Source organism: Enterobacter sp. IF2SW-B1 (assembly GCF_001743375.1).
Lineage (GTDB): Bacteria > Pseudomonadota > Gammaproteobacteria > Enterobacterales > Enterobacteriaceae > Enterobacter > Enterobacter bugandensis.
Genome location: NZ_MJAA01000002.1, coordinates 113857 through 171527, shown reverse-complemented (window position 1 = coordinate 171527; position 57671 = coordinate 113857). Strand labels below are relative to the sequence as shown.

The following is a 57671-nucleotide window of genomic DNA, read 5'->3' as shown; positions in this document are numbered from 1 at the left end:
GCTCGACGCCTGCCCTGAGCGAGAAAACCCGCTGGTGCAGAAAATAGATCTGAAGGGCGATAAACAGCAGCTGATTGCCTCGCCTGACGGCAGCAAGGACAGCTTGCAGCTGCGACAGCAGGTATGGCTGCACCATATCGAACTGAAAAAAGGTGAACAGGCAAGCTTCCAGCTGCACGGCCCGCGCGCCTATTTGCAGTCCATTCACGGTACGGTGCATGCGGTAACGCACGCGGAAGAGAAAGAAGCGCTCACCTGCGGCGACGGGGCGTTTATTCGTGACGAAGCGAATATCACCCTGGTGGCAGATACGCCGCTGCGCGCGCTGCTGATTGATTTGCCGGTGTAAGAGTTGCTCGATCGGTCCCTCTCCCCTTGGGAAGAGGGACGAATGCCAATCGCTACACCTTACTCGCCATAATCTCAATAATCTGCCGGTCCGTTGCCTGCATTGAGCGGCACGCCAGCGCGCACAGGTTCGCGATCGACTGCTCCACGTCGTGCGCTACAATCCCCTCGTTGCCCGTCACGCCCGACTCATCCAGCGCCATCATCACGGCTTTCCAGGCGCTGGTGACGCTGGTCGAGACTTTCATGGCGCAGCTGTTAGACGCCCCGTCGCAGATCATCCCGCTGACGTCACCGATCATACTGCCGATGGCCATTGCTATCGTCTGATAGCTTCCGCCCATCAGCCACGCCATCCCTGCGGCGGCCCCCATACCGGCCGTTGTCGCCGCACACAGCGCGGACAAACGCGGAAGCTGGTAATGGATGTAGATAGCCGACAGGTGCGAGAGCATCAGCGCCCGCGCCAGCCGTTCGTCATCGGCCTGAACATGTTCAGCGACCACGACAACCGGCATGGTGGCTGTAATTCCCTGATTCCCGGAGCCCGAGTTGCTCATCGCCGGCAGCGTCGCGCCGCCCATGCGGGCATCCGAGGCCGCGCTGGTGCGGATAACGATGTCTGAACCCAGATCCTGCGCCATCCATCCGCGTGCGCGCTGCTTATTGAGGGTGGTGCCAATGTGTAGCCCCCACTTCCCGCTAAGCCCTTCACGAGAGAGCGCGTCGTTCAGTTGCCCTGCATCCAGGATAAAGCGGATCGCCTCGAACGGAACCTGTTCGACAAACTCCAGGATCTGCGAGAGCGTGGTGTTTGACAGTACCGCCAGCGGATCGTTACTTACCTCGGCCTGCCGCTCGTCAAGACTGAAGCGCGTTTCGCCCTGACAAACCACCTCCACCACGCGGGTATGTCCGCCCGCAATGGTCACCATGGCCGAGGCCTCACCGGCGTAGACGCAGGCACGTGAATAGAGGATCTCATCGCACGGCTCCTGCAATTTCACCTGCACCAGACCGGCGTTAAGCATTGCTTTGGCCCGCGCCAGCGCATCGGCGGTGACATCTTTCAGCACCTCCAGCCCCGCCTGCGCATTGCCACCGATGGCACCCAGCGCCGCCGCAATGGGCAACCCGACCATGCCGGTGCCCGGCACCGTTACGCCAAGCCCGTTCTTCATCAGATTCGGCGATACCCACGCCTCAATCTTCGTGACGTCGCCAGGCAGTTGCTCTGCGGCAATCGCACAGGCAAGGGCCAGAGAAACGGGCTCGGTGCATCCCAGCGCAGGCTTAACTTCTTCCTGCACTACGCGAATAAATTGATTCCATAAAGGATGAGTTTGCTCAGACATCGTTACGACCTTATTTGCCCTCAGGAAAATGCGAGGAAAGGAGAAACACAAAGCAGCAGCCCGGTGATGACAATAATCACCAGCGATACGCCCTTATATTTATGCAGCGCCGGTACCTTGTAGACCAGCCACGCAGGGATCAGGCAGCCCACCATGCCGAAGATGGGGCTACAGATAGAGGTGAAGCTCAGTACCGGCGCGTTTAACACGATCGCGCTCCAGGCCAGCAGGATAGCGAACAGCATGATCCCGCGCTGGACGGTGCTTTCATTAATACGTTCAGCCGGCATTTTGCGGCGCAGGATATTCATCACGATGCCCTGCGTCGCTTCACGAAAGCCGAGATAGACCCCGAAGAAGGCGGTCATAACGGCAAATATATTCAGGATTACGCTGACGATTTTGACCCAGCCCGCGCCGTCGCCGCTGATAAACTGCGCCGCGATTGCCAGGGCGGAAATATTCTGCTCGTAGGCTTTTACCGCCTCGTCGTGCCCCATCGCCAGGGTGAAAGAGACGGCGTAGAAGAAGACCGTGACAAACAGTATGCCAAAGGCGATATTCATCGCCCGCAGCGCCTTATGACGCGCCACCTCAACGGATTTTTCCCGCGAACGATAGGAAATCACCATCGGACTTAATGTCTGGATAAACAGAATGGAGGTTAAGGTGAAAGGCAGCGTAATAATGGCGTTTTTAATCAGCAGCCCCATCGGAGGCAGCATACCGACGTTGGCTAAATGCCAGAGGCCGATCATCGAAAGCCCCAGCGCCGCCACCACAAATAATTTGGTTAGCACCATCAGGCTGGAGACTTTAAACAGCAGCTTTTCACCGCGCGAAGAGATGGCGACCAGAATGCAGATCAGGAATAAGCCGTAGAAGGGATTTTCCGACAGCACCCCCTCGGTGACGCCGAAGGTGTGCAAATAGGATGCGCTGTCGTTGGTGATAGCCGTGGAATAAACAAACATCCAGATGACCAGCATCACGAAATAAAGTGCACCTAATAAAATGCCCCAGTTTTTACCTAAATAACCGCTAATCACGCTCGGGTAGTCTTTGCATTCCGGGGATTCCGCCAGCGTATTAATAAATAATCGCTGGAAGAGGTACATGGCCGGATAGCCAATAATCGAGGAGAGCAAAAAGACCCACAACCCCATTAATCCAACCTGCACAGGAAGAAAAACGATACCCGCGCCGATAGCCATCCCGATACTCATGATGACCCAGCCCGTGTCGGTGCTGTCGAATTTGATCGCCTCTCGCCATTCGCTTTCGCTCATTCCCGCCCGCCTTGCCGCAGGGGAATCACTCACAATCACACTGCTGTTTGTTGCCATATTCATTGGGCACTCGCTTATTCTGTAGGGTAAACAATTGTTTTTATAAGGTTCCGATCGCCAGCGATTGCGATTCAGAGAGTGCAGGTGTGTGTTGTTGGTATGGGAAGATCATATCCGTAGCGCGGGAGAAAAAAGTCACAATCTTTATGCGGCCTTCCTGAATTTAGAGAAAAAAACGCCTCATTTTTAATGATGTTTGGTAAGAAATTCTAAAAGTGACGCATTTCACAGAATCAATATATTTAAGAAATGAATCTTTTTTAGGAATTTATAAAGATGATTGTTCTACTTTATGCCTTCAAATTTTTATACGATAGCATCACTGAAACCACTCTATTATTATGGCTATGATATGGATACCGTTGAAGAGCTCAATGGAACATACTTCTATAAAGGTGTATGTAATATCTCGGCGTCTGAGTTATTTTTTTGGATTTTCCTTGATACTACCGATGAACAGTTCGGTGGATTAAAAGATGCAGTAATGATGGCTACTATGATCCTTGGTTTACCTATACTTGAGACCAGAACAAAGCCAGAAACGGCTACTATAGGTACTTCCGTGGCTTCTAAGTATCTTCGTGATCTTCTGAATGTACAGCTACCACACCGATTACCTACGATTACCCTCGCAAGCTTTAAATACCGAAAACCAATGTATACCAAAAACTTAGGTGCATTCATTGGTCGATGGATCCCTGCATTGGGGATAACCATACTTGCTGCTGATCTTGCAACGATAAGTTACAAAACACTCTCACGATATAATACGATTGCTCACCCTAAAGATCGGATTTGGTGAATATGAATAGTGAAAATGATGTTTTGAAGTTCTTCAGGGAAAATTTACCAGAACAGGGAACATTTACGGGCAAGAGGATCCCGCTCGAGTTAGACGATGTTTTACAGGATTACACCGATCTGGATGATATCGTTTATGTCATTGAGAAGTTTGAGAAAAAGTATCTTATCAATGTGCCCACGCAAAACTATTTCCCCTGGACTCAAACCTGGTTTTTCAGAAAATGGTTTACGCAAGAACCCGTTAAACAAATATCGAAGCCATTAACCGTAAGAATGTTTGCTGAGGCGGTAAAAGCAGGCACATGGATCCACCACTGATTTTCGAAAGGAGCATGATTTATGGCTGTACCGGTTCATATTTGGTTTTTTGACGATGGCGGCTCACTTATTAAGGGTTCAAGTGATGTACAGGATCGGGAAGGGAGTGTTGAAATTAGAGGGTTAACCCATAATTTAAGTATTCCAACAGATCCTCTTTCCGGGAGATTAACCGGAACGCGCAAACATGCCCCTTTCTTGTTCGAGAAGGAGATAGATAGTTCATCTCCGTATCTTTATAAGGCTGTGGCTACAGGGCAAAACCTAAAAAAAGTTGAGATAAGATATTATCGAATTAACGATGCGGGAAGGGAAGTTGAATACTTCAGAACTGAACTGGAAGGTGTAAAGGTCGTATCAATCTCCCCTATTGTTAACGATACACGTAACTGTCCCGGTACGGGCCATCTTGAATCCATTCAGTTGAGATACGAAAAAGCAATCTGGACTTACTGCGATGGCAATATTCAATTTTCTGATGCATGGAATGAACGAACATCTGCATGATTTTTAGCAGACAAAAAAGCCCCCTTATCTGAAGGGGGCGGATTATTTGGCCTGCGTCAAATCGCCTGCGTAAACGTCCGCGAAATCACGTCCTGCTGCTGCTCGCGCGTCAGAGCGTTAAACCGTACTGCATAGCCGGATACGCGAATTGTCAGGTTCGGGTAGTTCTCCGGATGGGCAATGGCATCCAGCAGCATCTCCCGGTTCATGACGTTGACGTTCAGGTGCTGCCCGCCCTCAATAGACGCTTCGTGATGGAAGTACCCATCCAGCAACCCCACCAGGTTGGTTTTGCGCACCAGTTCATCCTTGCCCAGCGCCTGCGGCACAATGGAGAAGGTATAGGAGATCCCGTCTTTCGCGTAGGTAAACGGCAGCTTGGCGACCGACGTTAGCGAAGCCACCGCCCCTTTCCTGTCGCGACCGTGCATCGGGTTGGCGCCAGGCGCAAACGGCGTGCCGCCGCGGCGTCCGTCCGGCGTGTTGCCCGTTTTCTGGCCGTAGACCACGTTGGAGGTGATAGTCAGGATCGACTGAGTCGGCACCGCGTTGCGATACGTCGGCAGCGCCTGGATCTTCTTCATAAATCGCTCCACCAGGTCGCAGGCGATGCTGTCCACGCGATCGTCATTATTGCCGTACTGCGGATAGTCCCCTTCGATGACGAAGTCCACCGCCAGGCCGGTGTGGTCGCGCACTGGTTTCACCGTGGCGTACTTAATCGCCGACAGGGAATCCGCCGCCACCGACAGCCCGGCAATGCCGCAGGCCATGGTGCGATAGACGTCACGATCGTGCAGCGCCATCAGCGAGGCTTCGTAACTGTACTTATCATGCATGTAGTGAATGAGATTCAGCGCGCTGATGTACTGCACCGCCAGCCAGTCCATAAAGTGGTCGAGGCTCGCCATCACGGTGTCGTAATCCAGCACCTCATCCAGCAGCGGCTCGGTTTTCGGGCCGACCTGGATCTTCAGCTTCTCGTCCACCCCGCCGTTGATCGCGTACAGCAGCGTTTTAGCGAGGTTGGCGCGTGCGCCAAAAAACTGCATCTGCTTGCCGATCACCATCGGGCTGACGCAGCAGGCAATGGCGTAGTCGTCGCTGTTGAAGTCGGCGCGCATAAGATCGTCGTTCTCATACTGCAGCGACGAGGTGACGATCGACACCTGCGCGGCGTATTTCTTAAACGCGATCGGCAGCTGTTCAGACCAGAGGATCGTCAGGTTCGGCTCCGGCGCGGGCCCCATGGTGTGCAGGGTATGCAGGTAGCGGAAGCTGTTTTTGGTCACCAGCGTACGGCCATCCAGCCCCATGCCGCCGATCACTTCCGTGGCCCAGATCGGATCGCCGGAGAAGAGCGTGTCGAACTCCGGCGTGCGCAGGAAGCGCACCATGCGGATCTTCATGATGAAGTGGTCGATCAGCTCCTGGGCCTGCACCTCGTTCAGCCGCCCCGCCTGCATGTCGCGTTCAATGTAGATATCAAGGAACGAGGCCGTACGCCCCAGCGACATCGCCCCGCCGTTCTGGGATTTCACTGCGGCAAGGTAGGCAAAGTAGACCCACTGCACCGCTTCCTGCGCGTTCATCGCCGGACGTGAAATATCAAAGCCATAGTTCGCCGCCATCTGCTGGATCTGCAGCAACGCACGCTTATGCTCCGCCAGTTCCTCGCGCAGGCGGATCGTCGCCTCCAGATCTTCACCGCGCTCCAGCCTGCCCTGCAGATCGGCGAACTGGAGTTCACGCTCGCGCACCAGATAGCTGATGCCGTACAGCGCCACGCGGCGGTAGTCGCCGATAATGCGCCCGCGCCCGTAGCCGTCCGGCAGACCGGTCAGCACGCCAGATTTACGGCAGCGCATCATCTCCGGGGAGTAAACGTCAAACACGCCCTGGTTGTGGGTTTTACGCAGGTCGGTAAACAGGTATTCGAACTGCGGATCCATTTCCCGCCCGTAGGCTTCGAACGAGCTGCGGATCATGTTGATCCCGCCGTACGGATGCAGGGCGCGCTTGAGCGGCTTGTCGGTTTGCAGGCCGACGATCGTCTCAAGATCCTGGTCGATATAGCCCGGTCCGTGGGCGGTAATGGTGGTGGCAATGTTGGTGTCGAAATCCACCGGAGCGTGGGTGGCATTCTCCTGGCGAATGCCGACCATCACCTTCTGCCACAGCGCCGTCGTTGCTGGCGTCGCCTGCGCGAGGAAAGCTTCATCGCCTTCATAAGGGGTGTAGTTATGCTGAATAAAATCGCGGACGTTAACGGCGTTTTTCCATTCTTCACCGCGAAACCCGGCCCATGCGTCGCTGTAGGGCGCGACGCCCGTATCGATTGTTACTTTCATGTGATTCTCGCTTTATCAGGCGTAAGCCGCGGCCGGGGCAACCTTCCCAAGACGGAGGGCGTCCAGCGCGATCATTTTTTCTTCGTTGGTAGGGATAACCGCGCAGGTCACGCGGGACGACTCGGTGGAGATGACGCGCGCACCCGCGCTGCCCGGCAGAGCGTTTTTCGCCTCGTCGAGCGCGATGCCAAACACCTCCAGGTGTTCCGCCACCAGCGCGCGGATCAGCGTGGAGTTTTCACCGATGCCGCCAGTGAAGATCACGCCATCCAGACGGTGCAGAGACGCGGCGTGACCGGCGATATGCCGCGCTATGCGGTGGATAAAGGTCTTTATCGCCAGCTGCGCCCGGTCATTGCCGTCATGCCAGGCTTTCTCCAGCGCACGTAAATCGGAGGAGATACCGGAGATGCCAAGCAACCCGGACTCTTTGTTGACCACGCGCTCCAGATCCTCGAACGACTGACCGGTCTGCTGGGCAATCCACGCCATTGCGCCGAAGTCCACGTCGCCGCAGCGCGTGCCCATCACCAGCCCTTCCAGCGGCGTCATCCCCATCGAGGTATCGACGCTTTCACCGTTGCGCACCGCGCAGATGGACGCCCCGTTGCCGAGATGGGCAATCACCAGGCCGCTGTCCTCGGGGGACAGCCCGAGGAGCGCGTGCGCCTGCCCGGACACGTAGCGGTGAGAGGTGCCGTGGAAACCGTAGCGGCGCACGCCCAGCTCTTCAAAATAGCGGTACGGCAGACCGTACAGATACGCCTGCGGCGCCATGGTCTGGTGGAAGCTGGTGTCAAATACCGCCACCTGCTGCACGCCGGGGAACAGGCGCTCTGCGGCTTCCACGCCGCTCAGGTTGGCGTAGTTATGCAGCGGCGCCAGCGGGGAAACCAGGCGGATCTGCTCAATGACCTCTTCCGTGATGAGGGTCGACTCGCTGAAGAGATCGCCGCCGTGAGCGATGCGGTGGCCAATCAGGGCCACGCTGCTCATCAGGTCGCGTTTCTCCAGCTCGAGGGCGATGGCGGCCAGCGCCCCTTCGTAGTCCTGGTGAGCCAGTCTGACTGGCTCACCCCCGTTCACGGAAATAAAGGCTTTTTCAGTGTTGATACCATCCGCAATGCCCGTCAGCAGGGCATCGCAGCCTGCTGCGTCCAGCACCGAAAACTTAACGGAGGACGATCCGCAGTTAATAACCAGTACTACCGGAAATTCAGTCATGTGTTACTCCGCTCTTCCTGAGCTTTGGCTTAAAACAGTTTGTAAACGATATTCAGAATGGTCAGCAGGCCGACGACGGTCACGAAGATGTTCTCGGTCCGGCCTTTGTATTTCGCCAGCGCGGGCGCTTTACGAATGGCGTACATCGGCAGCAGACACAGCAGAGAGGCGATAATTGGCGCCCCCATGGCTTCGATAAGGTCGAGAATGTTCGGGTTGGCGTAGGCCACAATCCAGGTGGAGCCCATGATGAAAATCATGCTGATGGTGTTCAGCTTGCCGACGGAGACGTTCTTCTTATCGCCCTTGTAGCCGAACTTGAGGATCAGGCCGTTCAGCCCCTCCAGCGTGCCCAGGTAGTGGCCGAAGAAGGATTTAAAGATAGCGACCAGCGCGATGATGGAGGCGCCGTATTCCAGCACCGTGGCGAACGTGGATTTACTGCCCGACATCGAGGCAAAGTGGTTCGCCAGGTAAGAGAGCACCGGAATGTTCTGCGCTTTGGCATCCGCCATGTTCTGCGGAGAGAGCGTAAACAGGCAGCTAAAGGCGAAGAACATCACCACCGCCACCATCAGCAGGCTGGCGCGACCGATGATTTTGGAACATTTCTGCTCGGTGAATGCTTTCCCGAACTCCGGCTCGTACTCTTCGCGTTTGGAGACCACGAACGAGGAGACGATGGGCGAGAAGTTAAAGGAGAAGACCATGATGGAGATCCCCAGCCACACCGTGACCAGAATGCCGTCATGACCGGTAAAGGCGATATCGCTCAGGTTGACCTGGTCGATTACCGCCGAGTTCCAGTACGGGATCAGCGACAGGGAAATCAGCACCAGGCTGGCAATGAACGGGAACACCAGGTAGCTCATCACCTTCACCATCAGGTCTTTCCCGAACCAGATCACAAAGGCCATCAGCAGCAGCAGGAACAGCGCCACCACGCCGCGGTTCAGCGCAGGCATCTGGAGCTGGTTTTCCCAGAAGGTCATAAAGGTGTTAGTAATGGTGACGCCGTAAATCCACAGCAGCGGGCAAATGGCGAAGAAGTAGAGGAAGGTGATCACCACCCCACCGGTTTTCCCGAAGTGCTCTTCCACCGTTTCGGTGATGTTGCCGGAGACGTTGCTGCCGGACAAACAGAGGCGCGCCAGCGCGCGGTGGCAGTAAAACGCAATCGGGAAGGCAAGTACCAGCATCAGCAGGATGGGGATCAGTCCGCCAAAGCCTGCGCGAATGGGGAAGAACAGCACGCCTGCGCCAATGGCGGTACCAAACAGGCCGAGCGTCCATGTAGTGTCAGACTTACGCCAGGAGGACGTTTTTGTCTGGCCAACGATAATGCTTTCTGTGTTGCTCATAGGTCACCTTTATGCGTCAACGAAGCCGGTAATTTGGGAAACACGGGAGAGATCGATATTGCCGCCGGAAATAATGCAGACGGTTTTACGGCCCTGAATATAGGGGTCAAGCTTGCCGCTTAATAACGCCGCGCAGGCCAGCGCGCCCGCTCCTTCCGTCACCACTTTATTTCGCTGAATAAGGGCAACCATGCTGTTGCGAATATCGTCTTCACTCACCAGCACAATGTCATCGACCAGTTCACGAACAATTTCGAAGGTTAATTTACCCGGACGAGACACGTCGCAGCCGTCGGCTAATGTGCCGGTAACGCGATGGTTGGTTATTTCTCCGGCCTGCCAGGAAGCCGCCATGCCGTGAACGTTTTCAGACTGTACGCCGATAATATTAATTGTCGGGTTGATGGATTTAATTGCCGTTGCAATACCGGCAATTAAGCCGCCGCCGCCGATAGGAACAATCACATTATCCACGTCGTAAAGATCTTCGAGAATTTCGAGGCCGATGGTGCCCTGCCCGGCAATGACTTTCGCATCGTCATAAGGCGGAATAAATATGCGCCCCTCCATCTCGACGATTTCGCTCACCTTAGCTATGGTGTCGTTGAAGTTCTCGCCGTGCAGCACCACTTCGGCGGAGTAGTCGCGGGTAGCGGCGACCTTGGATTTTGGCGCGCCCATCGGCATCACCACTTTGCCGTCGATACCGAGCATGGCGCAGGAGAGCGACACCCCCTGAGCGTGATTACCTGCGGAGCAGGCCACCACCCCTTTGCGTTTTTCTGCATCCGTCAGCGAACTTAACTTATTAAACGCCCCGCGTATTTTAAACGAACCGGTACGCTGCATATTTTCAAATTTCAGGAATATCTCACCCTTACAGCGTTCGCTGAGATAATTTGAGCGCGGCATGCCGGTTTTATAAATTTTTCCCGCCAGGCGTTTTCTGGCGTCCTGAATATCTTCAATGGTCACCGGGAGATCGTAGGTAATGTGCATAATATCCTCGTTATAATAATTCATTCTTTTCAGGCAAAGTCAGGGGATCAGAGCGTTAAAAAGCGTCGCTCCGGGTGTTTTAAAACTTAATTATTTCTATCGTCGTTTATCGATATCCATCGACGAATATTGTTTTGCCAGTTCAACTAATACTGACGCCGATTTTTTAATACTGTAATTTTTCGACCACACGGCGGCATAGCGCGCCACGGGTAATTCATCTTCCACGGGCAGCACAATAAACTGGTCTGAGCCGAACGGCGCAATCATGTCGCGGGGGATCACCGTCAGGTAATCAGCATTCAGGACAAGGTTATAGATAGTGACGACGGAATCGGTCTGGACGATGTTTTCAATGCTGATGCGGTTGTCTTGCAGGGTGGTCAGGAGTTCGTTGTAGTAGCCCATATCGGTTTGCGGCATCACCCACTGCTCATGCGTAAGTGATGCCAGTCTGGTCGGGCCGGTGCACGTTCGTGATTTACTCGCCACCAGCACAAACTCGGATTCAAACAGTGGCTCAACGTGAAGGTCCTGAAGCAACATTCCGTCGCTCAGCGTGCCGATGGCAAAATCCAGCCGACCGTCGCGAATGGCGGGCAGGAATGAAGAGAGCTGCGCTTCATACATGGAGACGCGCGCTTTCGGGAACACTTCCCTGAATTTTTTGATCATCTCAGGCAGGAAGGTGAAGCCAATCAGCGACGGATAGCCAAAGGAGACGTCCATGACGGTACTGAAACTGAGGCTGTTGATTTCGCTCACCATGTTTTTCATTTCGCGGGTGATCGACTCAGCGTATGACAGCAGCACCTGACCAGCGGCAGTAAGTTTTACGCCGGTGTTTTTACGCACCATCACTTCCACCCCGAAGTAGGATTCGATGTCGCTGATGATTTTGCTGACGGCGGGTTGCGTCAGGCCTAGTTGTCTTGCGGCAGAACCTATGGAGCCACTTTTAATGACTTCCTGAAATACCACGAGGTGCTGAGTTTTCGGTAGAATAATAGTATTCATAATATTCTGCGCTTATTTCCCTATGACGCAGCGGATTCTACCCAATAATGTTTCAGGGGGTATGTGCTGTTACTCACAATTTGCTTCCCCGCGCATTTTACGGGCACAACAAGAACCTAAAAAATACTTTATAATCAATGCCATATAAAATTAAAAGCACACCATTACGCTGATATCGATCAATAAAATCAGCAGTAATAAATTTATTTTATGGCGATAACCTTGATAAATTTCTCTGCGTTAAATAAATCAATAAAGACGAACTTTCAGACAATTAAAGACCAATAAATAACCGTTATTCCTTTTAAACATTCTTTCAAATTATCAAATTTTGCAGAGGATTTTTGGACAGCTTTTTATAAACAGTGGAATACGTCACACATTCATAGCCTGAATGTTTTTAATTTCAATATGTTTATATCAAATAAGAAAATATTTGCGATCGTTCAGTTAACATTCGCAACAAATTAACAATACTGTAAATTCACCATTTTTTAGGGTGAAATTTTGTGATAGTGATCGTTTGCGGTAGGCATAGCGATGCCTGAAAGGGTCATGCAGTGAAATGTGCTTAATGTCGCAAATATGAGAATTGATGTCGTTTGTGCGAGTTGCCGGGTAGCGATGCGCATACCTGGGCTACGAAACCCTAAAAGCAAAAACCCCGCCGAAGCGGGGTTCTGGAAGAAGTTGAAGCTGACCGATAAGCCGGGTTCTGTCGTGGACAGTCATTCATCTAGGCCAGCAATCGCTCACTGGCTCAAGCAGCCTACCCGGGTTCAGTACGGGCCGTACCATGTGAACCCCTATTTGGCCTTGCTCCGGGTGGAGTTTACCGTGCCACGGACTGTTACCAGCCGCGCGGTGCGCTCTTACCGCACCCTTTCACCCTTACCTGATCCCGCTTGCGCGGGCCATCGGCGGTTTGCTCTCTGTTGCACTGGTCGTGGGTTTCCCCCCCAGGCGTTACCTGGCACCCTGCCCTATGGAGCCCGGACTTTCCTCCCCTCCGCCCGTCTCCCCCGAAAGGGACGACGACGAAGCGGCGACTGTCTGGTCAGCTTCGGCGCGCAGTATAGAGGGTTTGCGCGCCGCTGTCACCCTCAGGTGCGGGCAAGATGCTATTAACGCGCCACTTCCACCTTCGCCAGTTTTTCGTAGTAGCACGCAATCGCGCTGTGATCGGCCGTGTCCAGGCCATCCGCACGCAGCGCCTGCATCATCTCCATAACCGCAGCGGTCAGCGGCAGCTGTGCACCCACGCCGTGAGACGTATCCAGCGCGTTCGCCAGATCTTTGATGTGCAGATCAATGCGGAAACCGGGTTTGAAATTACGATCCATCACCATCGGCGCTTTGGCATCCAGCACCGTACTGCCCGCCAGACCGCCACGGATTGCCTGATAGACCAGGTCCGGATTGACGCCCGCCTTCGTTGCCAGCGTCAGCGCTTCAGACATGGCGGCAATGTTCAGCGCCACAATCACCTGGTTCGCGAGCTTGGTAACGTTGCCCGCGCCAATGTCTCCGGTATGCACTACGGAGCCTGCCATCGCTTTCATCAGGTCATAGTATTTGTCGAACACGGCCTTATCGCCGCCCACCATCACCGACAGGGTACCGTCGATGGCTTTCGGCTCGCCGCCGCTGACGGGCGCATCCAGCATCTCTACGCCCTTCGCTTTTAACGCCTCGCTGATTTCACGGCTCGCGAGCGGGGCAATAGAGCTCATATCAATCAGCACCAGGCCCGGCTTCGCACCCTCGATGATGCCGTTCTCCCCAAGCGCGACCTCTTTGACGTGAGGGGAATTTGGCAGCATGGTGATGATGACATCGCACTGCTCAGCAATGGCTTTAGGGGTAGTAGCTGTTTCCGCGCCCGCCGCCATCACCTCAGCCACAGACTGTGGATTGTGATCGGATACCACCAGTGAGTAACCCGCTTTAATCAGGTTCTTACTCATTGGTTTACCCATGATCCCAAGACCAATAAAACCCACTTTCAGCGTCATAATCTGTTTCCTCAATGATGGTTATTTTTTAAAAGCGTCCGCTAATTTCTGCGTCGCTGAGCGGAACACGCCGAGGTCGCTGCCGACGGCAACGAACGTGGCTCCCCACTCCAGGTAGCGGCGGGCATCGGCTTCAACCGGCGCCAGAATGCCGCACGGTTTGCCGTGCGCTTTGGCGCGGGCAAAGATGTGCTGGATTGCGCGCTGTACGTCCGGGTGGCTGGCGTTGCCCAGATGCCCAAACGCCGCAGCCAGATCGCTTGGACCGACGAAGATACCGTCCACGCCGTCTGTGGCTGCAATCGCATCGACGTTATCAACGCCCTGCTGGCTTTCAATCTGAACCAGAATAGTGATGTTGCTATTGGACTGGACGAAATAGTCCGGCACGGTGCCAAACATGTTGGCGCGGTGCGATACCGAGACGCCGCGGATCCCTTCCGGCGGATAGCGCGTTGAGGCCACGGCCAGCGCCGCCTGTTCTTCCGTTTCCACAAACGGGATCAGGAAATTGTAGAAACCGATATCCAGCAGACGCTTGATAATCACCGGCTCGTTCGTTGGCACGCGTACCACCGGAGTGCTGGGGCTACCTTTCAGCGCCATCAGCTGCGGAATAAAGGTGCTGATATCGTTCGGCGCGTGTTCGCCGTCCAGCACCAGCCAGTCGAATCCGGCCAGGCCTAACACTTCGGTGCTGATAGGGTTTGCCAGCGCGGACCAACAGCCAATCTGAATCTGGTGCGCCGCGAGGGCAGCTTTAAACTTATTCGGGAAGATATCGTTATTCATCACTTAACCCTTTTTTAATTCCGCAGTTTTAGCCAGTAATATTTATTCCAGAACAGATTCTTTATATTTATTTCTCTGACTGAATGGTGGCGTTATAAAATCGTCATTCAGTATAATCGGCTCTACACGTCAGCACATTGTTTTGATGCTCAAGTATTGCGCTACATCTCAACGCTATTTTGAGCATATGCACAAAGCAGTGGGCGCTAATGCACAGAATCAAGGATTAGTCCGCCTGAAACGATCGCGATCACATTTTCACTTTTCTTCTCCTGACATGCTTTATTTCTACGTTAAGAAAACGATTATCCAACGAGTTATTTTTCATAGCTGAAACTTTGCCGGAGAAGAGTGAATAATGACCGATATTGTAATTAGAGAGGCACCCCCGACGGCGTTTTATATTAAGGTTCACGATACGGATAACGTGGCGATTATTGTCAACGACAATGGCTTAAAAGCAGGCACCCGCTTCCCGGACGGGCTGGAGCTGATTGAGCATATTCCGCAGGGGCACAAGGTCGCGTTGGTCGATATTCCTGCCCACGGTGAAATCGTACGCTACGGCGAAGTCATCGGCTATGCGGTAAGCGCTATCCCGCAGGGTAGCTGGATTGAGGAGTCGCTGGTGGCGCTGCCAGAAGCACCGCCGCTAAATACGCTTCCGCTAGCGACCCGCGTTCCTGAAGCTTTGCCGCCGCTGGAGGGCTATACCTTTGAAGGCTACCGCAATGCGGACGGTAGCGTCGGCACCAAAAACCTGCTCGGCATTACCACCAGCGTGCACTGCGTGGCGGGCGTGGTGGATTACGTGGTGAAAATCATTGAACGCGATCTGCTGCCAAAGTACCCGAACGTCGACGGCGTGGTGGGTCTTAACCACCTGTACGGCTGCGGCGTAGCGATCAACGCGCCTGCGGCGGTCGTGCCGATCCGTACTATCCACAATATCGCCCTGAATCCGAACTTTGGCGGCGAGGTGATGGTAATCGGTCTCGGCTGTGAAAAATTGCAGCCAGAGCGCCTGCTTCAGGGCACCGAAGATGTCAAAGCCATCCCGGCTGACGGGGCCAGTATCGTGCGCCTGCAGGACGAGCGCCACGTTGGTTTTCGTTCAATGGTCGACGATATTTTGCAGGTAGCAGAGCATCATCTGGACAAACTCAACCGCCGCCAGCGCGAAACGTGTCCGGCGTCGGAACTGGTGGTGGGAACACAATGCGGCGGCAGCGATGCGTTTTCCGGCGTGACGGCCAACCCGGCAGTGGGCTATGCGTCCGATCTGCTGGTTCGCTGCGGCGCCACGGTGATGTTCTCCGAGGTAACCGAAGTGCGTGACGCCATCCATCTGCTGACGCCGCGCGCAGTCAACGAAGAGGTGGGCAAACGCCTGCTGGAGGAGATGGCCTGGTACGATAACTATCTCGATATGGGCAAAACCGACCGCAGCGCCAACCCTTCGCCGGGCAACAAGAAAGGCGGCCTGGCAAACGTGGTGGAAAAAGCCCTCGGTTCGATTGCCAAATCCGGCCAGAGCGCGATTGTGGAAGTGCTCTCTCCAGGCCAGCGGCCAACCAGGCGCGGCCTTATTTATGCGGCAACACCTGCCAGCGATTTTGTGTGCGGCACCCAGCAGGTGGCCTCCGGTATTACAGTGCAGGTCTTTACCACCGGGCGCGGCACGCCGTACGGGCTGATGGCGGTCCCGGTGATCAAGATGGCGACGCGCACCGAGCTGGCAAACCGCTGGTATGACTTAATGGATATCAACGCGGGCACCATCGCCACCGGGGAAGAGAGTATTGAGGACGTGGGCTGGAAACTGTTTCATTTTATTCTGGACGTAGCGAGCGGGAGGAAGAAAACTTTCTCGGACCAGTGGGGATTGCATAACCAGCTGGCGGTGTTTAACCCGGCACCGGTGACGTGATGGCCCCTCAGCCTTCCCTCTCCCCATAGGGGAGAGGGTAAAAAACCTTAAACCAACACCACCTCAATCCCGCTTTTCCGTAATCCTTCCAGACTCTCCGCCGGAATGCCTTCATCAACGATAATCATATCAATCCTTTGCGTATCAATGATTTTATGCAGGCTTGAGCGGTTAAACTTGCTGGAGTCGGTCACGACAATAATACGCTCTGCCACCTCGCACATTTTGCGGTTCAGGCGTGCTTCATCCTCGTTGTGCGTGCTCACACCGCGATCGAGATCGATAGCGTCGACGCCCAGGAACAGCAGATCAAAGTGATAATTCTGTAAGGACTGTTCCGCCTGGTCGCCGTAGAAGGACTGCGACTGACGCCGCAAGTGCCCGCCGGTCATCAGCAGCTCTACCCCTTCTGCTTCCAGCAACGCATTCGCCACGTTCATCCCGTTAGTCATCGCAATGACATCCGTGTGCTGGCGCAGCATACGAGCGATCTCAAAAGTCGTGGTGCCGGAATCCAGAATAATGCGGTGCCCCGGCTTCACCAGCGCGGCGGCGGCCTGAGCGATGCTGCGCTTCACCGCCGTATTGAGCGAGCTTTTATCCTCAACGGAAGGCTCGATGCCAGGCGCATTCCCTTCGCAGATCAGCGCCCCGCCGTAGGCACGAACGGCGATGCCCTGCTTTTCCAGAAACGCCAGATCGTTACGGATCGTCACCGTCGATACGCCGTACAGATGTGAAAGATCGTTAACCTGCACGCTTCCCTGCGCCCGCAACCGCTGAATGATCTGCTCCCGCCTTTCACTGGTGCCGGTGATGCGCTTCTCTGCGGATGAATCGCTGCTGCTCATACGAGATCCTTAATCAATAAACTTTCATTTCATTTCGTTTTGTCTATTAACGCCTTTCTTTTTAGCGAATGCAAGCGCTGTCTGGAGGACATACGCAAGCCTGTGAACAGCTGAAACCTTTCATTGTGTTTCTTTTGTGAAACAGATCGGAAAACCATTATCTTTCGTTTTATTTTTACACCGCCATAATGCAGGATTAAATGAAACAAAACGAAAGATAAAAATCATTACCATCCGAAATGGAGAGGAAAGTGAAACATCTGACAGAAATGGTGGAACAACATAAACGGGGGAATGCAAACGGGATTTATGCCGTCTGTTCCGCACATCCACTGGTACTTGAAGCTGCCATTCGTTACGCCCATTCACGCCAAACGCCACTGCTGATTGAAGCCACCTCAAACCAGGTGGATCAGTTTGGCGGCTATACCGGCATGACGCCCGCTGATTTTCACGGGTTTGTCTGCCAGTTGGCGGACTCGCTTGGTTTCCCGACGTCACAGTTGATCCTCGGCGGCGATCATTTAGGGCCCAACCGCTGGCAAAACCTGCCGGCTTTGCAGGCGATGGCGAACGCCGAGGATCTGATCAGGCACTACGTGGCAGCCGGATTTAAAAAAATTCACCTCGATTGCAGCATGTCCTGCGAAGACGATCCGGTTCCTTTAACCGATGCGATCGTTGCCGGGCGCGCCGCGCGTCTGGCAAAAATTGCCGAAACAACCTGTCTTGAGCAATTTGGTGTAGCCGATCTGGTCTACGTTATCGGCACGGAAGTTCCGGTTCCCGGCGGCGCGCACGAAACGCTGACCGAGCTTGAGGTCACGACGCCAGAGGCGGCGCGCGCCACGCTTGAGGCACACCGCCACGCATTCGAGAAGGAAGGGTTAAGCGACATCTGGCCGCGCATTATTGGCCTGGTGGTTCAGCCCGGCGTTGAGTTCGACCATGCGCACGTTTGTGACTATCAGCCACATAAAGCCGTCGCGCTGAGCAAGATGGTTGAAGCCTATGACACGCTGGTATTTGAAGCACACTCCACCGATTACCAGACGCAACAGGCGCTGCGCCAGCTGGTGAACGATCACTTCGCTATTTTAAAAGTCGGCCCTGCCCTGACCTTTGCCCTGCGTGAAGCGCTGTTCTCACTGGCCGCCATTGAAGAAGAACTGCTCCCGGCGAAAGCCAGCTCGGGCCTGCGTCACGTTCTGGAAAACGTGATGCTCGATCGCCCGGAATACTGGCAAAGCCACTATCACGGTGACGGCAACGCCCGACGCCTGGCCCGCGGCTACAGCTACTCCGACCGCGTACGCTATTACTGGCCGGACAGCCAGATTGACGATGCCTTTGAACGACTGGTGCGCAATCTGGCAGACGAACCCATTCCGCTGCCGCTTATCAGCCAGTATTTGCCGTTGCAGTACAGCAAAGTTCGCGAGGGCGCTCTCAAGTCAACGCCGCGGGAACTCATCATTGACCACATTCAGGACATACTCCAGCAGTACCATGCCGCCTGCGAAGGCGTAACGACTCCACACGCATAATTAAAAAGAGGAAAACGCTATGCCAAACATTGTCTTATGCCGCATTGATGAACGCCTGATCCACGGACAGGTGGGCGTGCAGTGGGTGGGGTTTGCGGGGGCAAACCTGGTGCTGGTGGCAAATGACGAGGTTGCAGACGATCCGGTTCAACAAAACCTGATGGAAATGGTGCTCGCGGAAGGGATCGCCGTGCGTTTCTGGTCGCTGCAAAAAGTGATCGACAATATTCACCGCGCCGCTGACCGCCAGAAAATCCTGCTGGTCTGCAAATCACCCGCCGATTTTCTGAAGCTGGTTGAAGGCGGCGTGCCCATCACCCGTATCAATGTCGGAAACATGCACTACGCCAGTGGCAAACAGCAAATTGCCAAAACGGTCTCTGTCGACGCGAACGATATCGCTGCGTTCAACGGCCTGAAAGCGGCCGGGGTGGAATGCTTTGTTCAGGGCGTCCCAACAGAGACCGCTTTGGATCTCTTTAAACTGCTTTGAGGGATTCACAATGGAAATCAGTCTGTTGCAGGCGTTCGCGCTGGGGCTTCTTGCCTTTATCGCGGGCCTGGATATGTTTAACGGCTTAACACACATGCACCGCCCGGTGGTGCTTGGTCCTCTGGTCGGCCTGATACTGGGCGATCTGCATACCGGGATCCTGACCGGCGGTACCTTAGAGCTGGTCTGGATGGGTCTGGCGCCGCTGGCGGGCGCGCAGCCGCCAAACGTGATTATCGGCACCATCGTCGGCACCACGTTTGCCATCACCACGGGCGTGAAGCCGGATGTCGCCGTTGGGGTCGCGGTGCCGTTTGCCGTGGCGGTGCAGATGGGTATCACCTTCCTCTTCTCGGTCATGTCCGGCGTAATGTCCCGCTGCGATCGCATGGCGGCCAACGCGGACACCGACGGCATAGAGCGAGTCAACTATCTGGCGCTGCTGGCGCTCGGCATTTTTTATTTCCTGTGCGCGTTTCTGCCCATCTACTTTGGCGCTGAACACGCGAAAACCGCCATTGCTATCCTGCCGGAGCGTCTGATTGACGGTCTCGGCGTCGCGGGCGGCATCATGCCAGCGATCGGCTTCGCCGTGCTGCTGAAGATCATGATGAAAAACGTCTACATCCCTTACTTCATTATCGGTTTTGTCGCCGCGGCCTGGCTGAAGCTTCCGGTACTGGCGATTGCCGCAGCGGCGCTGGCGATGGCGCTGATCGACCTGCTGCGTAAATCGCCTGAACCGACGGCGCCCGCGGCCCAGAAAGAGGAATTTGAAGATGGCATCTAATCAAACCACCCTGCCGGGCGCGTCTGTCAGTGAAGAGACGCTGCTGAGCGGCGTGAATGAGAACGTCTATGAAGACCAGACCATTGGCGCGGAGCTGACCAAAAAAGACATTAACCGCGTGGCCTGGCGCTCCATGCTGCTGCAGGCCTCGTTCAACTATGAGCGTATGCAGGCCTCCGGCTGGCTGTACGGGCTGCTGCCCGCGCTGAAAAAGATCCACACCAATAAGCGGGACCTGGCGCGGGCGATGAAAGGTCATATGGGCTTCTTTAACACCCATCCGTTTCTGGTGACCTTCGTTATCGGCATTATTCTGGCAATGGAGCGCTCAAAGCAGGATGTAAACAGCATTCAGAGCACCAAAATTGCGGTCGGAGCCCCGCTCGGAGGCATTGGTGACGCCATGTTCTGGCTGACCCTGTTACCCATCTGCGGCGGTATTGGTGCCAGCCTGGCGCTGCAAGGTTCCATTCTTGGCGCGGTAGTTTTTATCGTGCTGTTCAACGTGGTGCATCTCGGCCTGCGCTTTGGCCTGGCGCACTACGCATACCGAATGGGCGTTGCCGCCATTCCGCTGATCAAAGCCAACACCAAAAAGGTGGGCCACGCGGCCTCTATTGTCGGGATGACGGTGATCGGCGCGCTGGTGGCGACCTACGTCCGACTCAATACGACGCTTGAAATCAAGGCGGGTGATGCGGTCGTTAAACTGCAAACCGACGTGATCGACAAGTTGATGCCCGCGTTCCTGCCGCTGGTCTACACCCTGACCATGTTCTGGCTGGTGCGCCGCGGCTGGAGCCCGCTGCGGCTGATCGGTATCACCGTGGTGCTGGGCGTTGTCGGTAAATTCTGTCACTTCCTGTAAAAGCAAAGAGGTTGCGATGTTAGGCATAATTTTGACGGGTCACGGCGGCTTTGCCAGCGGGCTTGAACAAGCGATGAGGCAGATCCTGGGCGAGCAGCCGCAGTTTATCGCCATCGATTTTCCGGAAAACTCCACCACTGCAAGGCTGACCGCTCAGCTTGAGCAGGCGGTGAGTGAGCTGGATCCAGAGCAGGATATTATTTTCCTCACCGACCTTCTCGGCGGCACGCCGTTTCGCGTGACCTCGACGCTCGCGATGCAAAGACCGGGTAGCGAAGTGATTACCGGCACCAACCTGCAGCTTTTGCTGGAAATGGTGCTGGAACGTGACGGATTAAGTAGCGAAGCGTTTCGTCTGCAGGCGCTGGAGTGCGGCCACCGCGGCCTGACCAGCCTGGTGGATGAGCTTGGTCGCTGTCGCGAGAAAGCCCCCGTAGAGGAAGGAATATGATCCAGTTACTTTCACAGCGTTCACCTTCGTAGTTTACATTGCGTGTCCCGGCGGCCTTACGGCATCAAATCGTAAGGCCTTTCTTTTCCTTTCCTTGGTTTTACCCTTTCCTTTCACGATCACACTTTTCGTTTTATTCCCTTTCCATTATTGAACTTTCGATTTCTTTCCTATAGATTTTGTTTAACTGCTAATGTGAATAAGTGAAACGAAACGAAAGATAGCGACACGTTTGCCAGCGTCTGATGTGGAATTCACACGACTAAGGACTGAGTTATGCAACAAACCACCGCCGCCACAACCGGCACCTGGACCGAAAAAGAGATCCGCCAGCAGCCTGCCTGCTGGATCCGCTCACTCAACAACATCGATAATCTGCGCACCTCGATTGACGGTTTCCTGACGCCGCTGCTGCGTAAGCGAGACCTGCGGATCGTCCTCACCGGCGCGGGCACCTCCGCGTTTATTGGCGAGATAATTGCCCCCTGGCTTGCGAGCCACACCGGTAAAAACGTCTCCGCCATACCGACAACCGATCTGGTCACCAACCCGATGGATTACTTCAGCCCGGCACACCCTCTGCTGCTGGTCTCTTTTGCCCGCTCCGGCAACAGTCCAGAGAGCGTCGCCGCCGTTGAGCTGGCGAACCGGTTCGTGCCCGAGTGCTACCACCTGTCGATCACCTGCAACGAGGCGGGAAGCCTGTACCAGAACGCCGTCGAGAGCGATAACGCCTTTGCCCTGCTGATGCCAGCCGAAACGCACGATCGCGGGTTCGCGATGACCAGCAGCATTACCACCATGATGGCGAGCTGTCTGGCCGTATTCGCACCAGAAACGATCGGCAGCCAAAGCTTCCGGGACGTAGCCGATCGCTGCCAGGCGATCCTCACCTCGCTCGGGGATTTCAGCGAGGGCGTCTTTGGCAACGAACCGTGGAAACGCGTTGTGTATCTGGGAAGCGGCGGTCTGCAGGGCGCGGCGCGCGAGTCTGCGCTGAAGGTGCTGGAGCTGACCGCGGGCAAGCTGGCGGCATTCTACGATTCACCAACGGGCTTTCGTCACGGGCCTAAGTCACTGGTGGATAACGAAACGCTGGTGGTGGTGTTTATCTCCAGCCATCCGTATACGCGTCAGTACGATCTGGATCTGCTGGCCGAGCTGCGCCGCGATCGTCAGGCCATGCGCGTGGTCGCCATCGCCGCCGAAAACGATCCAGCCATTGAAGCGGGGCCGCATATCCTGCTGCCGCCTTCCCGTCCGTTCAACGATATGGAGCAGGCGTTCTGCTTCCTGATCTACGCCCAGGTCTTTGCGCTAACCCAGTCTCTGCATGTTGGCAACACGCCGGACACACCATCCGCCAGCGGAACGGTCAACCGTGTGGTACAGGGCGTGGTTATTCATCCGTGGCAGGTTTAAGAGGATCGTATTATGAGTATTATTTCGACCAAATATCTTCTGCAGGACGCGCAGACAAAGGGCTATGCCGTTCCGGCCTTTAACATCCATAACGCCGAGACGATCCAGGCGATCCTCGAAGTGTGCAGCGAAATGCGATCGCCGGTGATCCTCGCCGGGACGCCGGGTACTTTTAAACACATTGCGCTGGAGGAGATCTACGCTCTGTGCAGCGCGTACTCCCTCAGCTACGACATGCCGCTGGCGCTGCATCTCGATCATCACGAATCGCTGGATGACATTCGTCGCAAGGTACATGCCGGCGTACGCAGCGCAATGATCGACGGTAGCCACTATCCCTTTGAAGAAAACGTGAAGCTGGTGAAATCGGTGGTCGATTTTTGCCACCTCAACGACTGTAGCGTTGAGGCGGAACTGGGCCGTCTGGGGGGTGTTGAAGATAACATGAGCGTCGACGCCGAAAGCGCATTCCTGACCGACCCGCAGGAGGCGAAACGCTTCGTTGAGCTGACCGGCGTGGACAGCCTCGCCGTCGCCATCGGCACCGCGCACGGCCTCTATACCAAACGCCCCAAAATTGACTTCCAGCGCCTGGCTGAGATCCGCGAGGTGGTAGCGGTTCCGCTGGTGCTGCACGGAGCGAGCGATGTTCCGGATGATGATGTGCGCCGCACTATTGAACTGGGCGTGTGCAAAGTTAATGTCGCAACCGAGTTGAAAATCGCCTTCTCTGATGCGGTCAAAGCCTGGTTTGCCGAGAACCCGCAGGGCAACGATCCGCGCTTCTACATGCGCGTCGGGATGGACGCCATGAAAGAGGTGGTCCGAAGCAAGATCGCCGTTTGCGGTTCGGCTAACCGTCTGCGTCTTCCGGCAGAAGCATAACAAAGAGGATCTTACTTTAATGAAAAAAGTGCTCACCCTCTCAATGCTTGCCCTGTGCGTTTCCCATGGCGCGATGGCAGCGAACTACACGCTCACTAACGACAAGATTGCCCTGTCCTTTGATGACGCCAATTCAACGGTGGTGGTAACTGACAAAAAGGCCAACCACCTCATCACCCCGCAGGAACTGTTCTTTCTGACGCTGCCGGACGAAACCAAAATCCACACCGCTGATTTCAAAATCAAGCACGTCGAAAAGCAGGACAGCGCCATTGTCATCGACTTTTCGCGTCCGGATTTTAACGTGACGGTAAAGCTCAACCTGGTGAAAGATAAATACGCCAGCATCGATTACACCCTCGCGGCGGTAAGTCAGCCGCGTGACGTGGCAAAAATCACCTTCTTCCCGACGAAAAAACAGACGCAGGCACCTTACGTTGACGGGGCGATCAACAGCTCGCCGATTGTCGCGGACTCGTTCTTTATTCTCCCGGACAAGCCCATCGTTAACACCTACGCCTATGAAGCGACGACCAACCTCAACGTAGAGTTAAAAACGCCGATTCAGCCCGCAACGCCGGTCAGCTATACCACGTATTTCGGCACTTTCCCGGAAACCAGCCAGCTGCGCCGCAGCGTAAACCAGTTTATTAATACCGTGCGTCCGCGTCCGTATAAGCCCTACCTGCACTACAACAGCTGGATGGATATTGGCTTCTTTACCCCCTATTCCGAACAGGACGTGCTGGGGCGGATGGATGAATGGAATAAGGAATTTATCGCCGGACGCGGCGTGGCGCTGGACGCCTTCCTGCTGGACGATGGCTGGGACGACCTGACCGGGCGCTGGCTGTTTGGCCCGGCATTCGGCAACGGTTTTGGCAAGGTACGGGAAAAAGCCGACAGCCTGCACAGCTCGGTCGGACTGTGGCTCTCACCGTGGGGAGGGTATAACAAACCGCGCGACGTTCGCGTCTCGCATGCAAAAGAGTATGGGTTCGAAACCGTCGACGGGAAGCTGGCCCTGTCAGGGCCTAACTACTTTAAAAACTTCAATGAGCAGATCGTTAAGCTTATCAAAAACGAGCATATTACCTCGTTCAAGCTGGACGGGATGGGTAATGCCAACGCGCATATCCCGGGTAGCCCGTTCGCCTCGGATTTTGACGCCTCCATCGCTCTGCTGCATAACATGCGCAGTGCCAACCCGAATCTGTTTATCAACCTGACGACCGGCACCAACGCCAGTCCGTCCTGGCTGTTCTATGCGGATTCCATCTGGCGTCAGGGTGATGACATCAACCTGTACGGTCCCGGCACGCCGGTGCAGCAGTGGATGACCTACCGCGATGCCGAAACGTACCGCTCCATTGTGCGCAAAGGCCCGCTGTTTCCGCTGAACTCGCTGATGTATCACGGCATTGTCAGCGCTGAGAATGCCTATTACGGGCTGGAGAAGGTGCAAACGGACAGTGATTTTGCCGATCAGGTCTGGAGCTACTTCGCCACCGGCACCCAGTTGCAGGAACTGTATATCACCCCTTCAATGTTGAACAAGGCGAAGTGGGATACGCTGGCGCAGGCCGCAAAATGGTCGCGTGACAATGCCAGCGTGCTGGTGGATACGCACTGGATTGGCGGAGACCCGACGGCGCTGCAGGTTTACGGCTGGGCTTCGTGGAGTAAAGAGAAAGCCATACTCGGCTTGCGTAACCCCTCGGACAAGCCGCAAAGCTACTATCTTGATTTAGCGAAAGAATTCGAAATACCCACGGGAGACGCGGCGAAGTTTAGTCTCAAAGCGGTGTACGGCAGTAATTCAACCGTACCTGAGGAGTACAAAAACGCGGTGGTGATTACGCTGCAGCCGCTGGAAACGCTGGTATTTGAGGCGATGCCTGGGAAATAGAAGAGTAAATAAATCTGTAGGCCGGGTAAGGCGCAGCCGCCACCCGGCAAAACAGTATCAGAAATTACTCCCCCTGCTGCTCCAGCGCATACTTATACAGCGCATTTTTCTTCACGCCGTGAATCTCTGCTGCTAATGCCGCCGCTTTCTTCAGCGGCAGTTCGGCCTGCAGCAAGGCCAGCGTGCGCAGCGCATCAGCAGGCAGGGCATCCTCTTCCGCCCTATGCCCTTCGACAATCAGCACCATTTCGCCTTTGCGGCGGTTTTCGTCTTCCTTCACCCACGCCAGCAGTTCACCGACTGGCGCGCCGTGAATGGTTTCCCAGGTTTTGGTCAGCTCACGCGCCAGCACCACGTAGCGGGATTCGCCCCAGACGGTGACCATATCTTCCAGGCTTTCCAGCAGGCGGTGAGTGGATTCGTAGAAGATAAGGGTACGCGGCTCGGCTTCCAGTTCCTTTAATACATCGCGACGGCCTTTGGATTTGGCAGGGAGGAAGCCTTCATAGCAGAAACGGTCAGACGGCAGACCTGCAGCGCTTAACGCAGCAATCGCGGCGCACGGCCCCGGCAGCGGCACAACGCGAATCCCGGCTTCGCGACAGGTGCGCACCAGATGGTAGCCAGGATCGTTAATCAGAGGCGTCCCGGCGTCAGAGACCAGCGCGATGTTCTGCCCCTCTTTGAGCTTCGCCACCAGCGTTTCGGCTTTTTGTTGCTCATTGTGATCGTGCAGGGCAAACAAACGGGCGTTAATCGCGAAATGTTGCAGCAGTAAACCGGTGTGGCGGGTGTCTTCAGCGGCAATTAAATCAACAGCTTGCAATACGTTCAGCGCACGTTGGGTAATATCAGACAAATTCCCGATAGGAGTAGGTACAATATAAAGCTGGCCTTGAGAATTATCTGCCGTTTCGTGTTGTTTCATTGTTTCGTCCGTATTGCCGATTTAATATTGAGCATTGCGTAAAAAATCACTGGATACAGTATGGTACCGTTAACGTTTCTTCGAAAAAAAGCCACGCGCAGCGTGCCGCTGCTGCTCGCAGCCCTGATTTTTGCAGGCTGTGGCACCCAGGCACCTGACCAGAGCACCGCCCATCTTCAGGGCTCCGCTCAGGCTGATTCTGGCTTTTATCTGCAACAAATGTCGCAGAGTACAAATGATACCAGGATCAACTGGCAATTACTCGCCATTCGTGCACTGCTGAAAGAGGGCAAAACCCAGCAGGCTGCCGAGCTGTTCGGCCAACTGCCGAAAGAGCTTAACGATACTCAGCAACTTGAGCAGAGCCTGCTCTCTGCCGAGCTGAAGGTCGCGCAGAAAGATTATGATGGCGCGAAAAAGATTCTGGGGAGCATCGACCTGAGCGCGCTGGATAAAAACCAGCAGGCGCGCTTCTGGCAGGCAGGCATTACCGCTGAGCAGGGGCGCCCTTCCCTGACGCTCCTGCGTGCCTTGATTGCCCAGGAGCCGCTGCTCGCCGGTGCCGACAAGCAGAAAAACATTGATGCCACCTGGCAGGCGCTTGCCTCGATGACCCAGGATCAGGCAAAGGCGCTGGTCATTAACGCGGACGAAAACGTGCTTCAGGGCTGGCTTGATCTGCAGCAGATGTGGTTTAACAACCGCAGCGATCCAAAAATGCTGAAAGCCGGTATTACCGACTGGCAGACCCGTTACCCGCAGAACCCGGGCGCAAAAATGCTGCCAACCCAGCTGGTGAATGTGCAGAACTTTAAGCCTGCGTCGACAAGCAAAATTGCGCTGCTCCTGCCGCTGAATGGCCAGGCAGCAGTGTTTGGCCGTACGATTCAACAGGGCTTTGAAGCGGCGAAAAACGGCACCACGCCGGTAACGGGCAGTGCGGTTCCGGTGCAGGCAGCGCAGGCGGCCAACGTGAACGACGTTGTCAGCCCCTCTGCCGCCGAGACCAGTGACCTGACCACCGCACAAACCCCGCCGCAGGGTACAATGCAAAACCCGGTTACCGCACCGACAACCCCACCAGCGACTGCCGCACCGGCAGCACAGGCTCCGGCTGAGGCACAAGCGACGCCTGCACCAGAGGCAACGGCAGAACAGCCTCAACAGCAGCCGGCACAACCAGCATCACAACCTGCCGCTCAGCCGCAGGCCGTGGCGACCGCCAGCGCGAATCCTGGCGCTGAGCTGAAAATCTACGACACCAGTTCGAAGCCGCTTGACCAGGTGCTGGCGCAGGTTCAGCAGGACGGGGCAAGCATCGTTGTCGGCCCGCTGCTGAAAAACAACGTGGAAGAGCTGATGAAGAGCAATACCACGCTGAACGTACTGGCGCTCAACCAGCCGGAACAGGTTCAGAACCGGGCCAATATTTGCTACTTCGCACTCTCTCCGGAAGATGAAGCCCGCGATGCGGCGCGTCATATCCACGAGCAGGGTAAACAGGCCCCGCTGCTGCTGATCCCGCGCAGTACGCTGGGCGATCGCGTGGCTAATGCTTTTGCCGACGAGTGGCAGAAGCTGGGCGGCGGCATCGTGCTGCAGCAGAAATTCGGTTCCGTCTCTGAACTGCGTGCGGGCGTTAACGGTGGGGCGGGTATCGCGCTTAACGGCAGTCCGGTTTCCGCCAGCCTGCCGCAGCAGCAGAGCGTGACCATTGGCGGCCTGACCATCCCTGCCCCGCCAACCGACGCGCAGATAAGCGGTGGTGGTAAAGTGGATGCGGCCTATATCGTTGCCACGCCGCAGGAGATCGCCTTTATCAAGCCGATGATCGCGATGCGTAACGGCAGCCAGAGCGGCGCAACGCTCTACGCCAGCTCCCGCAGCGCACAGGGCACTGCAGGCCCGGATTTCCGTCTGGAAATGGACGGCCTGCAGTACAGCGAAATCCCGATGCTGGCGGGCAGCAACCCGGCGCTGATGCAGCAGGCGCTAAGCTCCGTACGTAACGACTATTCGCTGGCGCGTCTGTATGCGATGGGTGTTGATGCGTGGGCGCTGGCAAACCACTTTACCCAGATGCGTCAGGTGCCGGGCTTTGAACTTAACGGCAACACCGGCGATCTGACCGCCACTCAGGACTGTGTGATTAACAGGAAGTTATCATGGCTCAAATACCAGCAGGGGCAAATCGTCCCGGCCAGTTAAGCCGTAAAGAGACCGGCGATGCGTGGGAGTTAAAAGCGCGTCGCTGGCTCGAAGGCAAAGGACTGCGCTTTATCGCCGCCAACGTCCGCGGGCGCGGCGGCGAAATTGATCTGATCATGAAAGACGGTCAGGTGATTGTGTTTGTAGAAGTCCGCTTTCGACAGTCTTCCCGTTTTGGCGGTGCTGCCGCCAGCGTGACGCTCGCCAAACAACATAAATTATTACAGACTGCCCACTTGTGGCTTGCCCGCCATAATGGGAGCTTTGATACTGTGGATTGCCGTTTCGATGTGATAGCCTTCACCGGAAATGAGATCGAATGGCTTAAAAACGCTTTTGGCGAAGACGCATAATTAAGATTTAAAAGGGATAACGTGCTCGAAAGAATTAAAGTGTGCTTCACAGAAAGCATCCAGACTCAGATTGCCGCGGCGGAAGCCCTTCCGGACGCGATCTCTCGCGCTGCAATGACGCTGGTGCAATCCCTGCTTAACGGCAACAAAATCCTCTGTTGTGGCAACGGAACCTCAGCCGCCAACGCACAGCATTTTGCTGCCAGCATGATTAACCGTTTTGAAACCGAACGCCCGAGTTTACCTGCCATTGCACTTAATACCGATAATGTGGTCTTAACAGCGATTGCTAACGATCGTCTGCATGACGAAATTTACGCAAAGCAGGTGCGCGCCTTGGGGCATGCCGGCGATGTGCTGCTGGCGATCTCCACGCGCGGCAACAGCCGGGACATCGTCAAAGCCGTTGAAGCCGCCGTTACCCGCGACATGACCATCGTCGCCTTAACCGGCTATGACGGCGGTGAGCTGGCGGGTCTGCTCGGGCCGCAGGATGTGGAAATCCGCATTCCGTCTCACCGTAGCGCACGTATCCAGGAGATGCATATGCTCACGGTGAACTGCTTATGCGATTTGATCGATAACACGCTTTTCCCTCACCAGGATGATTAAGGAGTTTTTATGAAGGCTTTATCGACCCTCGCAGTCCTTATGTCTGCATTACTGCTTCAGGGATGTATTGCTGCGGCCGTTGTGGGTACTGCCGCAGTAGGCACCAAAGCGGCGACCGATCCGCGCTCTGTGGGAACGCAGGTGGATGACGGTACGCTGGAGCTGCGGGTCAACAGTGCGCTGTCGAAAGACGAACAAATCAAGAAAGAAGCGCGTATCAACGTGACGGCTTATCAGGGCAAAGTCCTGCTGACGGGTCAGGCACCGAATACCGAACTCTCCAGCCGCGCGAAGCAGATCGCAATGGGCGTTGAGGGCACCACGGAAGTCTTCAATGAAATCCGCCAGGGTCAGCCAATCAGCCTGGGCACCGCGTCGTCTGACACCTGGATCACCACCAAAGTCCGCTCCCAGCTGCTGGGTTCAGACCAGGTGAAATCCTCAAACGTGAAGGTAACGACCGAAAACGGTGAAGTGTTCCTGCTGGGTCTGGTGACCGATCGTGAAGGGAAAGCGGCGGCGGATATCGCCAGCCGGGTGAGCGGCGTGAAGCACGTCACCACCGCGTTTACCTACATTAAGTAATCCACGTCTGACTAAAGGCCCGGTAGGCGCGAGCGCCACCGGGCTTTTTTTACATCAACGCAATACTCCCCACCATCACTCCGCTCAACGCCACCAGCCCCGCCGTCAGCCACAGCGCTTTCGCCGGGAAAGACTTACGCAGCATGATGAGCGACGGCAGGCTGATTGCCGGCAAGGTGATAAGCAGCGCCAGCGCCGGTGCGGTACCCATACCGGCCAGCATCATGGTCTGGACAATCGGAATTTCTGCCGCCGTGGGGATCACAAACAGGCAGCCTGCAACGGCCATCGCAATCACCCACATCAGCGTGTTGTCGATCGCGCCATCCGCATGCGGGAAGAGCCAGACGCGCGCCGCGCCCAGAACCAGTACCGCCAGGATATAGACCGGAATGGTGCTCCAGAAAAGCTGCCACAACGCCTTACCCCAGCGAGTGAAGAAACCGCCCTGCGGTTCGCTGACGTCCAGTTCAACGGCTGCGGGTTCGACGGCAGTATCCTTCACCAGTTTTTGTACCAGCGTCGCCACCACCAGCACCGTCAGCAGCCCGGCAACCAGACGGATAGCGGCAAAATGCCAGCCGAGCACAAAGCCCATAAACACCAGCGTCGCCGGGTTGAGCAGCGGGTTCCCCATCCAGAATGCCAGCGCACCGCCCATGGATACGCGCTGGCGGCGCATACCCGCCGCTACCGGTGCGGCACAGCAGGAGCACATCATGCCCGGCAGAGAGAAAATCGTCCCCAGCAGCGTGCCCTGAAAGCGCGGCTGCCCGAGTGTTTTCACCAGCCAGTTTCGTGGAATAAGTACCTGAATCAGCGATCCCAGGATTACCCCTAAGACGGCAGCTTTCCACACCGCGAGGAAGTAGACCATGGCGTAATCCCATGCCGCCTTCAGCGGGCTGGCATCAGCCTGAGCGAGTATAGATTTACCGATGCTGTGCGTTTCGGCGGCGGTGAAGGCTTTGCCGTAGTACGGCTGCCATTTCACATACCAGAGGCCAATGATGACCACGAGAAAGAAGAGTGCGGGCTTCCACCATTGGACAGGTGTTGCCGCCTGAGATGAAGACTGACCAGTCATACCATTCCCCGGAGAGTGTTATTTAATAAGCCGGAGAAGTTTACGCCTCGCCCTGCGCGATTTCACGCAGTTTTGCCGAAGGGATGATATTGACGCCCTCCTGCGACGGTGCCAGCGCCTCTTTCAGCATCGCCTGCGCGACGTCCCGCGCCTCGATGGACTTCCAGTTACCCGGCAGGATACGAAACAGCGGGGCGAAGAAGGATTCGTTAAAACGCCGTTCGTCGCGGTGGCCCATCAGCATGGAAGGCCGCACGATTGTCAGGCGCTCCCACTTCTGCGCAATCAGCGCCTCTTCCATTTTGCCCTTCACCTGATTGTAAAAAAACGGTGAGCCGGTGCTGGCGCCGTGCGAGCTCACCACCAGGAAATGTTTTGCCCCCAGCTTTTTCGCCGTCAGGGCGGTATCCACCACCAGCGTGTAGTCCGCATGGACGAACGCTTCTTTACTGCCCGCCTCACGCCGCGTCGTGCCCAGGCAGCAAAAGGCGATATCTATAGGATCCTGCACCTGCGCCAGCGCGTCGGTGAGCTGGGGATCGTGCGGGTTATAGACGCCGGTGATATCCAACAGCGGGCGGCGCGTCGGGGCGGCAATATAGTTGATATGCCGGTCCTGGATCAGCAACCGCAGCAGATGTCCACCCACCAGCCCGGTTGCGCCGGTAATCAGTACCTGACTCATCTTATCCCCTTTACAGAATTGTCCGTTTGCGATCTGGACCTGCTCTACCACACTTAAAAGTCTGTTACCGGTAAGTATTTACCACAAACGGGAAAAAAACAGTCTGAAGCGAAAACAACGGAGGAAGCATGGGTAAAAAAATCGCAGTCTTGATTACCGACGAGTTTGAAGATTCAGAATTTACGTCGCCAGCTGAGGCATTCCGCAAGGCAGGACACGAGGTCATCACCATTGAGAAAGAAGCGGGTAAAACCGTGAAGGGCCACAAGGGCGAAGCCAGCGTGACCATCGATGAGTCCATCGATAACGTCAGCCCGTCAGATTTCGACGCCCTGCTGTTACCAGGCGGCCATTCACCGGATTCCCTGCGCGGGGACGAGCGTTTCGTCACCTTTACCCGTGACTTCGTCGGCACCGGCAAGCCGGTCTTTGCCATCTGCCACGGCCCGCAGCTGCTGATCAGCGCTGAAGTGGTCCGCGGGCGTAAGCTTACGGCGGTGAAACCGATCGTTATCGATCTGAAAAACGCAGGGGCCGAGTTTTACGATCAGGAGGTGGTCAACGATAACGACCAGCTGATCACCAGCCGGACCCCGGACGATCTCCCGGCGTTTAACCGCGAAGCGCTACGCCTGCTCGGCGCGTAGCCAGTGAAGCTTCTTGCCAAAGCCCAGGGTGTTGTCGGTAAATTTCAGCTCATCGAGGCGGATTTCCCACACCGGGGCTTTTAGCGCAGCAGCAACCGGGAAGCGGCGCGTGTAGCGTTTACGCTGTGCGTCGCTTTCTTCACCTTCCAGACGACGAATTTCGCCTTTGAACTGCACGCCGCGGATCAGCGCGACGGTTTTGGGCTGGCCGTTGACCGTGCCCGCCACTTTTGCCTGCTGGCCGGTCATCTGGGCATGCCGCGTTTTGTCCTCACTCATGACGTAAAAAGCGACGCGTTCAGGATCGTAGTAGTAAAAGGCGTTGGCGCACCACATTTCGCCCTCGCTATATACGCACCAGGTCACGACGTGCTGCTTTGCCAGCCAGCGGTTAATGGCGGCCAGTGTTTCCATTTTCGTTCTCTCTCATGCTATGGTGCGTTCACCTTAACATACTGAATCTGTTTACCGTGTGCTGGTTTCTCTATCTTGTCCGAACCGCTGATAACGCACTCTACACCGGGATCACCACCGATGTGGCGCGGCGTTTTTTACAACATCAAACGGGGAAAGGGGCAAAAGCGCTGCGGGGGAAAGGCGAACTGCAGCTGGCTTTTTCTGCCGCCGTGGGGGACAGATCGCTGGCACTCAGGCTGGAGTACCGTATTAAGCAGCTAACGAAGCGCCAGAAGGAGCGCCTCGTGACCGGAGACGGCTCCTTTGAGGCGCTACGCGAGAGCCTGATTAAAAGCGATTAAAATGGTCGTGGTAGTCCACCAGACCATTTACGCCGTTCAGGGCATCATCCGCCAGGCGATGCACCTGGAAGGCGGATTCGGTACCTGGCCAGCGGCAGCGAAGATCGTAATGCGCGGCCTGCTCGAAGCCTAAACGGCCATAGAACGCCGGATCGCCCAGCGTGACCACGGCGGCATAACCAAACTCATTCAGCGAGTCCAGCCCTTCATAGACCAGCTGGCGCGCCAGGCCCTGCCCGCGGTAGTTTTCATCTACCGCCAGCGGTGCCATGCCCACCCACTGAAGATCTTCACCCTGAACGATCACCGGGCTGAAGGCAACATAGCCGACAACCTGACCTTCGTCATCGGTGGCAACCAGCCCCAGCGTGATCAGGCCGTCTTCACGGAGATCGTGGACCAGTTGGGCTTCCGCATCGCTCTCAAAAGAGCGGCGTAATAACGCATCGATACCCGGTGCATCAATCCCTATTTCGACTCGAATCAGCATGGCTCACCTACTGAAGTGTGTTTACTGTCCGGCGGGGATTTCAGCCCCGCCTCAACGAAATCTGCCATTTGCATCAACATCACGCGCAGCGCTTTCGGCATCTGCTCCAGCTCAATGGCATCCATTAAATTCTTAACGTACAGGCCAAGCTCCGTGTCGCCCTCAATCACCAGACGGCGCTGGAAGAAGAGTGTGTCCGGGTCCTGCTTACGCGCGGCAATCATCAGCAGGTCGCTGGCGTTGGCGCTAAAGCTCACGTCCGCCTCGGCAGACTCACGAACGATCAGCTGGTCGTTCTCTACGGAGGTAAACCAGCGCAGCCCGATGTCACGCACCTCAATGCTTAACCAGCGCCCTTCCAGAAACTCCAGCTCGCCATCCTGCAGCGCCTGACGGAACTGCCAGCTCAGGACCTGCTCCAGCACCTGGCGTTTAAGCGCGAACGGCGCCAGCCTGACCGGCACGCTCAGCATTGATGGACCGAATTGTACGAGACGTGAACGCAGTTTATCCAGCACGAGCTTTACTCCCTGATAGCTATAGTCCCGCTATTTTGCCACATCCGTTCCAGAACATAGCGGCGTAAATCAACAAACCATCGTCGGACGTACCCCATTATTGGTGCCATCAATACGCCATTAGCTGCCTTAAATCAAAAATTGTCGCGTATGGGTTAATTAAAATCCCAGCTCGTTAACAATTTTGCTATCGACTACATCAGGATAATTTATGGAGCTGCTCTGCCCTGCCGGAAACCTTCCGGCGCTTAAGGCGGCCATCGAGAATGGGGCCGATGCGGTCTATATCGGGCTGAAAGATGACACCAACGCCCGCCATTTTGCTGGCCTTAACTTTACGGAGAAAAAGCTTCAGGAAGCCGTTAACTTCGTTCATCAGCACCGCCGCAAGCTGCATATTGCCATCAACACGTTTGCCCATCCTGACGGTTACGCCCGCTGGCAGCGCGCGGTGGACATGGCAGCACAGCTGGGCGCCGATGCGTTAATCCTGGCCGACCTCGCCATGCTTGAGTATGCGGCAGAACGCTATCCGCATATTGAGCGCCACGTCTCTGTTCAGGCATCTGCCACCAACGAAGAGGCGGTGCGTTTTTACCATCAACACTTTGACGTCGCCCGCGTGGTGCTGCCGCGCGTGCTCTCTATTCATCAGGTTAAGCAACTCGCGCGCGTCACGCCAGTGCCGCTGGAGGTTTTTGCCTTTGGTAGTCTGTGCATCATGGCCGAAGGCCGTTGCTATCTTTCTTCTTACTTAACCGGTGAATCGCCGAATACCGTCGGGGCCTGCTCCCCTGCCCGCTTCGTCCGCTGGCAGCAGACCCCACAGGGGCTGGAGTCGCGTCTGAATGAAGTTCTGATCGACCGCTATCAGGACGGTGAAAACGCGGGTTATCCGACACTGTGCAAAGGCCGCTACCTGGTCGACGGCGAGCGCTACCACGCGCTGGAAGAGCCCACCAGCCTTAACACGCTGGAGCTGCTGCCGGAGCTGCTGGCCGCCAATATTGCCTCGGTGAAAATTGAAGGTCGCCAGCGCAGTCCGGCCTATGTGAGCCAGGTGGCGAAAGTGTGGCGTCAGGCCATCGACCGCTGCATGGCGGACCCGCAGAACTACGCCCCACAGGCGGCGTGGATGGAGACGCTCGGATCGATGTCCGAAGGCACGCAAACCACGCTGGGTGCGTATCACCGTAAATGGCAGTGAGATAACCATGAAATATTCATTAGGGCCGGTGCTCTACTACTGGCCAAAAGAGACGCTGGAAGATTTTTACCAACAGGCCGCCACCAGCAGCGCCGATGTGATTTACCTCGGTGAAGCAGTATGCAGCAAACGCCGCGCAACCAAAGTGGGCGACTGGCTGGAGATGGCGAAAAGCCTGGCCGGGAGCGGCAAGCAGGTGGTGCTGTCAACGCTCGCGCTGGTGCAGGCTTCGTCCGAACTGGGCGAGCTGAAGCGCTACGTCGAAAACGGTGAGTTTCTGCTGGAGGCGAGCGACCTGGGCGTGGTGAACATGTGCGCCGAACGCAGGCTGCCGTTTGTCGCAGGCCATGCGCTGAACTGCTATAACGCCGTCACCCTGCGCCTGCTGCTCAAACAGGGAATGACCCGCTGGTGCATGCCGGTGGAGCTCTCCCGTGACTGGCTGGCAAACCTGCTGAATCAGTGCGACGAGCTGGGCATTCGCCATCAGTTCGAAGTGGAAGTGCTGAGCTACGGTCATCTGCCGCTGGCCTACTCTGCCCGCTGCTTCACCGCGCGATCGGAAGACCGCCCGAAAGATGAATGTGAAACCTGCTGCATCAAGTACCCGAACGGGCGCAGCATGCTGTCGCAGGAGAACCAGCAGGTGTTTGTCCTGAACGGCATTCAGACCATGAGCGGTTACGTCTATAACCTCGGCAACGAGCTGGCGTCGATGGACGGGCTGGTGGACATGGTGCGCCTGTCGCCGCTGGATACCAGCGTTTTCGCGATGCTGGACGCCTTCCGCGCTAACGAAAACGGCGCGTCGCCGCTGCCGCTGGCGGCAAACAGCGACTGCAACGGTTACTGGAAACGTCTGGCCGGGCTGGAACTTCAGGCCTAAAAAAGGCTCACTTTGTTAACAACGGTTATCATTTTTTAATGCAGTATTAAAGATTGACCGTCGACAAAGTGAGCTGTTATGACTGACAAAACCATTCCGTTTTCGGTGCTGGATCTGGCGCCGATCCCACAAGGCTCCTCGGCAAGAGAAGCCTTCACGCACTCTCTCGATCTGGCTCAGCTGGCCGAAAAGCGTGGCTATCACCGCTACTGGCTGGCAGAACATCACAACATGGTCGGCATTGCCAGCGCCGCTACATCGGTGCTGATTGGCTACCTGGCAGCGAATACCACCACTTTGCACCTTGGCTCCGGTGGCGTGATGCTGCCGAACCACGCCCCGCTGGTGATAGCCGAGCAGTTCGGGACGCTTAATACCCTCTATCCGGGCCGTATTGACCTGGGGCTTGGCCGCGCGCCGGGCAGCGACCAGCCGACCATGCGCGCCCTGCGCCGCCATATGAGCGGCGATATCGATAACTTCCCGCGCGACGTGGCGGAACTGGTGGACTGGTTCGACGCGCGCGATCCGAACCCGCACGTGCGCCCGGTGCCGGGCTATGGCGAGAAGATCCCGGTGTGGCTGTTAGGCTCGAGCCTGTATAGCGCGCAGCTCGCCGCACAGCTGGGGCTGCCGTTCGCGTTCGCCTCCCACTTCGCGCCGGATATGCTGCATCAGGCGCTGCACCTCTACCGTACGAACTTCAAACCGTCCGAGCGTCTGGAGAAGCCGTACGCGATGGTGTGTATCAACATCATTGCCGCTGACAGCAATCGCGACGCGGAATTCCTGTTTACCTCTATGCAGCAGGCGTTTGTGAAGCTGCGCCGCGGCGAGACGGGCCAGTTGCCGCCTCCGGTGGAAAATATGCATCAGCTGTGGTCGGCCTCCGAGCAGTATGGCGTGCAGCAGGCGTTGAGCATGTCGCTGGTGGGTGATAAGGCAAAAGTGCGTCACGGGCTGGAAGCAGTGCTGCGTGAAACGCAGGCGGATGAAATTATGGTCAACGGCCAGATTTTCGATCACCAGGCGCGTTTGCATTCGTTTGACCTGGCGATGCAGGTGAAAGAAGAATTGGTGGGGTAGTTTTTTGCCGGATGGCAGCTTCGCCTTATCCGGCCTACGCGGTCCCTGTAGGCCCGGTGAGCGTAGCGCCACCGGGCAATGTGTTTACTGGTACACAGGCAACAGGTTAAAGCTCGACAGCACGTGGACCAGTGCGTTACCCACCCCAAATACCAGGATCAGCGCAATCATCGGTTTACCGCCCCAGACGCGGAATTTCGGGCTACCGAAGCGTTTACGTGATTTACGTGCCAGCAGAGCCGGCACAATCGCCGCCCAGATGGTGGCCGCCAGCCCTGCATAGCCGATGGCATAGAGGAACCCGTTCGGCCACAGCAGACCGCCGACAATCGGCGGCAGGAAGGTCAGCAGCGCCGTCTTGAAACGCCCCATCGCAGAATCGTCAAAGCCAAACAGATCCGCCAGGTAGTCAAACAGGCCCAGCGTCACACCGAGGAATGAACTCGCCACCGCAAAGTTGGAGAAGACCACCAGCAGCAGATCCAGGCTGCGGCTGTTCAGTACGCCGCTCAGCGCCTGCACCAGCACGTCAATGTTACCGCCCTTTTGCGCAATGCCGATAAACTCCGGGCGCGGGATGTTGCCCATTGTCCCCAGCAGCCAAATCACATACAGCCCAAGCGCCAGCAGCGTGCCGTAGACCAGGCACTTCACGATGGTGCGCGGATCCTTGCCGTAGTACTTCATCAGGCTCGGCACGTTGCCGTGGTAGCCGAACGACGCCAGACAGAACGGCAGAGTCATTAGCAGATACGGCGTGTAGGAGGGATTAACTTCCGCAACGTTAAACAGCGTGGCGGGCGTAACGTGCCCCAGCAGGCTGCCGAAGGTCAGGAAGAAAGTGATGACCTTCGCGCCCAGCACAATCGCCGTCATGCGGCTCACCGCTTTGGTGCTCATCCAGACGATAAACGCCACGCCCAGCGCAAAGCAAAGCCCGGCCAGACGCGCCGGAATGTTCAGCGACATCTCCGAAAAGGTGTGATGCAGAATCGAGCCGCTTGCTGAGATGTACGCGTAGGTCAGGATGTAGAGCACAAATGCGATGGAAAGGCCGTTCACCAGGTTCCAGCCTTTGCCCAGCAGATCTTTGGTGATGGTGTCGAAGCTGGAGCCAATGCGGTAGTTCAGGTTTGCTTCAAGGATCATCAGGCCGGAATGCAGCATGCAGAACCAGGTGAACACCAGCGCGGCCAGCGACCAGAAGAACCACGCACCGGACATGACCACGGGCAGGGAAAACATCCCGGCACCTATAATGGTTCCGCCGATGATCACCACGCCGCCAAGCAGCGAAGGTGACGTTTGGGTGGTGGTTAGTGTCGCCATACAGCCTTTTCTCCAGTTAATCATGCGGTTCTGCATTTTAGTGTGATGCACTGTACCAGTACAGGAGTACAAAGGGAATAAAAAAAGCCCCGATAGCGTGTATCGGGGCTGTATATTTTACTTTACGTCAGAAGCGAAAGGCTTACGCGTCACCGAAACGACGACGGCTGGTGCCTTCTTCACGACGTGGGCCACGGCTTTCGCGGCGCTCGCCGGAGAAACGACGACCTTCACCACCGCGACCTTCACTGCGACCGCCTTCACGACGCTCGCCGCCGAAACCGCGACCACCGCCACGACGTTCGCCACCGCGGTCAGGACGTGGCTGTGCATCGCCCAGCAGCTGCATGTTCATCGGCTTGTTCAGGATGCGGGTGCGAGTAAAGTGCTGCAGTACTTCGCCCGGCATGCCTTTTGGCAGTTCGATGGTAGAGTGGGATGCAAACAGCTTGATGTTACCAATGTAACGGCTGCTGATGTCGCCTTCGTTAGCAATCGCGCCAACGATGTGACGAACTTCAACACCATCATCACGGCCCACTTCAATGCGATACAGTTCCATATCGCCTGCGTCACGACGTTCACGACGTGGACGGTCTTCACCACCACGCTCTGGACGGTCGCCGCGTGGACCACGGTCGTTACGGTCGCCACGACGTTCGAAACGATCGTCACGGTCACGGAACTCACGCTTAGGACGCATCGGTGCATCTGGTGGCACGATCAGGCTACGTTCGCCCTGAGCCATTTTCAGCAGTGCTGCAGCCAGAGTTTCCATGTCCAGCTCTTCGCCTTCAGCGACAGGCTGGATCTGCGACAGCAGTGCGCGGTACTGATCCAGATCGCTGCTTTCCAGTTGCTGCTGTACTTTCGCGGCGAATTTTTCCAGACGGCGTTTGCCCAGCAGATCTGCGTTTGGCAGGTCGGCTTCTGGAATGGTCAGCTTCATGGTGCGTTCAATGTTGCGCAGCAGACGACGCTCGCGGTTCTCAACGAACAGCAGCGCACGGCCAGCACGACCCGCACGACCGGTACGACCGATACGGTGAACGTAAGACTCGGAGTCCATCGGGATGTCGTAGTTGACAACCAGGCTGATACGCTCAACGTCCAGACCACGTGCTGCCACGTCGGTTGCAATCAGGATATCCAGACGACCGTCTTTCAGACGCTCCAGCGTCTGCTCACGCAGGGCCTGGTTCATGTCGCCGTTCAGCGCGGCGCTGTTGTAGCCGTTACGCTCCAGCGCTTCAGCCACTTCCAGGGTCGCATTTTTGGTACGCACGAAGATAATCGCCGCATCAAAATCTTCCGCTTCCAGGAAACGGACCAGCGCTTCGTTTTTGCGCATGCCGTACACGGACCAGTAGCTCTGGCTGATGTCCGGGCGAGTGGTCACGCTGGACTGAATACGCACTTCCTGCGGCTCTTTCATGAAGCGGCGGGTAATGCGACGGATCGCTTCTGGCATGGTTGCAGAGAACAGAGCGGTCTGGTGACCTTCCGGGATCTGCGCCATGATGGTTTCTACGTCTTCGATGAAGCCCATACGCAGCATTTCATCTGCTTCATCCAGTACCAGGCCGCTCAGTTTAGAGAGGTCCAGAGTACCGCGCTTCAGGTGATCCAGCAGACGGCCCGGCGTACCGACGACAATCTGTGGGCCCTGGCGCAGGGCGCGTAACTGCACGTCATAACGCTGGCCGCCGTACAGGGCTACCACGTTTACGCCGCGCATATGTTTAGAGAATTCCGTCATTGCTTCAGCAACCTGAACAGCCAGTTCACGAGTTGGAGCCAGGACGAGGATCTGCGGTGCACGCAGGTCCGGATCGATGTTGTTCAGCAGCGGCAGCGAGAACGCTGCAGTTTTACCGCTACCAGTCTGGGCCATGCCCAGCACGTCACGACCAGAAAGCAGATGCGGGATACATTCTGCCTGGATCGGAGATGGTTTTTCGTAACCCAGATCGTTAAGGGCTTCAAGGATAGGAGCCTTCAGGCCCAGATCTGCAAAAGTGGTTTCGAATTCAGCCATGTAGTACGAGTGCCTCAATGTCAATGGCGGCCAGTCTACTTAGCTCATCGTGAAAATGATTAGCAATTTTCATTGAAAAGTGTGAACCGGCTCAAAGTAGGTGTATTGACGAACAACAACGCCCTCACCAGTGAAGGTGATGGCAATCAAAAGATTACGGGCTGATGTTTATGTCGTCAGCTATTGCTGGTCCGATTCTGCCAGGTCGTCTTGCTCCTGGCCCAAGAGCGATAATTCCAACAATGCATAACGGTGCTCAACGAAGTTATGTACGTTGTTAGCAACCGCTAATTTGAACAGTGCCGTAGCGCTGTCCATATCCCCCAGACTTAGGTAGTACTTACCTAAATAGAAGTTGGTTTCACTGAGATGCTCAGCGAGCGAGGTGTTATCCGTTGCGTCCGCCTTGAGGCGTTCCATCAGCGTTGCTTCGCTAATGTTGCCCAGGTAGAACTCGACAATGTTCCATCCCCACTGTTCCTTATCCGATTTCTCGAAGCGCTGTTGTAGTGCTTCTTTTGCCTGCTTCTCATCGAGCTTCCGCTCAACGATGTAAAGCCACAGGCTACGGAAAGGATCATTAGGATCGTCTTGATAAAACGCCAGCAGATCATCTTGCGCTAACTTATCACGACCGCCGTAATACAATGCGATACCGCGATTCAAGTGCGCGTAGTTGTAAGTTGGATCAAGCTCAAGTACAGAATCAAACGCTTCATAGGCAGCATCAAAATTGCCTGCCTGCGTTAAATAAATGCCTAAGTAATTGAATACTTCAGGCATATCAGGTCGGATAGCCAGCGCTTGTGAAAAATCATTTCGCGCTAATGCCCTCAGACCGAGACTATCATACAACACTCCGCGCTCATATAAAAGCTGTGCGCGTTCGTCATCGGTTAAAGCCCGACTGGCAAGTATTTGTTCCATGCGTGCCAGAATCACTTCCTGCTGCAAAGTCGGTTGCAATGGCACTGCGAGGACTTCGCTCTTACGCCAGGCAGAGTTGCTGCATCCTGCCAGCGTTAAAGCTGTCGCAACGAAACACCAGCGCAAAAAAGGCTTCATTTCCCACTCCCGAAGACAACTATTGGATGAACGTCCTGTCCCCCGGCGGCTTAACAAGGCGTCCTGCCTGATAACAGGCCCTCCGCAAAGCGGAGGGCAAATGGCAACTTACTCGCCTTGCTGTTCAGCAGCCGGAGCTTCCGGTGCCGCAGCAGGTTGAGACTGCTCGGTTGCTTCTTTAATGCTCAGACGGATACGGCCCTGACGGTCAACTTCCAGAACCTTAACCGGCACTTCCTGACCCATCTGCAGGTAATCGGTCACTTTCTCAACGCGCTTGTCAGCGATCTGAGAGATGTGAACCAGACCTTCTTTACCGCCACCGATGGCAACGAACGCACCAAAGTCAACGATACGGGTCACTTTACCCGCGTAGACGCGGCCCACTTCGATTTCAGCAGTGATTTCTTCGATGCGACGGATCGCGAATTTCGCTTTCTCGCCGTCGGTTGCTGCGATCTTCACAGTACCGTCATCTTCGATTTCGATGGTGGTGCCGGTCTCTTCGGTCAGCGCGCGGATAACAGAACCGCCCTTACCGATAACATCTTTGATCTTGTCTGGATTGATCTTGATGGTGTGAATACGCGGAGCGAATTCAGAGATATCACCGCGTGGCGCGTTGATAGCCTGTTCCATCACGCCCAGGATGTGCAGACGCGCACCTTTAGCCTGGTTCAGAGCAACCTGCATGATCTCCTTGTTGATACCTTCAATTTTGATATCCATCTGCAGGGCAGAGATACCGTCGCGGGAACCCGCTACTTTGAAGTCCATATCGCCCAGGTGGTCTTCGTCACCCAGAATGTCAGACAGAACAACGAAGTTGTCGCCTTCTTTCACCAGACCCATTGCGATACCCGCAACGGCGGCTTTGATCGGCACGCCCGCATCCATCAGCGCCAGAGAGGCACCACATACGGAAGCCATGGAAGAAGAACCGTTGGATTCGGTGATTTCAGAAACCACGCGAACGGTGTACGGGAATTTGTCAGCTTCCGGCATCACTGCCAGCACGCCGCGCTTCGCCAGACGACCGTGACCAATTTCACGACGCTTCGGTGAGCCAACCATACCGGTTTCGCCCACAGAGTACGGAGGGAAGTTGTAGTGGAACAGGAAGTTGTCAGTACGCTCGCCCATCAGTTCGTCGATGATCTGCGCGTCACGTGCGGTACCCAGGGTTGCGGTAACCAGCGCCTGCGTTTCACCACGGGTGAACAGCGCAGAACCGTGAGTACGCGGCAGTACGCCAGTGCGTACGTCCAGACCACGAATCATGTCTTTTTCACGGCCATCGATACGCGGCTCGCCTGCCAGTACGCGGCTACGAACAACGTTTTTCTCGATAGCGTGCAGAATTTCGCCAATTTCGTTAGCGTCCAGCGTTTCGTCTTCGGCAACCAGGGTCGCGGTTACTTCAGATTTGATCGCGTCAACCTGAGCGTAACGCTCCTGTTTGTCGGTGATGCGGTAAGCGTCGCTCAGACGAGATTCTGCCAGTGCCGCAACGCGTGCGTTCAGCGCATCGTTTGCTGCTTCTGGCTGCCAGTCCCAACGTGGCTTACCGGCTTCTTTCACCAGGTCGTTGATGTTCTGGATAACAATCTGCTGCTGCTCATGACCGAACACCACAGCGCCCAGCATCTGGTCTTCGCTCAGCAGTTCAGCTTCGGATTCAACCATCAGCACAGCCGCTTCAGTACCGGCAACAACCAGGTCCAGCTTACTTTCTTTCAGCTCTTCCTGAGTTGGGTTCAGCACGTACTGGTCATTGATGTAACCGACGCGCGCGGCACCGATTGGGCCATTGAATGGAATACCAGACAGTGACAGGGCAGCGGAGGCACCGATCATCGCAACGATGTCCGGGTTAACCTGTGGGTTAACGGAAACAACGGTCGCAATAACCTGCACTTCGTTAACGAAGCCTTCCGGGAACAGCGGACGAACCGGGCGGTCAATCAGACGCGCGATCAGGGTTTCGCCTTCGCTTGGACGGCCTTCACGACGGAAGAAGCCACCCGGGATTTTACCGGCAGCGTAGGTACGCTCCTGGTAGTTAACGGTCAGCGGGAAGAAGTCCTGACCTGGTTTAGCTTTTTTCTGGCCCACAACGGTCACGAATACCGCGGTGTCATCCATGCTTACCATAACGGCAGCAGTCGCCTGGCGTGCCATCATGCCGGTTTCCAGCGTGACGGTATGTTGACCATACTGGAATTTACGAACGATCGGATTCAGCAAAATTCTATCCTTTCTTAAATGTATGACAGCACACCGCCGGCGTGCTGTCGATTTAACCCGACCTTCTTCGCATCCTCGCGACTAATGACAACCGACACCCCCATGGGTGAAGCCTCTCATTAGCCGCGCGAACCTCTGCAATGAAGATCATTTATAGCAACAATACAATAGTTTCCATTGAATTGCTGCCGTCTGGTTGAAAAAAGGGGCCATCAGGCCCCCTTTTCTGAAACTCGCAAGACTTAGCGACGCAGACCCAGACGCTCGATCAGCGCGGTGTAGCGTGCAACATCTTTACGCTTCAGGTAGTCGAGCAGTTTACGACGCTGAGAAACCATGCGCAGCAGACCACGACGGCTGTGGTGATCTTTTTTGTGCTCTGCAAAGTGACCCTGCAGGTGGTTAATCTGTGCAGTCAGCAGTGCAACCTGAACTTCGGTAGAACCGCTGTCGTTAGTACCACGACCAAACTCAGAAACGATTTTAGCTTTAGCTTCAACGCTTAGAGACATTTTCAAACTCCAAAGTATAAAAAATGTAAGGGTGCCGATCTCTAATTCAGCGACCCCATGTACGCCCCGCAGATTGTTAAACAATTTACCGGGCGTTAAGCGGCGATATTCTACTCGTCTCCCCTGCTTATCGCAAGGTGAGGCGTAATCACCGTCACGCGTCGACCGGATATTCGACGACCAGACGACGCGGCGCAACGCGCCCTTCACCGTCCATTTCGCCCATACCGATGAATTTCCCTTCGTCACCTTCCGTCACGCGTACCAGTCCATCCAGCGGCGCATCCGCCGTACGAACCGGGTTTCCGTTCTTAAAGTAAACGGACGATGTTAAAGGAAGATTAACGATCGGGAAGTCCGCTGCCGGACTGTCCATTGGCATCAGCAGTGGATCCAGCAAATCTGCTGGTTCCACTCCCTGCGCTTGTGCCTGCTCAGCCAGCGCGCGCAGCTGCTCAAGCGTCACCATGCGTTCCACCGGATATTTACTGACCGCCAGACGACGCAGATAAATCACATGCGCACCGCAGCCCAGCTTTTCACCCAGGTCGTCGATGATGGTGCGAATATAGGTCCCTTTCGAACAGTGGACTTCCAGCTCCAGCTCGTCACCTTCGTGGCGAATGAACAGCAGCTCATACACGGTTATCGGACGCGCTTCGCGCGGGACGTCAATTCCCTGGCGCGCATATTCGTAGAGCTTCTTGCCCTGATATTTCAGCGCCGAATACATCGACGGCACCTGCATCGTGTCTCCGCGGAAGCTCTCCAGGGCCGCATCAAGCTGTTCGGCGCTGAAGGTCACCGGGCGCTCTTCCACCACCTGACCATCCGCGTCGGAAGTATCCGTACGCTGGCCCAGTTTAGCGATAACGCGGTAGCGTTTATCGGAATCGAGCAGGTACTGGGAAAACTTTGTTGCTTCACCCAGGCAAATCGGCAGCATGCCGGTCGCCAGCGGATCCAGCGCGCCGGTGTGGCCCGCACGGTTAGCGTTATAAATACGCTTCACTTTTTGCAGCACGTCGTTACTGGATGCACCTTGCGGTTTATCCAACAGCAGCACGCCATGCACGTCGCGACCGCGACGACGAGGACGACTCATCAGTCCTCCTTGCTGTCGTCCGTCGGGTTAACACGACGTTCGTCGTCATGTTTCACCACGCTGGTCACCAGGTTGGACATGCGCATACCTTCGACCAGCGAGTTGTCGTAGAAGAAGGTCAGCTCGGGAACAATACGCAGGCGCATCGCTTTGCCGAGCAGAGAGCGGATGAAACCAGAGGCTTCCTGCAGTGCTTTAATGCCGTTTTTAACCGCCGCTTCGTCCTGATCGTTCAGGAAGGTCACGAACACTTTGGCATAGGCCAGGTCACGAGACATTTCCACGCCAGAGACGGTGGTCATCATACCGATACGCGGGTCTTTGATTTCGCGTTGCAGGATAAGCGCAATCTCTTTCTGCATCTCCTGCGCCACGCGCTGTGGGCGACCAAATTCTTTCGCCATAATAAATTCTCCAGACAAAAAAGGGGCTAAAAGCCCCTTTTAAAATTATTGCCGGGTGGCACGAGGCGATCCCGGCCTACATATGGACTTATCCCTAAGGATTAGTCGATGCTGCGTTGGATCTCGATGATTTCGAACACTTCGATCATATCGCCAACGCGAACGTCGTTGTAGTTCTTAACGCCGATACCACATTCCATGCCGTTACGGACTTCGTTAACGTCATCTTTGAAGCGGCGCAGGGATTCCAGCTCGCCTTCGTAGATAACCACGTTGTCACGCAGTACGCGGATTGGGTTGTGACGCTTGATGGTACCTTCGGTAACCATACAGCCCGCGATCGCACCGAATTTCGGTGATTTGAACACGTCACGCACTTCAGCCAGACCGATGATCTGCTGTTTCAGCTCAGGAGACAGCATACCGCTCATCGCGGCTTTCACTTCGTCGATCAGGTTATAGATGACGGAGTAGTAGCGCAGATCCAGGCTTTCCGCTTCGATCACGCGGCGAGCAGATGCATCAGCACGCACGTTGAAGCCAACCAGGATAGCGTTGGATGCCGCAGCCAGGGTTGCGTCGGTTTCGGTGATACCACCTACGCCAGAACCGATGATCTTCACTTTCACTTCGTCGGTAGACAGTTTCAGCAAGGAGTCGGAGATCGCTTCCACAGAACCCTGAACGTCTGCTTTCAGAACGACGTTCACTTCGTGAACTTCGCCTTCAGCCATGTTCGCAAACATGTTCTCAAGTTTAGATTTCTGCTGACGCGCCAGCTTAACTTCACGGAATTTGCCCTGACGATACAGTGCCACTTCACGCGCTTTCTTCTCGTCACGCACAACGGTCACTTCATCACCGGCAGCCGGAACACCGGACAGCCCCAGGATTTCCACTGGAATGGACGGACCTGCTTCCAGCACTTCCTGACCCAGTTCGTTACGCATCGCACGAACACGACCGTATTCGAAGCCACACAGAACGATGTCGCCCTTGTTCAGCGTACCTTCGCGAACCAGAACCGTTGCAACCGGACCACGACCTTTATCCAGGAAGGATTCGATTACCGCACCGCTCGCCATACCTTTACGAACGGCTTTCAGCTCCAGAACTTCGGCCTGAAGCAGGATAGCGTTCAGCAGGTCGTCGATACCAGTACCCGCTTTTGCAGATACAGGGATGAACTGCGCTTCGCCGCCCCACTCTTCCGGCATAACACCGTACTGAGACAGTTCGTTCTTCACGCGGTCCAGATCGGCTTCTGGCTTATCGATTTTGTTGACCGCAACAACCAGAGGCACCTGCGCCGCTTTCGCGTGCTGGATAGCTTCAATGGTCTGTGGCATAACGCCATCATCTGCTGCAACAACCAGTACAACGATATCCGTAGCCTGAGCACCACGAGCACGCATTGAGGTGAACGCTGCGTGGCCTGGGGTATCCAGGAAGGTGATCATGCCGTTTTCGGTTTCTACGTGGTAAGCACCGATGTGCTGGGTAATGCCACCCGCTTCGCCGGAGGCAACTTTCGTAGAACGAATGTAGTCGAGCAGAGAGGTTTTACCGTGGTCAACGTGACCCATGATGGTCACAACCGGTGCACGCGGTTCAGCCGCAGCGCCAGTGTCACGGTCGCTCATTACTGCTTCTTCCAGCTCGTTTTCACGACGCAGGATAACTTTGTGGCCCATCTCTTCGGCAACCAGCTGTGCGGTTTCCTGGTCGATAACCTGGTTGATGGTCGCCATTGCGCCCAGCTTCATCATCGCTTTGATGACCTGAGAGCCTTTAACCGCCATCTTGTTTGCCAGATCGCCAACGGTGATGGTTTCGCCAATCACGACGTCACGGTTAACCGCCTGAGCTGGCTTCTGGAAGCCCTGCTGCAGAGAAGAACCTTTACGCTTGCCGCCTTTACCACCGCGAACCGCTGCACGAGCTTCTTCGCGGTCAGCTTTAGATTCAGCGTGTTTGTTACCTTTCTTAGCCGGACGCGCGGCTTTTGCATTACGACCACGGCCACGGCCGCCTTCTACTTCACGGTCGTTATCATCTTCAGCCTGACGCGCATGCTGAGAAGTGGTCACGTGATAGTCGCTGGTGTCTTCAGTCGGTTCAGCGGTATTCACGCCATTCTTCTCGTTTTCTTCTGCCATACGGCGCGCTTCTTCAGCGACGCGGCGAGCTTCTTCTTCCAGCTTACGGCGGGCTTCTTCTTCCGCTTTACGCTTCAGCTCGGCAGCTTCATTTTCACGGCGGGCTTTTTCAGCCTGGGCGGTTTTGGTCATTTCGTCTGTCTGTTGATTGCTCACTTTGTCTTTTTCCGCAGCGTCACGCTTCACTTTATCACTGGCGTCGCGTTTCGCTTTTTCTGCGGCCTCACGTTCAGCTTTTAATTCTGCTTCACGTTTGGCGGCTGCTTCCGCCTCACGCTGAGCTTGTTCTTCCGCTTCACGCTGTGCCTGCTCTTCCGCGGCAAGGCGTTCTGCCTCTTGCGGATCACGTTTTACAAAGGTGCGCGTCTTGCGGACTTCAATTTGTACCGATTTGCTTTTGCCACCGGTACCAGGAATGTTTAACGTGCTGCGCGTTTTGCGCTGCAGCGTTAACTTGTCAGGCGTAGAACCGTGTTCGCGGTTCAGGTGCGTTAACAAGGTTTGTTTTTCTTGCGCGGTCACCGAGTCATCAGCGGACTTCGGGATCCCTGCATCAGCAAATTGCTGTACCAGGCGGTCCACGGAGGTCTGAATCTCAGCAGCCAGCGATTTTACAGTTACATCAGTCATGCTGTTCCTTCCTGCTACAGTTTATTACGCTTCGTCGCCGAACCAGCAAATATTACGTGCGGCCATGATGAGTTCGCCGGCTTTCTCGTCGGTTAAACCTTCGATATCGGCCAGGTCATCAACGCCTTGCTCAGCGAGATCTTCCAGCGTACAAACACCACGGGCAGCCAGCTTGAACGCAATCGCACGATCAAGACCTTCCAGATTCAGCAGGTCATCAGCCGGCTTCTTATCGCCAAGGCTTTCTTCCTGAGCCAGTGCCAGGGTGGTCAGTGCGTTTTTAGCGCGTTCACGCAGGGCTTCAACGGTTGGCTCATCCAGACCGTCAATTTCCAGCAGCTCTTTCATTGGCACATAGGCCAGTTCTTCCAGCGTAGAGAAACCTTCTTCTACCAGAACAGTGGCGAAGTCTTCGTCAATGTCGAGGTATTTGGTGAAGGTATCGATCGCCGCATGGGCTTCAGCCTGATGCTTAGCCTGCAGGTCATCAACGGTCATGACGTTGAGTTCCCAGCCGCTCAGCTGTGACGCCAGGCGTACGTTCTGACCGTTACGGCCAATCGCCTGCGCCAGGTTGCCCGCTTCAACAGCGATATCCATGGTGTGTTTGTCTTCGTCAACAACGATAGACGCGACATCAGCCGGAGCCATTGCGTTGATCACGAACTGCGCCGGGTTGTCGTCCCACAGAACGATATCAATACGCTCGCCGCCCAGTTCGGTAGAAACCGCCTGAACGCGCGCGCCGCGCATACCGACGCAAGCACCGACCGGATCGATACGCTTGTCGTTGGTTTTCACCGCAATTTTCGCACGAGAGCCTGGATCGCGAGCTGCTGCTTTGATCTCAATAACTTCTTCGCCGATTTCCGGCACTTCGATGCGGAACAGTTCAACCAGCATTTCTGGTTTAGAACGGGTCACGAACAGCTGTGCACCACGCGCTTCAGGGCGCACGGCGTACAGAACACCACGAATACGGTCGCCCGGGCGGAAGTTTTCACGCGGCAGCATGTCTTCACGCAGGATCACGGCTTCAGCGTTGCCCGGCATCCCTTCGGATTTAATTTCCAGAGAGATGTTGTCACGGTTCACTTTCTTCACCACGCCGGTGATGATTTCGCCTTCCTGATCGCGGAACTGATCGACAACCAGCGCGCGCTCGGCTTCGCGCACTTTCTGCACGATAACCTGCTTAGCGGTCTGGGTGGTGATACGGTCGAAGGTCACAGATTCAATCTGATCTTCAACGTAGTCACCCACGTTCAGACTTTCGTCTTCAAAACGTGCCGCTTCCAGGGTGATCTCTTTGGTCGGCTGGGTCACTTCTTCAACGATTACCCAACGACGGAATGTATCGAAGTCACCGCTTTTACGATCGATTTCTACGCGAACATCGATCTCTTGTTCGTATTTTTTCTTGGTTGCTGTAGCCAGTGCACTTTCCAGCGCTTCGAAAATTTTCTCACGCGGCAGTGATTTCTCGTTGGAGACGGCTTCAACAACAGCCAAAATTTCTTTGTTCATCGCGGGCTTTTCACCTCAATCCAGACTGTTAAAAGTGGGGAACCAGGTTCGCCTTCTGGATATTACTCAGCGCGAACACTTCATCTTTGCCTTCGACTGTTACCGTGATCATTTCACCATCAACGGCTTTGATAATTCCCTGCCATTTACGGCGGTTCTGTACGGCCATACGCAGAACGAGAGCCACTTCTTCACCGGTAAAGCGCACATAGTGCTCGGCCGTGAACATCGGGCGATCCAGGCCAGGTGAGGAAACTTCCAGGTTGTACGCAACGGTAATCGGGTCTTCAACATCAAGAACCGCACTCACCTGGTGGCTGACATCAGCACAATCATCAACATTGATGCCATCTTCACTATCAATATAGATGCGCAGCGTCGATGTACGGCCGCGAACGAATTCGATGCCGACCAGTTCGTAGCCCAGTGCTTCGACCGGTGCAGTAATCATCTCTGTTAATTTTTGCTCTAATGTGGACAAGCCCACCCCCAAGACATAAAAAAAGGGCGTAAAGCCCAGTTATTCTGTAGTCAGATAACAAAAAACCCCGATAAATCGGGGCTTTAGATAACTGAACCCTATAGCCACAACTGTGGCCTGGAGCACTCTCCGAAAGAATTTTTTCAAATCCAGCTACGAAGGCTCTAAGTCTTCACAGTATATTTGAAAAAGAACTTTATGGGAAAGTGGTTGCGGGGGCCGGATTTGAACCGACGACCTTCGGGTTATGAGCCCGACGAGCTACCAGGCTGCTCCACCCCGCGCCTGAAACGTGGCAAATTCTACGCGTTTTGGACAGAATTTGCAAATAATGCTGGGATTTGGTACCGAAGACGGGACGTAAAATCGGCGTTTAGTATATTGATAGTTGACCCCACCTGTCAACCCAGCTTCCGCCAGAGAGAACAGACCAAATTTTTTACAAAAAACGCATGAGTCTCTTCCGGTATTCGATAAAAGATGATTAAATGAATACTCACTTATTTTGCATAAAAATGCACAAGAGAACGAAAGCGGTCTCTAATCAGTCAATCAAGCAGGGTTTTATTCTATGACGACGATTCTCAAGCATCTTCCGGTAGGACAACGTATTGGCATCGCTTTCTCAGGCGGCCTGGATACCAGCGCTGCACTGCTGTGGATGCGCCAGAAGGGAGCGGTTCCGTATGCATATACTGCGAACCTGGGTCAGCCGGATGAGGACGATTACGATGCTATTCCTCGTCGCGCTAAAGAGTATGGCGCAGAAAACGCGCGACTGATTGACTGCCGTAAGCAACTGGTTGCTGAAGGTATCGCCGCTATTCAGTGCGGTGCGTTCCATAACACCACGGGCGGCCTGACCTATTTCAACACCACTCCGCTGGGCCGTGCGGTGACCGGCACCATGCTGGTTGCCGCCATGAAAGAAGACGGCGTTAACATCTGGGGTGACGGTAGCACCTATAAAGGAAACGATATCGAACGTTTCTATCGTTATGGCCTGCTGACCAACGCGGAGCTGCAGATCTACAAGCCGTGGCTGGACACCGACTTCATCGACGAGCTGGGTGGTCGTCATGAGATGTCTGAGTTTATGATTGCCTGCGGCTTTGACTACAAAATGTCCGTTGAGAAAGCCTACTCTACCGACTCCAACATGCTGGGCGCGACGCACGAAGCGAAGGACCTGGAGTTCCTGAACTCCAGCGTGAAGATCGTTAACCCGATCATGGGCGTGAAGTTCTGGGACGAGAGCGTGAAGATCCCGGCAGAAGAAGTGACCGTGCGTTTCGAACGTGGTCATCCGGTTGCCCTGAACGGTAAGACCTTCTCTGACGACGTTGAACTGATGCTGGAAGCAAACCGCATCGGCGGTCGTCACGGTCTGGGCATGAGCGATCAGATTGAAAACCGTATCATCGAAGCAAAAAGCCGCGGCATCTATGAAGCTCCGGGGATGGCGCTGCTGCACATCGCTTACGAGCGTCTGCTGACCGGTATTCACAATGAAGACACCATCGAGCAGTATCATTCTCATGGTCGTCAACTGGGCAAACTGCTGTATCAGGGTCGCTGGTTCGATCCGCAGGCGCTGATGCTGCGTGATGCGCTGCAGCGTTGGGTAGCGAGCGCGATCACCGGTGAAGTGACGCTGGAACTGCGTCGTGGTAACGACTACTCCATTCTTAACACCGTGTCGGATAACCTGACCTATAAAGCCGAGCGTCTGACCATGGAAAAAGGTGAGTCTGTGTTTTCTCCGGACGACCGTATTGGTCAGTTGACCATGCGTAACCTGGACATCACCGATACCCGTGAGAAGCTCTTCAACTACGTTGAGAATGGTCTGCTCTCCGCGAATTCCGGTAACGGCCTGCCGCAGGTTGAAAACCTGGAGAATAGCGATAAGAAGTAATCGCTGATGTAACATGCAAAAGGCGCCCAATGGGCGCCTTTTTGTTTGGCTTTTGTAGGGCGGGTAAGCGCAGCGCCACCGGGCCTACGAAAGGCAAAAGCTACAGACGAAAAAAAAGACGCCTTTCGACGTCTTTCTTCTGGAATATTGGTACCGAGGATGGGACTCGAACCCACAAGCCCGTTAGGGCACTACCACCTCAAGGTAGCGTGTCTACCAATTCCACCACCTCGGTACGGAATACTTACTGCGGGATATCGCTGGTTGGCTTAGCCGGTGCAGCTGGCTGAGTCTGCTCAGTTTTTGCTGGCGCGCTCAGGTTTTCCCACTCGCTTCCTTTGCTGGTCTTGTTGCTGTTGATATTGCCCAGCACCAGACTGATGATGAAGAACAGCGTAGCCAGAATCGCCGTCGTGCGGGTCATGAAGTTCGCAGAACCACTTGAACCGAACAGCGTACCGGAAGCGCCTGCTCCGAAGGAGGCTCCCATATCAGCGCCTTTACCTTGCTGCAGCATAATCAGCGCTACGAGAGCGATGGCTACAATAAGGAAAATAACTAAAAGAGCTTCGTACATAATCAACCTGTTCCTTGCGGATTTGCCGCATACCAATGCTTCGACCAATTAGCAGGATTTTTGTTTCCCACTGAAGCGGGTGTGAATACTAACCAAAGCGAATGGCCTTCGCAAGGGCATTTTCGACGCATTGTATCAACTGCGGAAAAAAACAGCAAAAAGCCATTAATTGCTTAAAACAAAGGCGGCAAACGCCGCCTTTTTAAACATTTAGCATGCAAGATTATGCAGCTTTTACGGCATCCGCAATACGGTGCGCAAATTCGGTGACCTGCGCTTCGTCTTCGCCTTCCACCATCACGCGGATCAGTGGTTCGGTACCGGACTTACGCAGAAGCACGCGTCCACGGCTGCCCAGCGCCGCTTCAACGTCAGCCATTACCGCTTTCACGTTGTCATTTTCCAGCGGATCGCCTTTACCCGCAGTGAAACGCACGTTCACCAGGATCTGCGGGAACATTTTCATCCCGCTGCACAGATCGTGCAGGCTCATATGGTTGCGCGCCATCGCGGCAACCACCTGAAGCGCAGCTACGATACCGTCGCCAGTCGTGGTTTTGTCGAGCAGGATCACGTGGCCGGAGTTCTCAGCACCAATGCGCCAGCCCTTCTCCTGCAGCTTTTCAAGCACGTAGCGGTCGCCCACTTTCGCGCGGACGAACGGAATACCGAGCTGTTTCAGCGCCAGCTCCAGACCCATGTTGCTCATCAGCGTCCCAACCGCGCCGCCGCGCAGCTGACCCTGGCGCAGGCCTTCACGGGCAATGATGTAGAGGATCTGATCGCCGTCGACTTTATTACCTTCGTGGTCAACCATGATCACGCGGTCACCGTCGCCGTCCAGAGCAATACCCAGATCGGCTTTTTCCGCCAGCACGCGCGCCTGCAGGGCGCGCACGTCCGTCGCCCCGACTTCTTCATTAATATTCAGACCATCCGGCTCGCAGCCGATGGCGATCACTTTCGCACCCAGCTCGCGGAAGACATTCGGCGCAATGTGATAGGTCGCACCGTTCGCACAGTCCACCACAATTTTAAGATGCGCCAGGCTCAGCTCGTTCGGGAAGGTGCCTTTGCAGAATTCGATATAACGACCCGCCGCATCGACGATACGGTTCGCTTTACCCAGCTCGGCGGAATCAACACAGGTGATCTCTTTTTCCATTTCGGCTTCAATGGCCTCTTCCACCTCGTCCGGCAGCTTGGTGCCGTCAATGGAGAAGAACTTGATGCCGTTGTCGTAGAACGGGTTATGAGACGCCGAAATCACAATTCCCGCTTCCGCGCGGAAGGTGCGCGTAAGGTAGGCAACAGCAGGCGTTGGCATTGGGCCAGTAAAAGAGGCTGAAAGCCCTGCCGCTGCCAGACCCGCTTCCAACGCAGATTCCAGCATATAGCCCGAAATACGGGTGTCTTTACCGATGATAATTTTACGTGAGCCATGACGCGCCAGGACCTTGCCGGCAGCCCAGCCGAGCTTCAGAACAAAATCAGGGGTAATTGGAGCATCGCCTACGCGCCCACGGATACCATCGGTACCAAAATATTTACGGTTACTCATAGCGTTTGTTTTCCTTCGCTGCCAGTGTGGCTTCCACCACACGCATGGCTTCTACTGTTTCTTTGACGTCATGGACACGGATAATGTGCGCGCCTTGCATCGCCGCAATTACCGCGCAGGCCAGGCTGCCACTCAGGCGCTCGCTCGGTCCTACATTCAGCAATTGGCCAATCATCGACTTTCTCGACATACCCACCAGCAGCGGCAGACCAAAGTGATGAAATTCCGATAAGCGCGCAAGCAACGCATAATTGTGTGAGAGATTTTTACCGAAACCGAACCCCGGGTCGAGCAGCAATTTCTCTTTTGGGATGCCTGCACGCTCACAGCGTTCAATATGCTCAATAAAGAAGCGATTCACGTCGGCAAAGACATCATCATACTTCGGCGCTTCCTGCATGGTTTTCGGTTGCCCCTGCATGTGCATCAGGCATACCGGCAGTCCGGTTTCAGCAGCGGCCTCGATCGCACCTGGTTCGGTCAGCGAGCGGATATCATTGATAATGTGAGCGCCCACTCTCGCCACTTCACGGATCACTTCTGGTTTGGACGTGTCGACGGAGATCCACACCTCGAAACGTTGCGCGATTGCCTCAACCACCGGCACCACGCGCGCCAGCTCTTCTTCCACCGAAACATCTGCCGCGCCGGGACGCGTCGATTCACCGCCCACATCAATGATGGTGGCACCCGCGTTGATCATTAGATTTGCGTGCTTAACCGCGTCGATAAGCGTGTTATGCGTGCCGCCGTCAGAGAAGGAGTCAGGGGTAACATTCAGGATCCCCATCACGTGCGGATGTGAAAGATCGAGATGCGAGTCCTGGGCGAAGAGTTTCATGGTTAAATCCCTGGTTTTAGTATGGTTTAACGGAAAAGAAAAACCCCGGAGCAAGCTCCAGGGTTTGGGGTACAGACAAACGCTTCAACAGCAGTGACTTACTTGTCGCCCAACTGCTCTGACATGGTGTTGCCCGGGTTTGGCGTACGCGGTTCATCGACCGGACGCGGCGCGCGCGGGGTACCATTGTTGTCAGAATTGTTGGAAGCGCCTGGGTCTTCCCAGCCAGCTGGCGGACGCACTTCGCGGCGAGCCATCAGGTCGTCAATCTGCGGTGCATCGATGGTCTCATATTTCATGAGTGCATCTTTCATCGAATGCAGAATGTCCATATTGTCGTTCAGGATCTGACGCGCGCGACCGTAGTTACGTTCAATCAGCGCTTTCACTTCCTGGTCGATGATACGTGCCGTCTCATCGGACATATGTTTTGCTTTCGCCACGGAGCGGCCCAGGAATACTTCACCCTCTTCCTCTGCATACAGCAGCGGACCGAGTTTGTCGGAGAAGCCCCATTGAGTCACCATGTTACGCGCCAGGTTTGTCGCCACTTTAATGTCGTTCGACGCACCGGTAGAAACGTGTTCTGGACCGTAGATGATCTCTTCTGCCAGACGACCGCCGTACAGGGTCGAAATCTGGCTTTCCAGCTTCTGACGGCTGGCGCTGATCGCGTCGCCCTCAGGCAGGAAGAAGGTCACACCCAGCGCACGGCCACGCGGAATAATCGTTACCTTGTGTACCGGATCGTGTTCCGGCACCAGGCGACCGATAATTGCGTGACCCGCTTCGTGGTAAGCCGTGGACTCTTTCTGCGCTTCCGTCATCACCATGGAGCGACGTTCCGCACCCATCATGATTTTGTCTTTCGCTTTCTCGAACTCAACCATGGAGACCACGCGCTTGTTACCGCGAGCGGCAAACAGTGCAGCTTCGTTGACCAGGTTAGCCAGGTCCGCACCGGAGAAGCCCGGCGTACCGCGCGCAATGATGGCCGCGTCGATATCTGGCGCCAGCGGTACGCGACGCATGTGCACTTTCAGAATCTGTTCACGACCACGAACATCCGGCAGACCGACAACAACCTGACGGTCGAAACGGCCTGGACGCAGCAGCGCAGGGTCAAGTACGTCCGGACGGTTAGTCGCCGCGATAACAATGATACCTTCGTTACCTTCGAAGCCGTCCATCTCAACCAGCATCTGGTTCAGGGTCTGCTCACGCTCATCGTGACCACCGCCCAGGCCCGCGCCACGCTGGCGGCCTACGGCGTCGATTTCATCGATAAAGATGATGCACGGTGCTGCCTTCTTGGCCTGCTCGAACATGTCACGCACACGAGATGCACCGACACCCACGAACATTTCAACGAAGTCAGAACCTGAAATAGTAAAGAACGGCACCTTCGCTTCACCCGCGATGGCTTTCGCCAGCAGGGTTTTACCGGTACCCGGAGGGCCTACCATCAGGACACCTTTCGGGATCTTACCGCCCAGTTTCTGGAAACGGCTCGGCTCGCGCAGGTATTCAACCAGTTCACCCACTTCTTCTTTTGCTTCGTCACAACCGGCGACGTCAGCAAACGTGGTCTTGATCTGGTCTTCCGTCAGCATACGCGCCTTGCTCTTACCGAACGACATG

General features: G+C 55.4%; 54 protein-coding genes, 2 tRNA genes and 1 other RNA gene (2 of these 57 only partly in view). 23 read left to right on the top strand and 34 right to left on the bottom strand.

Features of this window, described 5'->3' with window-relative positions; translation table 11 throughout:
- Positions 1–349 carry the 3' end of a pirin family protein gene (locus A6013_RS05155; RefSeq protein WP_028014512.1) on the top strand. 353 nt of this gene lie to the left of the window's left edge, so 349 of the gene's 702 nt are visible here — the last part of the coding sequence; its start codon lies off the left edge, out of view; its stop codon occupies positions 347–349.
- Positions 350–401: 52 nt separating this feature from the next.
- Here A6013_RS05155 and A6013_RS05150 read toward each other — a convergent pair whose 3' ends face one another.
- Positions 402–1703: a serine dehydratase subunit alpha family protein gene (locus A6013_RS05150; RefSeq protein WP_069732662.1), complete on the bottom strand. Its 1302-nt coding sequence runs from the start codon at positions 1701–1703 to the stop codon at positions 402–404.
- A 20-nt stretch (positions 1704–1723) separates the two neighbouring features.
- The gene (locus A6013_RS05145) at positions 1724–3055 is read right to left on the bottom strand and encodes an amino acid permease (RefSeq protein WP_069732661.1); all 1332 of its coding nucleotides are present in this window, start codon (positions 3053–3055) and stop codon (positions 1724–1726) included.
- A 349-nt stretch (positions 3056–3404) separates the two neighbouring features.
- Here A6013_RS05145 and A6013_RS05140 point away from each other — a divergent pair, with 349 nt between their 5' ends.
- Genes A6013_RS05140 through A6013_RS25035 form a run of 3 tightly spaced genes read left to right on the top strand, consistent with a single transcriptional unit; the run spans position 3405 to position 4681 of the window.
- The gene (locus A6013_RS05140; protein ID WP_045260104.1) at positions 3405–3854 is read left to right on the top strand and encodes an STM2901 family protein; all 450 of its coding nucleotides are present in this window, start codon (positions 3405–3407) and stop codon (positions 3852–3854) included.
- A 2-nt stretch (positions 3855–3856) separates the two neighbouring features.
- Positions 3857–4174, top strand: coding sequence for a DUF1493 family protein (locus A6013_RS05135; protein WP_045260103.1), 318 nt, complete (start codon positions 3857–3859; stop codon positions 4172–4174).
- Between the two features lie 21 nt (positions 4175–4195).
- Positions 4196–4681, top strand: a complete 486-nt coding sequence (locus A6013_RS25035) for a type VI secretion system tube protein TssD (RefSeq protein ID WP_048338835.1) — start codon at positions 4196–4198, stop codon at positions 4679–4681.
- A 56-nt stretch (positions 4682–4737) separates the two neighbouring features.
- Here A6013_RS25035 and pflB read toward each other — a convergent pair whose 3' ends face one another.
- The 8 genes from pflB to garL form a co-directional block, all read right to left on the bottom strand.
- Positions 4738–7032 carry a formate C-acetyltransferase gene (gene pflB, locus A6013_RS05130; RefSeq protein WP_069732660.1) on the bottom strand — a complete coding sequence of 765 codons (2295 nt, stop codon included), beginning with the start codon at positions 7030–7032 and terminating at the stop codon, positions 4738–4740.
- A 15-nt stretch (positions 7033–7047) separates the two neighbouring features.
- Positions 7048–8256: a propionate kinase gene (gene tdcD / locus A6013_RS05125; RefSeq protein WP_069732659.1), complete on the bottom strand. Its 1209-nt coding sequence runs from the start codon at positions 8254–8256 to the stop codon at positions 7048–7050.
- A 29-nt stretch (positions 8257–8285) separates the two neighbouring features.
- Complete coding sequence (tdcC, locus tag A6013_RS05120) at positions 8286–9617, bottom strand: threonine/serine transporter TdcC (protein ID WP_047367071.1); 1332 nt, start codon at positions 9615–9617, stop codon at positions 8286–8288.
- Positions 9618–9626: 9 nt separating this feature from the next.
- Positions 9627–10616, bottom strand: a complete 990-nt coding sequence (gene tdcB / locus A6013_RS05115) for a bifunctional threonine ammonia-lyase/L-serine ammonia-lyase TdcB (RefSeq protein ID WP_069732811.1) — start codon at positions 10614–10616, stop codon at positions 9627–9629.
- A 96-nt stretch (positions 10617–10712) separates the two neighbouring features.
- The gene (gene tdcA, locus A6013_RS05110) at positions 10713–11633 is read right to left on the bottom strand and encodes a transcriptional regulator TdcA (RefSeq protein WP_069732658.1); all 921 of its coding nucleotides are present in this window, start codon (positions 11631–11633) and stop codon (positions 10713–10715) included.
- Positions 11634–12321: 688 nt separating this feature from the next.
- Positions 12322–12698: RNase P RNA component class A (gene rnpB, locus A6013_RS05105), an RNA gene on the bottom strand.
- Positions 12699–12757: 59 nt separating this feature from the next.
- On the bottom strand, positions 12758–13648 hold the full coding sequence (gene garR / locus A6013_RS05100) for a 2-hydroxy-3-oxopropionate reductase (RefSeq protein ID WP_069732657.1): 891 nt from the start codon (positions 13646–13648) through the stop codon (positions 12758–12760).
- A 21-nt stretch (positions 13649–13669) separates the two neighbouring features.
- Positions 13670–14440, bottom strand: coding sequence for a 2-dehydro-3-deoxyglucarate aldolase (gene garL / locus A6013_RS05095; protein WP_069732656.1), 771 nt, complete (start codon positions 14438–14440; stop codon positions 13670–13672).
- Positions 14441–14798: 358 nt separating this feature from the next.
- Here garL and garD point away from each other — a divergent pair, with 358 nt between their 5' ends.
- The gene (gene garD / locus A6013_RS05090; protein ID WP_045260095.1) at positions 14799–16370 is read left to right on the top strand and encodes a galactarate dehydratase; all 1572 of its coding nucleotides are present in this window, start codon (positions 14799–14801) and stop codon (positions 16368–16370) included.
- Positions 16371–16417: 47 nt separating this feature from the next.
- Here the strand turns inward: garD and A6013_RS05085 are convergent, their stop codons facing one another.
- Positions 16418–17221, bottom strand: a complete 804-nt coding sequence (locus A6013_RS05085; RefSeq protein ID WP_048999518.1) for a DeoR family transcriptional regulator — start codon at positions 17219–17221, stop codon at positions 16418–16420.
- 239 nt (positions 17222–17460) lie between these two features.
- Here A6013_RS05085 and kbaZ point away from each other — a divergent pair, with 239 nt between their 5' ends.
- The 8 genes from kbaZ to A6013_RS05045 all read left to right on the top strand — a co-directional run bounded on the left by kbaZ (position 17461) and on the right by A6013_RS05045 (position 25586).
- Entirely contained in the window at positions 17461–18768 is a 1308-nt protein-coding gene (gene kbaZ, locus A6013_RS05080; protein WP_069732655.1) for a tagatose-bisphosphate aldolase subunit KbaZ, read from the top strand.
- A 19-nt stretch (positions 18769–18787) separates the two neighbouring features.
- A complete protein-coding gene (agaV, locus tag A6013_RS05075; RefSeq protein ID WP_028014524.1) occupies positions 18788–19261 on the top strand; it encodes a PTS N-acetylgalactosamine transporter subunit IIB in 474 nt (157 codons plus the stop codon).
- A gap of 10 nt (positions 19262–19271) precedes the next feature.
- Positions 19272–20051 carry a PTS N-acetylgalactosamine transporter subunit IIC gene (gene agaW / locus A6013_RS05070; protein WP_028014525.1) on the top strand — a complete coding sequence of 260 codons (780 nt, stop codon included), beginning with the start codon at positions 19272–19274 and terminating at the stop codon, positions 20049–20051.
- Entirely contained in the window at positions 20041–20919 is an 879-nt protein-coding gene (gene agaE, locus A6013_RS05065) for a PTS N-acetylgalactosamine transporter subunit IID (protein WP_047367066.1), read from the top strand. Before agaW ends, agaE begins: the two co-directional genes overlap by 11 nt.
- A gap of 16 nt (positions 20920–20935) precedes the next feature.
- Positions 20936–21370, top strand: coding sequence for a PTS galactosamine/N-acetylgalactosamine transporter subunit IIA (gene agaF, locus A6013_RS05060; RefSeq protein WP_069732654.1), 435 nt, complete (start codon positions 20936–20938; stop codon positions 21368–21370).
- 276 nt (positions 21371–21646) lie between these two features.
- On the top strand, positions 21647–22792 hold the full coding sequence (locus A6013_RS05055) for an SIS domain-containing protein (protein ID WP_069732653.1): 1146 nt from the start codon (positions 21647–21649) through the stop codon (positions 22790–22792).
- Between the two features lie 12 nt (positions 22793–22804).
- Entirely contained in the window at positions 22805–23677 is an 873-nt protein-coding gene (kbaY, locus tag A6013_RS05050) for a tagatose-bisphosphate aldolase subunit KbaY (RefSeq protein WP_069732652.1), read from the top strand.
- A 19-nt stretch (positions 23678–23696) separates the two neighbouring features.
- On the top strand, positions 23697–25586 hold the full coding sequence (locus A6013_RS05045) for an enterotoxin (protein WP_069732651.1): 1890 nt from the start codon (positions 23697–23699) through the stop codon (positions 25584–25586).
- Between the two features lie 64 nt (positions 25587–25650).
- Here A6013_RS05045 and rsmI read toward each other — a convergent pair whose 3' ends face one another.
- Entirely contained in the window at positions 25651–26514 is an 864-nt protein-coding gene (gene rsmI, locus A6013_RS05040) for a 16S rRNA (cytidine(1402)-2'-O)-methyltransferase (protein WP_047364705.1), read from the bottom strand.
- A gap of 60 nt (positions 26515–26574) precedes the next feature.
- On the opposite strand from rsmI, the gene A6013_RS05035 reads away from it, so the two are divergent.
- Genes A6013_RS05035 through dolP form a run of 4 tightly spaced genes read left to right on the top strand, consistent with a single transcriptional unit; the run spans position 26575 to position 30272 of the window.
- The gene (locus tag A6013_RS05035) at positions 26575–28722 is read left to right on the top strand and encodes a penicillin-binding protein activator (RefSeq protein WP_069732650.1); all 2148 of its coding nucleotides are present in this window, start codon (positions 26575–26577) and stop codon (positions 28720–28722) included.
- A complete protein-coding gene (locus tag A6013_RS26710) occupies positions 28680–29075 on the top strand; it encodes a YraN family protein (RefSeq protein WP_028014533.1) in 396 nt (131 codons plus the stop codon). The genes A6013_RS05035 and A6013_RS26710 overlap by 43 nt, the downstream gene beginning before the upstream one ends.
- A gap of 21 nt (positions 29076–29096) precedes the next feature.
- Positions 29097–29687: a DnaA initiator-associating protein DiaA gene (diaA, locus tag A6013_RS26705; RefSeq protein WP_003861754.1), complete on the top strand. Its 591-nt coding sequence runs from the start codon at positions 29097–29099 to the stop codon at positions 29685–29687.
- 9 nt (positions 29688–29696) lie between these two features.
- Positions 29697–30272, top strand: a complete 576-nt coding sequence (dolP, locus tag A6013_RS05020) for a division/outer membrane stress-associated lipid-binding lipoprotein (RefSeq protein ID WP_028014534.1) — start codon at positions 29697–29699, stop codon at positions 30270–30272.
- 49 nt (positions 30273–30321) lie between these two features.
- On the opposite strand, the gene A6013_RS05015 is transcribed toward dolP, so the two are convergent.
- Entirely contained in the window at positions 30322–31359 is a 1038-nt protein-coding gene (locus tag A6013_RS05015) for a permease (protein WP_028014535.1), read from the bottom strand.
- 40 nt (positions 31360–31399) lie between these two features.
- Positions 31400–32044 (bottom strand): NAD(P)H-binding protein, encoded by a 645-nt coding sequence (locus A6013_RS05010; protein WP_032644919.1) that lies wholly within the window; start codon positions 32042–32044, stop codon positions 31400–31402.
- 128 nt (positions 32045–32172) lie between these two features.
- Here A6013_RS05010 and A6013_RS05005 point away from each other — a divergent pair, with 128 nt between their 5' ends.
- Positions 32173–32691 carry a type 1 glutamine amidotransferase domain-containing protein gene (locus A6013_RS05005; RefSeq protein ID WP_028014537.1) on the top strand — a complete coding sequence of 173 codons (519 nt, stop codon included), beginning with the start codon at positions 32173–32175 and terminating at the stop codon, positions 32689–32691.
- On the opposite strand, the gene A6013_RS05000 is transcribed toward A6013_RS05005, so the two are convergent.
- Positions 32671–33105 (bottom strand): YhbP family protein, encoded by a 435-nt coding sequence (locus A6013_RS05000; RefSeq protein ID WP_063155276.1) that lies wholly within the window; start codon positions 33103–33105, stop codon positions 32671–32673. The genes A6013_RS05005 and A6013_RS05000 overlap by 21 nt on opposite strands.
- Before the next feature lie 14 nt (positions 33106–33119).
- On the opposite strand from A6013_RS05000, the gene A6013_RS04995 reads away from it, so the two are divergent.
- On the top strand, positions 33120–33449 hold the full coding sequence (locus A6013_RS04995; protein WP_045260079.1) for a GIY-YIG nuclease family protein: 330 nt from the start codon (positions 33120–33122) through the stop codon (positions 33447–33449).
- Here A6013_RS04995 and A6013_RS04990 read toward each other — a convergent pair.
- Together A6013_RS04990 and A6013_RS04985 are read right to left on the bottom strand one after the other, a co-directional pair.
- Positions 33436–33939 (bottom strand): GNAT family N-acetyltransferase, encoded by a 504-nt coding sequence (locus A6013_RS04990; protein WP_041907900.1) that lies wholly within the window; start codon positions 33937–33939, stop codon positions 33436–33438. The genes A6013_RS04995 and A6013_RS04990 overlap by 14 nt on opposite strands.
- Positions 33933–34457, bottom strand: a complete 525-nt coding sequence (locus A6013_RS04985) for an SCP2 domain-containing protein (protein ID WP_028014541.1) — start codon at positions 34455–34457, stop codon at positions 33933–33935. Before A6013_RS04985 ends, A6013_RS04990 begins: the two co-directional genes overlap by 7 nt.
- 211 nt (positions 34458–34668) lie before the next feature.
- Here A6013_RS04985 and A6013_RS04980 point away from each other — a divergent pair, with 211 nt between their 5' ends.
- The 3 genes from A6013_RS04980 (at position 34669) to A6013_RS04970 (ending at position 37636) form a co-directional block, all read left to right on the top strand.
- Complete coding sequence (locus A6013_RS04980) at positions 34669–35664, top strand: peptidase U32 family protein (RefSeq protein ID WP_014885366.1); 996 nt, start codon at positions 34669–34671, stop codon at positions 35662–35664.
- Positions 35665–35671: 7 nt separating this feature from the next.
- The gene (locus tag A6013_RS04975) at positions 35672–36550 is read left to right on the top strand and encodes a U32 family peptidase (protein ID WP_041907896.1); all 879 of its coding nucleotides are present in this window, start codon (positions 35672–35674) and stop codon (positions 36548–36550) included.
- Between the two features lie 78 nt (positions 36551–36628).
- On the top strand, positions 36629–37636 hold the full coding sequence (locus tag A6013_RS04970) for an LLM class flavin-dependent oxidoreductase (RefSeq protein ID WP_047367057.1): 1008 nt from the start codon (positions 36629–36631) through the stop codon (positions 37634–37636).
- An 84-nt stretch (positions 37637–37720) separates the two neighbouring features.
- Here A6013_RS04970 and mtr read toward each other — a convergent pair whose 3' ends face one another.
- The 12 genes from mtr to A6013_RS04915 form a co-directional block, all read right to left on the bottom strand.
- On the bottom strand, positions 37721–38965 hold the full coding sequence (mtr, locus tag A6013_RS04965) for a tryptophan permease (RefSeq protein WP_069732810.1): 1245 nt from the start codon (positions 38963–38965) through the stop codon (positions 37721–37723).
- Between the two features lie 142 nt (positions 38966–39107).
- Positions 39108–41003: a DEAD/DEAH family ATP-dependent RNA helicase gene (locus A6013_RS04960; protein WP_041907893.1), complete on the bottom strand. Its 1896-nt coding sequence runs from the start codon at positions 41001–41003 to the stop codon at positions 39108–39110.
- Positions 40996–41076: a protein YrbN gene (gene yrbN, locus A6013_RS27860; RefSeq protein WP_100122156.1), complete on the bottom strand. Its 81-nt coding sequence runs from the start codon at positions 41074–41076 to the stop codon at positions 40996–40998. The genes A6013_RS04960 and yrbN overlap by 8 nt, the downstream gene beginning before the upstream one ends.
- Before the next feature lie 107 nt (positions 41077–41183).
- Positions 41184–42068: a lipoprotein NlpI gene (gene nlpI / locus A6013_RS04955; RefSeq protein ID WP_028014546.1), complete on the bottom strand. Its 885-nt coding sequence runs from the start codon at positions 42066–42068 to the stop codon at positions 41184–41186.
- 108 nt (positions 42069–42176) lie between these two features.
- Positions 42177–44315 (bottom strand): polyribonucleotide nucleotidyltransferase, encoded by a 2139-nt coding sequence (pnp, locus tag A6013_RS04950; protein WP_069732649.1) that lies wholly within the window; start codon positions 44313–44315, stop codon positions 42177–42179.
- Between the two features lie 242 nt (positions 44316–44557).
- Positions 44558–44827, bottom strand: a complete 270-nt coding sequence (gene rpsO, locus A6013_RS04945; RefSeq protein WP_003861789.1) for a 30S ribosomal protein S15 — start codon at positions 44825–44827, stop codon at positions 44558–44560.
- A 154-nt stretch (positions 44828–44981) separates the two neighbouring features.
- Positions 44982–45932, bottom strand: a complete 951-nt coding sequence (truB, locus tag A6013_RS04940; protein WP_045260076.1) for a tRNA pseudouridine(55) synthase TruB — start codon at positions 45930–45932, stop codon at positions 44982–44984.
- Positions 45932–46336, bottom strand: a complete 405-nt coding sequence (gene rbfA / locus A6013_RS04935; protein WP_041907887.1) for a 30S ribosome-binding factor RbfA — start codon at positions 46334–46336, stop codon at positions 45932–45934. Before rbfA ends, truB begins: the two co-directional genes overlap by 1 nt.
- Positions 46337–46437: 101 nt before the next feature.
- Positions 46438–49125 (bottom strand): translation initiation factor IF-2, encoded by a 2688-nt coding sequence (gene infB, locus A6013_RS04930; RefSeq protein ID WP_041907885.1) that lies wholly within the window; start codon positions 49123–49125, stop codon positions 46438–46440.
- Between the two features lie 24 nt (positions 49126–49149).
- The gene (nusA, locus tag A6013_RS04925) at positions 49150–50652 is read right to left on the bottom strand and encodes a transcription termination factor NusA (protein WP_014885374.1); all 1503 of its coding nucleotides are present in this window, start codon (positions 50650–50652) and stop codon (positions 49150–49152) included.
- A gap of 28 nt (positions 50653–50680) precedes the next feature.
- Complete coding sequence (gene rimP, locus A6013_RS04920) at positions 50681–51133, bottom strand: ribosome maturation factor RimP (protein WP_014833432.1); 453 nt, start codon at positions 51131–51133, stop codon at positions 50681–50683.
- 207 nt (positions 51134–51340) lie between these two features.
- Positions 51341–51417, bottom strand: a tRNA-Met gene (locus A6013_RS04915).
- Between the two features lie 287 nt (positions 51418–51704).
- On the opposite strand from A6013_RS04915, the gene argG reads away from it, so the two are divergent.
- Positions 51705–53051 (top strand): argininosuccinate synthase, encoded by a 1347-nt coding sequence (gene argG / locus A6013_RS04910; RefSeq protein ID WP_028014551.1) that lies wholly within the window; start codon positions 51705–51707, stop codon positions 53049–53051.
- A 148-nt stretch (positions 53052–53199) separates the two neighbouring features.
- Here the strand turns inward: argG and A6013_RS04905 are convergent.
- From A6013_RS04905 to ftsH, 5 genes are all read right to left on the bottom strand, one after another.
- A tRNA-Leu gene (locus A6013_RS04905) sits at positions 53200–53286 on the bottom strand.
- Between the two features lie 9 nt (positions 53287–53295).
- Positions 53296–53628 carry a preprotein translocase subunit SecG gene (gene secG / locus A6013_RS04900; RefSeq protein ID WP_003861803.1) on the bottom strand — a complete coding sequence of 111 codons (333 nt, stop codon included), beginning with the start codon at positions 53626–53628 and terminating at the stop codon, positions 53296–53298.
- A 223-nt stretch (positions 53629–53851) separates the two neighbouring features.
- Entirely contained in the window at positions 53852–55189 is a 1338-nt protein-coding gene (glmM, locus tag A6013_RS04895; protein WP_028014552.1) for a phosphoglucosamine mutase, read from the bottom strand.
- Entirely contained in the window at positions 55182–56030 is an 849-nt protein-coding gene (gene folP / locus A6013_RS04890; protein WP_014885377.1) for a dihydropteroate synthase, read from the bottom strand. The genes glmM and folP overlap by 8 nt, the downstream gene beginning before the upstream one ends.
- A gap of 98 nt (positions 56031–56128) precedes the next feature.
- Positions 56129–57671, bottom strand: partial view of an ATP-dependent zinc metalloprotease FtsH gene (gene ftsH, locus A6013_RS04885; RefSeq protein WP_013098921.1) — the 3' portion only. It continues 392 nt past the right edge of the window; only the last 1543 of its 1935 coding nucleotides appear in the window; its start codon lies beyond the right edge, outside the window — the gene reads right to left on this strand; the stop codon is at positions 56129–56131.

Coding starts and splice junctions, on each gene's coding strand:
- A6013_RS05150 (WP_069732662.1), bottom strand. CDS start 1,703: ATGTCTGAGCAAACTCATCCTTTATGGAATCAATTTATTCGCGTAGTG.
- A6013_RS05145 (WP_069732661.1), bottom strand. CDS start 3,055: ATGAATATGGCAACAAACAGCAGTGTGATTGTGAGTGATTCCCCTGCG.
- A6013_RS05140 (WP_045260104.1), top strand. CDS start 3,405: ATGGATACCGTTGAAGAGCTCAATGGAACATACTTCTATAAAGGTGTA.
- A6013_RS05135 (WP_045260103.1), top strand. CDS start 3,857: ATGAATAGTGAAAATGATGTTTTGAAGTTCTTCAGGGAAAATTTACCA.
- A6013_RS25035 (WP_048338835.1), top strand. CDS start 4,196: ATGGCTGTACCGGTTCATATTTGGTTTTTTGACGATGGCGGCTCACTT.
- pflB (WP_069732660.1), bottom strand. CDS start 7,032: ATGAAAGTAACAATCGATACGGGCGTCGCGCCCTACAGCGACGCATGG.
- tdcD (WP_069732659.1), bottom strand. CDS start 8,256: ATGACTGAATTTCCGGTAGTACTGGTTATTAACTGCGGATCGTCCTCC.
- tdcC (WP_047367071.1), bottom strand. CDS start 9,617: ATGAGCAACACAGAAAGCATTATCGTTGGCCAGACAAAAACGTCCTCC.
- tdcB (WP_069732811.1), bottom strand. CDS start 10,616: ATGCACATTACCTACGATCTCCCGGTGACCATTGAAGATATTCAGGAC.
- tdcA (WP_069732658.1), bottom strand. CDS start 11,633: ATGAATACTATTATTCTACCGAAAACTCAGCACCTCGTGGTATTTCAG.
- garR (WP_069732657.1), bottom strand. CDS start 13,648: ATGACGCTGAAAGTGGGTTTTATTGGTCTTGGGATCATGGGTAAACCA.
- garL (WP_069732656.1), bottom strand. CDS start 14,440: ATGAATAACGATATCTTCCCGAATAAGTTTAAAGCTGCCCTCGCGGCG.
- garD (WP_045260095.1), top strand. CDS start 14,799: ATGACCGATATTGTAATTAGAGAGGCACCCCCGACGGCGTTTTATATT.
- A6013_RS05085 (WP_048999518.1), bottom strand. CDS start 17,221: ATGAGCAGCAGCGATTCATCCGCAGAGAAGCGCATCACCGGCACCAGT.
- kbaZ (WP_069732655.1), top strand. CDS start 17,461: ATGGAGAGGAAAGTGAAACATCTGACAGAAATGGTGGAACAACATAAA.
- agaV (WP_028014524.1), top strand. CDS start 18,788: ATGCCAAACATTGTCTTATGCCGCATTGATGAACGCCTGATCCACGGA.
- agaW (WP_028014525.1), top strand. CDS start 19,272: ATGGAAATCAGTCTGTTGCAGGCGTTCGCGCTGGGGCTTCTTGCCTTT.
- agaE (WP_047367066.1), top strand. CDS start 20,041: ATGGCATCTAATCAAACCACCCTGCCGGGCGCGTCTGTCAGTGAAGAG.
- agaF (WP_069732654.1), top strand. CDS start 20,936: ATGTTAGGCATAATTTTGACGGGTCACGGCGGCTTTGCCAGCGGGCTT.
- A6013_RS05055 (WP_069732653.1), top strand. CDS start 21,647: ATGCAACAAACCACCGCCGCCACAACCGGCACCTGGACCGAAAAAGAG.
- kbaY (WP_069732652.1), top strand. CDS start 22,805: ATGAGTATTATTTCGACCAAATATCTTCTGCAGGACGCGCAGACAAAG.
- A6013_RS05045 (WP_069732651.1), top strand. CDS start 23,697: ATGAAAAAAGTGCTCACCCTCTCAATGCTTGCCCTGTGCGTTTCCCAT.
- rsmI (WP_047364705.1), bottom strand. CDS start 26,514: ATGAAACAACACGAAACGGCAGATAATTCTCAAGGCCAGCTTTATATT.
- A6013_RS05035 (WP_069732650.1), top strand. CDS start 26,575: ATGGTACCGTTAACGTTTCTTCGAAAAAAAGCCACGCGCAGCGTGCCG.
- A6013_RS26710 (WP_028014533.1), top strand. CDS start 28,680: ATGGCTCAAATACCAGCAGGGGCAAATCGTCCCGGCCAGTTAAGCCGT.
- dolP (WP_028014534.1), top strand. CDS start 29,697: ATGAAGGCTTTATCGACCCTCGCAGTCCTTATGTCTGCATTACTGCTT.
- A6013_RS05015 (WP_028014535.1), bottom strand. CDS start 31,359: ATGACTGGTCAGTCTTCATCTCAGGCGGCAACACCTGTCCAATGGTGG.
- A6013_RS05010 (WP_032644919.1), bottom strand. CDS start 32,044: ATGAGTCAGGTACTGATTACCGGCGCAACCGGGCTGGTGGGTGGACAT.
- A6013_RS05005 (WP_028014537.1), top strand. CDS start 32,173: ATGGGTAAAAAAATCGCAGTCTTGATTACCGACGAGTTTGAAGATTCA.
- A6013_RS05000 (WP_063155276.1), bottom strand. CDS start 33,105: ATGGAAACACTGGCCGCCATTAACCGCTGGCTGGCAAAGCAGCACGTC.
- A6013_RS04995 (WP_045260079.1), top strand. CDS start 33,120: ATGCTATGGTGCGTTCACCTTAACATACTGAATCTGTTTACCGTGTGC.
- A6013_RS04990 (WP_041907900.1), bottom strand. CDS start 33,939: ATGCTGATTCGAGTCGAAATAGGGATTGATGCACCGGGTATCGATGCG.
- A6013_RS04980 (WP_014885366.1), top strand. CDS start 34,669: ATGGAGCTGCTCTGCCCTGCCGGAAACCTTCCGGCGCTTAAGGCGGCC.
- A6013_RS04975 (WP_041907896.1), top strand. CDS start 35,672: ATGAAATATTCATTAGGGCCGGTGCTCTACTACTGGCCAAAAGAGACG.
- A6013_RS04970 (WP_047367057.1), top strand. CDS start 36,629: ATGACTGACAAAACCATTCCGTTTTCGGTGCTGGATCTGGCGCCGATC.
- mtr (WP_069732810.1), bottom strand. CDS start 38,965: ATGGCGACACTAACCACCACCCAAACGTCACCTTCGCTGCTTGGCGGC.
- A6013_RS04960 (WP_041907893.1), bottom strand. CDS start 41,003: ATGGCTGAATTCGAAACCACTTTTGCAGATCTGGGCCTGAAGGCTCCT.
- yrbN (WP_100122156.1), bottom strand. CDS start 41,076: ATGAAAATTGCTAATCATTTTCACGATGAGCTAAGTAGACTGGCCGCC.
- nlpI (WP_028014546.1), bottom strand. CDS start 42,068: ATGAAGCCTTTTTTGCGCTGGTGTTTCGTTGCGACAGCTTTAACGCTG.
- rpsO (WP_003861789.1), bottom strand. CDS start 44,827: ATGTCTCTAAGCGTTGAAGCTAAAGCTAAAATCGTTTCTGAGTTTGGT.
- truB (WP_045260076.1), bottom strand. CDS start 45,932: ATGAGTCGTCCTCGTCGTCGCGGTCGCGACGTGCATGGCGTGCTGCTG.
- rbfA (WP_041907887.1), bottom strand. CDS start 46,336: ATGGCGAAAGAATTTGGTCGCCCACAGCGCGTGGCGCAGGAGATGCAG.
- infB (WP_041907885.1), bottom strand. CDS start 49,125: ATGACTGATGTAACTGTAAAATCGCTGGCTGCTGAGATTCAGACCTCC.
- nusA (WP_014885374.1), bottom strand. CDS start 50,652: ATGAACAAAGAAATTTTGGCTGTTGTTGAAGCCGTCTCCAACGAGAAA.
- argG (WP_028014551.1), top strand. CDS start 51,705: ATGACGACGATTCTCAAGCATCTTCCGGTAGGACAACGTATTGGCATC.
- secG (WP_003861803.1), bottom strand. CDS start 53,628: ATGTACGAAGCTCTTTTAGTTATTTTCCTTATTGTAGCCATCGCTCTC.
- glmM (WP_028014552.1), bottom strand. CDS start 55,189: ATGAGTAACCGTAAATATTTTGGTACCGATGGTATCCGTGGGCGCGTA.
- folP (WP_014885377.1), bottom strand. CDS start 56,030: ATGAAACTCTTCGCCCAGGACTCGCATCTCGATCTTTCACATCCGCAC.